A 57,671-nucleotide genomic window follows, 5' to 3' on the forward strand; every position below is an offset into this window, starting at 1 on the left:
GCCGAGGAAGGAGGCGGCCGAGAGGTAGTCGCCGGCGATGGCGATGCCGTTCTGCCGGCCGGAGAACGCGCGGCCGCCGTGGTAGAAGTCGCCGGCGGTGACGTTCTGCTTGGAGACGCGGATGACCACGGCGAGGGTCACCACCACGAAGGCGAGGAAGATCGCGATGTTGAAGATCGGGTTGCCGAATTCCATCAGTGCTCCCCCTCCAGCTCATCGCGCAGCTTCTCCGCGATCGGGTCGAGGTTCCGGTTCGCGTGGCGGATGTACAGCCAGGTGATCAGGAATGTCATCAGGAACTGGCTGATGCCCAGCAGCAGGCCGAGGTTGAGGTTGCCCAGCACCGGGGTGGACATCAGGCCTTCGGCGTAGGTGGACAGCAGCACGTAGGCGAAGTACCAGACCAGGAACGCGACGGTCATCGGGATCGCGAAGCTGCGGAAGCTCGAGCGCAGCCGGCCGAACTCCTGGGACTTCTGGACGGCCTGGAACTACTCGGGGGTGGGGGAGGGCGCGGCGCCGGGATGCGACGCCGGGCCGCGGTCCGGCGAGGAGCCCGGCTAGGGCGGGGGGCCGGAGGCCGCAGAGGACGGGGTGGTCACGGACACAACTCCTTCGTTCTGTTCGTCGCCCCGGCCCGGGGAGCAGGACCGGCGCTCCCGGAAACCCTAGCAGGTGTGATCCCAGTCATAGGCAGAGTGTGCGTCGCCCCGCCGCCCGGCCGAGAGGTCGGGACCCTCGTGCTGGTCCGGGCCACCGCGTAGGGTGAGGAGGTGCTCGACATCCTGGACCGCGCCCGGGAGCGCCTCGCCCGGCCCTCCGATCCGGTCCCCTGCGCCGTGGCGACCATCGTCTCCGCCCAGGGCTCCGTGCCGCGGCCCGTGGGCACCTCGATGCTGGTGGGCGCCGATGGCGCACTGCACGGCTCGCTCTCCGGCGGCTGCGTCGAGGGAGCGGTGCTCGAGGCCTGCCGCGAGGCGCTCGAGACCGGGAGGAGCAGCGTCCGGAGCTTCGGGTTCAGCGAGGAGGACGCCTTCGCCGTCGGGCTGATGTGCGGGGGCTCGCTCGAGGTGCTGATCCAGCCGTTCGCTCCCCCGCCCCCGGAGACCCAGAGCCCCCTCGGCACGGTCGACGACCCCGCCCCCGCCGCCTACGTGACCCGGCTGCCGCACGCCGACGCACCTCGGACGGTCGCACCCGAGGGCGACGACGCACGGCGCCCGGCCCTATCCGAGGGCGAGGACGCCGACGGCCCGCGCGCTGTCCTGCTCGCGGGCGACGGGGCCGAGGAGGTCCGCAGCGCGCTCACGACCCTGCTCCCCCCGGAGGCGCTCGAGGCAGGGAGCGCCCAGGTCGCCGCCATGCTCCGCGAGGCTCGCACCGGCACCCTCCGCCTCCCTGCGGGCGCCTCGACGATCGACCTGTTCGTCGAGTCCCGAATCCGGCCCGCGCACCTGGTGGTGTGCGGGGCGAACGCCTTCGGGCAGGCGCTGGTGGAGGCGGCGCGGCCGCTCGGGCTGCGGATCACGCTGTGCGACCATCGGCCGGCGTTCACCGATCCCACGGCGTTCCCGGGGGCGGAGGTGGTGCGTGCCTGGCCGCACCGGTTCCTCGCCGCGGCCGCGGAACGCGGGGATCTCGATGCCCGCAGCATGGTCTGCGTGCTCACGCACGATCCGAAGGTCGACGTGCCGGTGCTCACCACCGCTCTGCGGCTGGACCTCGCCTACGTCGGTGCGATGGGATCCCGGCGCAGCGATCGCGATCGGCGCGCGGCGCTGCGGGAGGCCGGGGTGGGCGAGGAGGCGCTGTCGCGGCTGCGCTCCCCGATCGGCCTCGATGTGGGGGCGGGGAGCCCTGCGGAGGTCGCGATCGCGATCCTCGCGGAGATCCTGGCCGTGCGGGCCGAGCGCAGCACCGTCGAGCCGCTGCGCGACGGCAGCGGTCCGCTGCATGCGCGCACCGCTGCGAGCGGCTGAGAGGTCAGCCCCGCACGTCCAGCCGCCACAGGTCCTCGGGCAGGTCGAGGTCCGCACCGTCGTCGAGATCCGTGCAGTCCACGAGCTGCACGTGATCCCGTCGGGCGCGGAGCAGGTCGCGGGCGCCCACGTCCGCGTGCGCTGCCTCCGCGGCGGCGGCGGTCCAGGCGGCGTCGAACAGCACCGGATGGCCCCGTCGGAGCCCGCCGGAGGCCTCGCGGTGGGCGGCGGCGGTGATCCCTCCGGGGCGGTGGGCGGCCAGCACCCGGGCCACCTCCGCCGCGCACGTCCCGGGGCGGTCCACCGGCGTGACCAGCACGGCGCGGCCCGGTCCGATCGCGGCCAGGCCGGTGCGCAGGGAGGTCCCCATCCCCTCGCGCCAGCGCGGGTTCTGCTCCGTGCGCGCCCACGGCGACCCGTCCATGACGGCGCCCACCCGCTCGGCGCCCGCGCCGGTGACGACCACGACCTCGGCGCAGCCGCCCTCGTGCAGGGCGCGAGCGACGTGCTCCACCAGGGGGACGCCGCGCAGGAGCAGCAGCGCCTTGGGGCCGCAGCCCAGGCGCCTTCCGGCGCCCGCGGCGAGGATCAGGCCGACGGGAGGCGCGGCCGCCGGACGGGAGACGTCGAACGACGCGGCGCTCACCGTGCCAGGAGGTCGCTGCCGAACACGGGCAGGTCCCGCACCCTCACCCCGGTGGCGTGGTGGATGGCGTTGGCGATCGCCGCGGCGGCGCCGACGATGCCGATCTCGCCGATGCCGCGCGCGCCGAGCGGCCCGGCATGGGGGTCCTCCTCGTCCAGCCAGTGCGCCTCGAGGGAGCGGATGTCGGCGTTGACGGGCACGTGGTACTCGGCGAGGTCGTGGTTGACGACGTGTCCGAAGCGGGGGTCGAGCTCGCCCTTCTCGTGCAGCGCCATCCCCACCCCCATGGTCATCCCGCCGAGGAGCTGCGAGCGGGCGGTGCGGGGGTTGATGATCCGCCCGACGGAGAACACCCCGAGCATGCGGTCCAGACGGATCTCGCCGGTCTCCTCCTGGACGCGGACCTGGGCGAACTGAGCGCCATAGGAGTGCATGGCGAACTGCTTCTCGGCAGGGTTCTCCGCCGCCTCCCCGATCGCCTCGACGCCGTCGGCCGGGGCGCTGCCGTGCTCGCGGCGGAAGGCGTCCGCGGCGGCCAGCACGGCCGCGCTCCAGCTGGCGAGCCCGGTGGAGCCGCCGGCGACGGTCGCGTTCGGCAGCGCGGTGTCGCCGATCCGCAGCGCGATGCGGTCCGGGTCGACCTCGAGTGCGTCGGCGGCGACCTGGGTGAGAGCGGTCCAGGTGCCGGTGCCGAGGTCGGCGGCGCCGATGCCCACCTCGTAGACCCCCGCCTCGTGACGGATCCGGGCCTTCGAGCCGGGCTGCCGGGCGGCGGGGTAGGTCGCCGAGGCGACGCCGGTGCCGATCAGCCATCCGCCCTCCCGGCGGGCACGGGGCCGCGGGTCGCGGTCGGCCCAGCCGAAGCGGGCGGCGCCCTCGCGCAGGCAGTCGATCAGCCGGCGTCGGTTGAAGGGCATCCCGGTGTCGGGGTCACGCTCCGGCTCGTTGCGAACCCGCAGCTCGATCGGGTCCAGCCCGCAGGCCTCGGCGAGCTCGTCCATCATGATCTCCGGGCCCACCATCCCCGGTGCCTCGCCGGGGGCCCGCATCCAGGAGGGGACGGCGAAATCCAGCGGCAGCACGCGCTGGGTGATGCGACGGTGCTCGCCGGCGTACATCTGCCGAGAGGGCTTGATCGCCATCTCGGGGAACTCCTTGGTGTGCGAGGAGCTGGAGACCGCCTCGAGCCCGAAGGCGGTGATCGTGCCGTCGGCCCGGGCCCCGATCCGGAGGTGCTGGGAGGTGGCGGGCCGGTACCCGGTCAGCGCGAACATGTGCTGGCGGGTGACGGCGTGCTTCACCGCGCGGCCGGGCACGGCGTGCGCGGCCATCGCCGTGAGCATCATGTCCGCGTGGGGCAGGCCCTTGGAGCCGAAGCCGCCGCCGACGTGCGGGCTGATGATCCGCAGCTGCTCGGGGTCGATGCCCAGCATCGGGGCGAGGGTCTGCCTTGCGGGGTGCACGCCCTGGGTGGAGGTCCACAGCGTGAGCTGCTCGCCGTCCCAGCGGGCGATGGTGGTGTGCGGCTCCATCGGGTTGTTGTGCTCGAAGGGGGTGGAGTACCGCTGGTCCACCACGATCTCCGCGGCGGCGAGCGCGGCCTCGAGGTCACCGGTGTCGATGTCGTCACCGCCGCCCTCGGGTTCGCGCACAGCGGGGTGGTCCGGGCGGAAGACGGCATCGTGCGGTGCGGCCTCGGTGGTGACCACGACGAGGTCGGCGGCCTGGCGGGCCGCCTCCGGGGTCTCGGCGAGGACGGCGCCGAGGTACTGGCCGCGGAAGCCGATCCGGTCGTCCTGGAGGATTGCGAGCTCGCCGTCGTCGGTGTCGGCGAGCCGGAGGGCGTTCTCGTGGGTGATCACGCGCACCACTCCGTCGAGCGCGAGCGCGGCTGTGGCGTCGATGGCGGTGACGCGGCCGAGCGCGATCGTCGAGCACAGAGGGAAGAGATGGAGCGGATCCTCGACCGGGTGCTCGTAGGCGTAGGGGGCGAGGCCGCGCACCTTGTCGGGCCCGTCCAGACGCATCCGCGGGGTGCCGATCGAGGAGGCGCGCAGGAGGTCACTCATCACGGGGCTCCTCGTTCTCCTCGCCCAGGCCGGCGAGCTCGGCGAGCACGCTCACCATCACGCCCTGGGCCATCGTCACCTTGAACTCGTTGCCCTCCGCAGGACGGGCCTGCTCGAGCTCGGCCGCCGCGGCCCGGCGGAAGCTCTCGCGGGTGGCGGGGGCGCCGGCGAGGAGCTGCTCGGCGCGGCGCGCGCGCCAGGGGGCGTGGGCGACGCCTCCGAGGGCGATCCTCGCGGAGAGGATCGTGGGCCGCGCGCCGTCCGGGTCGAGCTCGAGCACCGCGGCGACCGAGACCAGGGCGAAGGCGTAGGAGGCGCGGTCGCGGATCTTGCGATACGTGGAACGGGTGCGGGCTGCGCGGTCCGGCGGGGGCAGCTCGACGGCGGTGATCAGGTCGCCGTGCTCGAGGACAGTGTCGCGCTCGGGCTCGTCCCCCGGAAGGCGGTGCAGCGCGGTGAGAGGCAGGCGCTTCTCGCCGTCGTTGCCCAGCACCACCACGGTCGCGTCCAGGGCGGCGAGCGCGACCGCCATGTCGGAGGGGTGGGTGGCGATGCACGCGTCGGAGGCGCCGAGGATCGCGTGGTAGCGGGTGTAGCCCCCGAGCGCCGAGCAGCCGCTGCCCGGGGCGCGCTTGTTGCAGGGGGTGGTGGGGTCCTGGAAGTAGACGCAGCGGGTGCGCTGCAGCAGGTTCCCGCCGGTGGTGGCGGCGTTGCGCAGCTGGCCCGAGGCGCCGGAGAGGAGGGCGCGGGAGAGCATCGGGTGGTCGCGGCGCACGCGCGGATCGGCGGCGAGATCGCTGTTGCGGACCATGGCGCCGACGCGCAGGCCGCCGTCCGGCAGCTCCTCGATGTCCGCGAGGTCGAGCCGGCCGAGGTCGACCAGCAGATCGGGGGCGGTGATCCCGAGCTTGAGGTGGTCGACGAGGTTGGTGCCGCCGGCGAGGTAGGTCGCGCCGGGCCGTTCGGCGACCGCGGCGACGGCGCCGGCGGGGTCGTCCGCGCGTGCATAGTCGAAGGGTCTCATCGGTCCGTCCCCTCGCTCGCGGTGCTTGCCCCGGCCGCCTGCTGGACGGCGGCGACGATGTTGACGTAGGCGCCGCAGCGGCACAGGTTTCCGCTCATCCGCTCGCGGATCTCGTCCTCGGTGAGCTCGATCGGGTGGTCGTGGCCGTGGTCGTCGGTGACCACGCTGGGGTGCCCGTCGGCCGCCTCGCGGAGCACGCCGGTCGCGGAGCAGATCTGCCCGGGGGTGCAGTAGCCGCACTGGAAGGCGTCCTGCTCGAGGAAGGCGGTGTGCAGGGCGGAGAGCTCGCCGTCGGGGGCGAGGCCGTTCGAGGTGAGCACCTCCGCTCCGTCGAGGGACACGGCCAGCAGCAGGCAGGAGTTCAGCCGCCGCCCGTCGACCAGCACGGTGCAGGCACCGCACTGGCCGTGGTCGCAGCCCTTCTTCGGGGACATGTTCCCCAGGTGGTCCCGCAGCGCGTCGAGCAGGGTGGTGCGCGGGTCGACGGTCAGGTCATGCGGCTGACCATCGATGACGAGGTGCACTGGATGGCCCATCGGGCGCCTCCGGATCAGGTCGGGGTTCCACCGTACCGGCCGACCGAGGGCTCGGCCACCGGTTCCACCGGACACCGACCGATCGTTCGCCTGAGCCGAGGGGCACGATCTCCGCAGTGGCAGGACCGGCGCGGCCGCGTTCGCAGCGCCGCGGTCCCGTCGTCGCTGCGACACCGTCGGCGCCGCGGGTCAGCCGCTGAAGCCGCCGGAGTGCGCCATGTCCTTGAACCGCGAGTAGTGGCCCTCGAAGGCGACGGGGATCGTCTTGGTCGCGCCGTTACGGTGCTTGGCCACGATCAGGTCCGCCTCGCCGGCGCGGGCGGACTCCTTCTCGTAGTAGTCCTCGCGGTGGATCAGGAGGATGACGTCGGCGTCCTGCTCGATCGACCCGGACTCTCGCAGGTCCGACATCATCGGGGTCTTGTCGGTGCGCTGCTCGCTGCCTCGGTTCAGCTGCGAGATCGCGATGACGGGGCAGTCGATCTCCTTGGCCAGCAGCTTCAGGGCTCGGGAGAACTCCGAGACCTCCTGCTGACGGGACTCGACCTTCTTGCCCGAGCTCATCAGCTGCAGGTAGTCGATGACCACGAGACGGAGGTCGTGCTTCTGCTTCAGGCGGCGGCACTTGGCGCGGATCTCCATCAGCGACATGTTCGCGGAGTCGTCCATGAACAGCGGCGCATCGGCGATCCGGCTCATGGCGCGGGCCATGGACTGCCAGTCCCGGTCGTCCATCGAGCCGTCGCGCATGCGGTTCATCGGCACCTGCGACTCGGCCGAGAGCAGACGCATCGTGATCTCGGTCTTGTCCATCTCCAGGGAGAAGATGACCGAGGTCTGGCCGTTGTGGATCGAGGCGGAGCGCAGCACGTCCATGCCGAGGGTCGTCTTGCCCATGGCGGGGCGGCCCGCGAAGATGATCATCTGCCCGCCGTGGAGGCCCTGGGTGAGCTCGTCGAGCTCGGCGAAGCCGGTGGGCACGCCGGTGACCTGGCCGCCGCGGTTCTGGGTCGCCTCGATCGCGTTGAGGGTCTCGTCGATCACTTCGCCCAGCGGCAGGAAGTCGTCGCTCTGGCCGCGCTCGGTGACCGCGTAGATCTGGGCCTGCGCCTCGTTGATGACCTCGTCGACCTCGCCGCCGTCGGCCGCGTAGCCGAGCTGGACGATGCGGGTGCCGGCCTCGACGAGGCGTCGCAGCTGGGCGCGCTCGACCACGATCTCGGCGTAGTAGCCGGCGTTCGCGGCGGTGGGGACCATGTCGATGAGGTCCGCGAGATAGGCGCCACCGCCCACGCGCTGCAGCTCGCCGCGCTTGGAGAGCTCGTCGGAGACGGTGACCAGGTCCGCGGGCTCGCCGCGGCCGTACAGGTCGATGATCGCCTCGTAGATCATCTCGTGCGCGGGGCGGTAGAAGTCGTTGCCGCGCACGGTCTCGACGACGTCGGCGATCGCGTCCTTGGACAGCATCATGCCGCCCAGCACGCCGCGCTCGGCGGCGAGGTCCTGGGGCGGGGTGCGCTCCAGCGCGCGGTCGGATCCGGCTTCGAAGGCTTCGGTGGATGTCACCGAGCCAGTCTAGGAAGTCCGACGGACGGACGGGACGTGATCCTTCCGTCGGTGGAGAGGTCGGTGCTGGGGAGGAGAGGTCGCACGGGCCGACGCCTCCGGCCCGGCAGACGAGCCGTCGCGGCCGACGGCGCCGAGCGGTCGACAGCGCCGAGCGGCCCACGGCACAGCGCAGCCCACGGCACAGCGCAGCCCGAGCCGTCGGCGGGCCGGATGAGGCGCATCCCTCACCCATTCACTCAAACCTTGAAGTCAATGTTTCTCCTCCTCTACGTTCGCCGGGCACTCTCCCCCGACGGAAGGACCCTCATGGCCGCCTCGTCCCGCACCGGAATGGCCTCTGACCTCGGCCTGCTCGTGGCCCGCATCCTGCTCGGCGCGATCTTCGCCGCGCACGGCTACCAGAAGCTCGTCACCTTCGGCCTCGCCGGAGCGACCGAGAGCTTCCGCGGCATGGGGGTGCCGGCCCCCGAGATCGCCGCTCCCGTCGTCGCGATCGTCGAGCTCGTCGGCGGCGTCGCGCTGATCGCCGGCGCCTTCACCGGCATCGTCGGCCTGCTGCTCGCGATCGACATGCTCGTCGCCGCGCTCCTGGTGCACCTTCCCCAGGGCGTCTTCATCGACGCCGGCGGCTGGGAGCTGGTCGGCGCGCTCGGCGCCGGTGCGCTCGCGATCGCCGCGGTCGGGGCGGGGCGCTTCTCGCTCGACGCTCTGCTGCGCGGCCGACGCGGCTCCCGCAGCCGCGCCTCCTCCGCCGCCGCCGCGGCGGCCTGACCCGGGAGGGTCCCGCTCCGGCGTCTCCGGCCGCCATCACCTGTGCCCGGCACGGCCCCTGACGGGGGGCGGTGCCGGGCACAGTGGATTCGGCTCGGGCTCAGGCGCGCTGGGGCATCCCGAGCACGTAGGAGGCCTGGGCGAGGTGCTGGATCGCGTCGTCGACGATGCTCACCAGGCGGGCGCCGCGGGAGACGGGCGGGTCCCAGGCCTCGTCGACGATGTCGCCGAGGTCGAAGGCGGCGAGCTCGTCGAGGTAGTACTCCAGCGCATCGAGGGAGGCGAGGACGTAGTCCAGCAGCGCCTCGCCGTCCTGGACCTCGATCGCGCGGGCCTGCTCGGGGCTGTGGCCGTAGCCGACGGCGGCCCCCTCCGCGCCGAGCCCGAGGCGCTCGCCGAAGTCGTCCTTGGCCCACACCTCCTCCTGGCCGGTGAGCGCGGCGACCTGGACGTCGATCTCGCGCCCGGTGTGCCACAGCAGCCAGGCGATCGAGTTGGGGTGCCCGCCGGGGTGGGCGGCGAGCTCCAGGGGGCCCAATCGGCCGCGCAGGGAGTCGGCCACGTGACGGGGGCGGGAGGCGAGATCGCGGAGCAGGTCGATGGCGTCCATGGTCCGACGGTACCCGCCGGCGCGCCCCTCGGTCCCCAGGTCGCCGAGGATGACCTCAGCAGGTGCGGGCTCCGCGCCAAAACGAGGGCCAGGGTCCGGCACATCAGGATGCCTGCGGGCCTGAGGGCCGGAGGGCCGGAGGGCCGGAGTGCCGGCGAGCCGGCGAGCCGGCGGGCTTGCGGGCCGGCGGGCCGGCGGGCCGGCGGGCCGGCGGCGAGGTCAGGTCGCGGCGCATGGCGTGCCACTACGGCTATATAGGCATACAGGTACGCCATACGCCACTACTCGACCAGGGCCCCCGCGGCGGGGCGAGAGCAGGGCCGGCAGGGGCGGGGCCAGGCGAGAGCAGGGCCGGCAGGGGCGGGGCCAGGCGAGAGCAGGGCCAGGCGAGCAGGGGCGGGCGAGCAGGGCCAGGCGAGAGCAGCGCTGGGCCGGGCGAGCAGGAGCGGGGCCAGGCGAGAGCCGGCGGAACAGGTCCGTGCCAAGGCCGTCGGGGCAGGTCCGAGCGGGCGCAGGAGCCGGCCCGGGGAGACGCGGCACAGGTGGGGCGCGGCCCTCCGGTGTTCAGTCCTCGGCGATGACGCCGACGGCCTGATCGGGGTGGCGCTGCAGCCAGCTCTCGAGGAAGGGGCAGATCACCAGCACGGGAAGGGCGGCGGCCCGCGCCTCGGCGAGCACGGTGCGCACGAGCACGGAGGCGACGCCCTCGCCGCGGTGCTCGGGGTCGGTGACGGTGTGGATCAGCTCGATCCGGCGCCGTGTGCGCTCGTAGATCATGATCCCGACCACCTCGCCGCCGCGCACCGCCTCATAGCGTCCGGCCCGGGCGTTGTCCCTGACGGCGATCGTCTCCCCGGGCCCATGCGCGTGCTCCTCGGGGAGGCCGTCGGCTCCGATCGTCATGGCGGGGCCCCCTTTCGGCCGGTGCCTCCACGCTACGCCAGGCGGACGTCCCTGTCAGGACCGCGCAGGCGGGTCGCCCCGCCCGGGCCTCCCGTCGGCCGCGCGCGTGCGACGATGCTGGACGTGATCCCGGACCCCGCGCAGCCCCTCACCCCCTCCCCCGCTCCCGACGCACCCGCACCGCGAAGCACGGCCCCGACCGCGGAGGACTCCGCCTTCTCCCGCGCCGCGGACGCGCTGCAGCGCCACCGCGAGCCTTCGGAGGTCTGGGGCGACGAACGGGAGGCCGTGAGCCTCGCTCTGCGCTGGGCGGCCGCGCACACCACCGTCGCCACCGACCCCAAGACCACCGCCCGCAGCGCCGAGGAGCTGCAGGCCGAGGTGGGCGCGACCATCACCGAGGACGGCATCGGCGCCGCCCGCGCGATGGAGCTGTTCGACCAGGTGCTGCTGCCCGCGACCCGCTCGAGCGAGGACCCGATGAACCTCGCCTACATCCCCGCCGCGCCGACCCGGGCCGCGGTCGCCTTCGACACCGTCGTCTCCGCCGCGAACGTGTTCGGCGGGATCTGGGAGAACGGCGCCGGCGCGATCTTCGCCGAGAACCAGGTGCTGCGCTGGCTCGCGAACCTGCTGGACTGGCCGGCGGACGCCGCCGGGGTGTTCGTCTCCGGCGGCACCCAGGGGAACCTCTCGGCGCTCGCCACCGCGCGCGACCACGCGCTGCGCGAGCGGGGCCGACGCCCAGACGGGGGCTGGGCGCTGGCCTGCGCCTCGACCGCCCACTCCTCGGTCGCCTCGGCCGCGCGCCTGCTGGACATGGACGTGGTGAGCGTCCCGGTGGACGACCGCGGCCATCTCACCGGCGCCGCGCTCGAGCCGCTGCTGGCGGAGGATCCGCGGATCTGCGCGGTGGTCGCCTCGGGCGGCACCACGAACGCCGGGATCGTCGACGACCTAGCCTCCGTGGTCGAGACCGCGCACCGCCACGGCGCCTGGGTGCACGTCGACGGCGCCTACGGCGGCGCGGCGCTGGCCTCGCCGAGCGCCCGGGCGCGCTTCGCGGGCATCGAGCAGGCCGACTCCTTCATCGTGGACCCGCACAAGTGGCTGTTCGCCCCCTACGACTGCTGCGCGCTGCTGTACCGGGATGCGCGCCCGGCGGCGGCCGCGCACTCCCAGCACGCCGCCTATCTCGACTCGATCGACCGCGGTGAGTCCAACCCCTCTGACCTCGCCGCCCACCTCTCCCGCCGCACCCGCGGCCTGCCGCTGTGGTACTCGCTGGCCACCCACGGCACCGCCGCCTATGCCGCGGCGGTGGACCGCTGCCTGGACTCCGCCCGCACCGTCGCCGACGCGATCCGTGCGAGCGAGCACCTCGAGCTGCTCATGGAGCCGGAGCTGTCGGTGGTGGTGTTCCGTCGGCCGGGCTGGACGCCTGCCGCCTATCGCCGCTGGTCGCAGCGCCTGGCGAAGGACGGGACGATGCTGTGCGTGCCCACTGCGTTCCGGGGCGAGATCGCGCTGCGCCTCGCCTTCGTGAATCCGGCGACGGATTCGCGGGCCGTGATCGCAGTGCTCGAGGAGACCATGCGGGAGGCCGACGGGAGCTGAGCGCTCAGGCGCTCTCCGCCCGCTCGTCGCCGTCGTCCTCGAAGTCGCGCCCGGATCGCACGTCGGCGGCGCGCCCGGCTCCGTGCCCTGCCCCGTCCCCGGTCCGCTCGGCTCCGCCCTCGACCTCGCGAGCCGCCTCCAGCTCCGTCACGAGCCCCGCGACGCGGGCGGCGTCCTCGTCCCGGCCCAGCGCCTCGTAGGCGGAGCGGGCCCGGCGGGCGGCGCGGCGCGCGGCCGCGGTCTCGCCGCGCCGGGCGAGCAGGTCGGCGTGGCGGTCGTCGAGATAGGCCGCCCAGTAGCGGGCGCGCGCGTCGTGCCCCTTGGGCATCCGCCCGATCGCGTCGAGCACCTCGCGGCGACGGGCCTCGTAGCCGGCCTGGTCGGTCCCCTGCTCCCCGCGGGCGAGCGCATCGCCGGCGACGATCAGCACCCCCATACGGGCATCGACCAGGTGGTCCCACAGCAGCTCGGGCGGCAGGTCCCAGCCGGAGTCGGGGCGGGTGCGGCGCTCGATCTCGCGGGCGGCGACGTGCACCGCCCCGGAGCGCCCCAGGTCCAGCGCCCGCCGCATCGCCAGGGCGTTCGCGCTCAGCTCGGTGCGCAGCCTCTCGGAGCGCTCCACGCGCGGGGTGTCGAGGTCGTCGACGAGCCAGCGCGCCGCCGCGGCCAGGCGTTGCAGCTCCCCGAGGGAGGCTGCGTGGTCGCCGGCGCGCTCGTGGAGGCTCGCGGCCAGCCGCGCCGCCTCGAGCAGGGAGCGGTGGTCACGGTGCTCGCGAGCGAGGGCGCGGGCCTGCTCGAGCGGCACCCACGCCGCGTCCAGCCGCTCGGCCTGGAGGCGCTGGGCGGTGACGGCCAGTAGCGGGGCGATCCGCAGCCGGTCCTGCTCGAGGGTGCGCTGCAGGGAGAGCAGGCGCCCCGCGGTGAAGCCGGCGAGATCCGTCGCGCCGGCCGCCATCAGCGCCTTCAGCAGCGAGGTGATCAGCCCGATCCGCAGCGGGGGGTCATCCACGTCGGCGAGCCCGCCGAGCGCCTCGAGGGCGTGGTGCGCGGCGACGACGGGCCGCTCCTGCCGGAGCAACCGGGCGAGGAGGGCGTGGGCCCCGGTCTCCAGGCGCCAGGGGTCCGCGGGGGCCTCCCCGCGCTCCGTCGCCTGCTGCGCGGTCAGCTCGAGCACGTCGAGGGCGAGGCTCACGGCCCCGTCGACGTCGCCGACGGCCTCGAGGGCCTGCGCGAGCCGGAGCCGCAGCTCGCGCTCGGGGTCCTCGAGCAGCGCCTCGCGCACCTCGGGAAGGGCGGCGAGCGCGGCACGGAGCCGGGCCACGGCGCGGCGCGGGTCGACGGTGCCGCCCCGTCCCCCGTCGGGGCCGGGCAGGGAGCTGGCCTCGAGGGCGCGCACGACGGCGAGCATCGGGGCGGAGGCGCGGAGGGCCTCGCCGCGGCGTCGACCCCGGGCCCCGGTGCCCGTCCGGTCGGGCGCCTCGGCGAGCGGGCCGCGCTCGAGCAGGACCTGCACCACGGCCGCGGCCTGCTCGGTGCGTCCGCTGCGGTGCAGCAGGGAGACGAGGTCCGCGGAGTCGCTCTCGGCCTGCGCGGTGTCCCCGCTCCGCAGCGCGCCGCGCAGCGCCGCCCGCAGCAGCGCGGCGCGCTCCGCGGGGCGGGAGGTGCGGCGTCGGAACTCCGCGGCGAGGCGGCGCGCCTCCTGGAGGCGTCCGGCCGAGATGAGATCGCTCACCCGGGCGGCCGCCTGCGCCACGTCCCGGGGGCGGGCGAGCGGGAGCTCGGCGGGATGCAGCGCGATGCGCAGCGCCTCGGGTCCGGGCAGGTCCCGCCCGGCGCGGTCGTCGCCCGGCACCGGCAGCGAGGCGGCACCTGAGGTCATCACACGACGAAACCTACCAAGCCGGGCATCGCCCGGCCTGACCTCGCGCTCGGGCATCCTCCAGGGCTTCTCCGTACACTGTTCCCGGTCGCGCCGCCGCGGTGCGAGGCTCCGCGCCGCCCGCCGACCCGATCCTGAGAGAGAGGTGGAAGGTGACCGTCGACCTCACCGCGGACCCGTCGGCTCATGCCGACGACGACAGGGACCGGATCACGGGGACACCGGGCGCAGAGGCTCCCTCCCCCGAGGCCGCCGCAGCCCCGGGCCCCGTCGGGACCCCGGATCCGCACGCGTCGCTGCCGACCACCGGCCGCTACGCCGGCCATCTCCACTTCGACGAGACGATCACCCCCGTGCTGCGCACCGACTTCGACGTCGAGGCGTACACGAAGCGCGGCACCAGCCGGATCGCCGTCGACACCGAGCTCCTCGCCTCCCAGGAGCCGCTGCGCGACCAGGAGCGCCTCGCCCTCGGCGTGCTGCAGCGCATGGAGTCCTCCGGGCTCGCCGAGGCGCGGACGATGCTCTCGACCGTCACCGCGAACGAAGCCAGGATCACCGCCTTCCTCGCGACCTGGCTGGTGGACCGCCACTGGCAGGCCCGTGCGCTGCGCGATCTGCTCACCGGCGACCACCCCGTCGAGCGCCCCGCCCCGTCCCGTCGGCCGAGCCGCGTCGCCGTGCTGCGCCGCCTCCACGTGGACCGCGTCCAACCGCTGCTGACCCCGCTGTGGAACGCCGCGGCCGGCGAGCCCGTCGCCGCCGGCCACATGGCCCGCATGGCGATCCAGGAGGCCTCGCTCGTGGCGGGGCTCGATGCGATCGCGCGACGCCTGGGCGGCGAGGCCGAGCGCGTGGTCCGCACCGTGCGCGCCCGCCAGGAGGCGGCGGTCGACTTCTTCACCCAGGAGGCCATCGGCCGCATCACCCGCTCACGCAAGGAGGCCGTCGTCGCACGGCTCGTGCTGAGCCTGGGCTCCCCGCTGCACGGCGGCGGGGTGCCCGATCCCGACCTCGACGCAGCGCTGCAGGTGCTGGGCGCTGATCCCCGCGATTGCGCCGGCCTCCACCGCGCCCGACGGGAGATCACCCGGCTGCTGCCCGGCCCGGACCTCCCCGACGCCCACCTGCTCTCCCTGCCCCGTTCCGGAGCGTGACATGGCCTTCGACATCGATCATTTCGCCGAGACCTCGCTGCCCGTCAAGTACGCGGATCTCGACTTCGACCTCTTCGACGAGCAGCCGCTGGACGCGCAGACGCTGCGCTCCCTGCGCTACATGTGCGACGTCGAGTACCACACCTCCTGCTTCATGCGCGATCTGCTGGTGACCCCCTCGCACCGCGAGGAGGAGGCCGGCGGCTTCATGACCGTGTGGAACCGCGAGGAGTACTGGCACGGCGAGGCCCTCGCCCGGGTGCTCGGCCGGCACGGGATCGTCGTGGACTACGACGAGGTCAAGGCCAAGCGCGTCAAGCTCGGCTGGCGGGCCGCGCTCGGTCCGATGAAGCAGTCCTCGCTGTCGAACCTGGTGGGCAAGGACTTCCTCGCGGTGCACATGACCTGGGGCGCGGCCAACGAGCTCTCAGCCGTAGCCGCCTACCGCCGGCTCTCCGCCATGGTCGACCACCCGGTGATGACCCCGCTGCTCAAGCGGATCGCGCAGCAGGAGACGCGGCACGTCGCCTACTACACGACCTCGGCGCGGAGGTACCTCGAGGCCTCCGAGCGGGCGCCGAAGCTGGTGCGCCTGGTGATGTCGAAGGTGTGGAAGCCGGTGGGCAGCGGGATGATGGACGAGTCCGAGGTGCGCCACGTCATGAACCACCTCTTCGCCCATCAGGGCGACGAGCTGGACAAGCTCGACAAGCGGGTCCAGAAGATGCATGGCCTGGACGGGCTGACGATCTTCCGCAACGCCTTCGCGCGCCTCGGCGTACCCGCCTGACCTGCAGTTCCTTTCCTGAGATTCGTCTCATCATCGCTTCATCGGCGCTTCATCCCCCGTCGGTTCACTGCTCCTCGTACGGCAGGCCCGTCCCTGGGCCGGCCACGGACCCACCCACCGAGGAGCCCCGAGATGACGATCCTGCACCCCGAGACCACCGCCGCGACGCTCACCGCCACGAGTCCCGGGAGGGCGCCGCAGGACGTGCGCTCCCGCGTCGAGCGGGCCAAGCACGCGTTCTCCACCCGCACCGTCGGCGCGCACCTGCGCCGCGCCCGGGAGGTCGAGCTGATCATTGGCGAGCACACGCCGCAGCCCGGCGAGGTCGTGCTCGCCCGGGTCACCAGGATCGGCCAGCACAAGCGCCTGGAGAGCCCCGTCTCCCGCCGCCAGATCCTCTTCCCCGGTGATGAGATCGTCGTCGCCTACGGCAGCCGCTACGCCGCCGACCAGTTCCTCGCGATGATCCCCGGCGACCTCGGCCCCGCCCATCTCGCGGCCGCCGGCGGTCTGGCCTCCCGCGTGCTCGAGCAGCACTCCGGCGTCGGCTCCCCCACCGAGATCGAGCCGATCGGTGTGATCCGCGACGAGCACGGCCCGCTGACCCTCGCCCGCACCGCCTCCCACCAGGTGCTGCGCTCGATCACCGCACGCACCGACCGCCCCGCCCATCACGTCCCCGTCATCGCCGTGCTCGGCACCTCGATGAACTCCGGGAAGTCGACGGTGCTGGCCCATCTCGCGCACGGCCTCGCCGCGGCCGGGCTGCGCGTGGCCGCCGGGAAGGCGACCGGCACCGGCGCGGGCAACGACGTGGGCCTCTTCCTCGACGCGGGCGCGCACCGCGTCCTGGACTTCACCGATTTCGGCTACTCCTCCACCTTCCAGGTCGACGTCGAGGAGGTGCGGGACCTGTTCCTGTCGATGGCCGACGAGCTGGCCGGCGGCGCCGCCCGTCCCGACGTGGTGCTGCTGGAGATCGCCGACGGCGTCTACCAGGGCGAGACCGCGCGCCTGCTCGCCGATGCCGAGGTCGGTGCGGTCGTGGACCGGGTCGTGTTCGCGGCCGGCGACGCGCTGGGCGCCGTCGGCGGCGTCGCGGCGCTCGCGGAGCTCGGTCGGGCGCCGTCGGTCGTCTCCGGCGTGGTGACCAGCTCGCCGCTGGCGACCGCGGAGGCGCGCCGCGCCCTGGACGTGCCCGTGGCGGGCACCTTCGACCTCACCGAGGCGGGGGTGGCCCACGGTCTGGTCGAGGACCTGCTGGAGGAGCGCATCGCCGATGCGTCGTGACCGTGCGGCGAGCCGACCGGAAGGCGGGGCGATGCGTCGTCAGCGCGAGCCGGAGCTGCAGGCGAACGGGCTGCTGAAGAACCCTCCCCCGCTGCCCCCGCTGATGAGGGGACGGCGTCGGCTGTGGCTGTCCGGGCTGGTGGCTCTGGGCCTCGGGCAGGCGGCGCTCGGCGCGCTGTCCGCCTGGGCGCTGGTGACCCTGCAGAGCTCTCCGCCGGGGCTGTCCCCGGTGCTGCTGCGGGCTCTGCTGCTGCTGGTGCTGACGGCGCTGGCGATCGGTGCGCTGACCGTGCACCAGCGGGTGCTCGCCGAGAAGCTCGGCCAGGACTACGTCCACCAGCTGCGCCTGACCCTGCTGGGCGATGCGCTCACCCCTGGGCACTCGACCTCGCTCGGCGTGACCGTCGCCCGCACCACCAACGACCTCTCCGGGGTGCGCAACTGGGTCTCCCAGGGCATCGCCCCGCTGACCGTCGGGGTGCCGCTGATCCTGGGCAGTCTGGGAACCCTCGTCGTGCTGCATCCGCTGCTCGCCCTCGCGATGGCGGTACCGCTGGTGGTGCTGGGGCTGTGCCTGCTGGTGTGGGCGCGGACCGCGCTGATCAAGACCCGGCGCATGCGCCGCACCCGCGGCCGTCTCGCCTCCCGCATCGCCGACACCGTCACCGCCTCCGAGGGGATCCTCGCCGCGGGCGGGTCGAAGCGGGAGCTGCGCAACCTGCGCGAGGCCTCGGGGAACCTGGTGGAGATCGCGGTGGACCGGGCCGAGACCGTCGGCACCCTCCGCGCCGGCGGCGTGGTCGCCTCGACGCTGACCACACTGCTGGTGGCTGCGACCGGGATCTACCTGGGCCAGCCCCCGGGCGTGACCATGGCGGCGATGGCCGTCGCCGGGATCGCGTCCTCGCCGGTGCTGGAGATCGGGCGGATCGTCGAATACCGACAGACCCACCTCGCGGCCCGGATGGTGCTGGGCCCGGCGCTGGCCGGGGCCGAGCAGCGCCGCCACCGCGCCGAGGAGCGCCGCCGGCTCTCCGCCCAGGTCGAGGCCCCGAACACGGTGGCCGACGGGTCCGCGTCGGTGCACCTGCAGCTGCCCGGCCTCACCGCCGCTAATGCCCCGCTGGTGGCCGGGCTCCGGGACCGGGTGCGCCTGGTCTCCGAGGACCCGCGCGCCCCGCAGGAGATGCTGCGCCGCGTGCTGGAGCTCGCCCCTGGCCCCGAGCTCGCCGCACCGGACTCGGTGTGGGTCGACGGGCAGAACCTGCGCACGCTCGGCCCGAAGCGGGTGCGGCGCCTGGTGGGCCACGCCGCCGCCGGCACCGTGTTCGAGCGCGGCACCGTGGGGCGGGCGCTGCACTACCGCCGCCCCGACCTCGACGCCGCCCACGACCAGGAGATCCTCGACCTGGTGGGGCTGGATGTCGACTCCCTCCCCCGCGGGGGTCGCACCCCGCTGCGCCGCGGCGGGGAGCCGCTGGACCGCTCGGGCCGGGCCCGACTCGCACTCGCCCGCGCGATGTACGGCACCCCGCCGCTGCTGCTGATCGACGGCCTCGAGGGCGACCTCGACGACGACGGCCGGCGCATGCTGGACCGGGTGCTGAGCTCCTATCCGGGGGTGGTGGTGATGGCCGGCTCCGGGAGGCTCACGCAGCGGCTGGGCGCGCGGGAGCACCGGCTGCACGCCCTGCAGGCAGGGACGATGCCGCAGCGGGAGACAGTGGGCGGCCGCGCCGACCGCGAGGACGAGGACTGAGGCCTCCCCGGCATCCCGCACAGGCGGGGTGCCGGGGAGTCGGAGAGAATGAGCCCGGACGAAGCCATTGCCGTCCGGGCTCTGGCTGTGCTCCGGGCTCTGTCGGTGCTCCGGACTCTGTCTGTGCGGAAACGATGCCTACGGGGCCGGCTCAGTTGTCGGCCTAAGGGCGGCGCCGTGGCGGCTCAGTCGTCATCGTCGTCGTCATCATCGTCATCATCGTCGTCATCGGCATCATCGTCGTCGGCGCACTCGAGCTCGCCGTCGTCCCATTCGCAGACGCCGGAGGGACGCTGCGGAGGCGCCGGTGCGGGCTTCGCGGGCGCGGGCCTCGAGCCCTCCGAGGAAGAGCCGCCGGACGAAGAGCCTCCGGAGGAGGACCCGCCAGAGGATCCACCGGAGGAGGAGCCCTCGGAGGAGGAGCCGCCGGTCGAGGGCTGCTGCTCGGCCGGGGCGGCGGGCGCAGGGGCAGGGGCCGGCTCGGGTTCGGGCGAGGGCTCGGCCTCGATCGCACCGACGCCGGTGTCGGAGTGGATCCCGCGCACCGGCTGCTCGGTCGCGGCCGGGCGGGGCAGCGCCACGGCGGAGCCGTCGGCCGACGGATCCGCGCCCGCGGCTGCCGGGTCGGTCCCGTCGGCGGAGCGGGGGTCCTCCCCGCCGGCGACCCCACCGGCGCGGGCGTCGCCGCCGGCATCGGAGGCGTCGCCGATGGTGATCCCGGCACGCTCCTGCGGGCCCTCCTCCTCGACCGAGGGCAGCACGGCGAGCGCGGCCGCGGCGAGCGCGACGGACACGATGATCCCGGTGGTGCGAAGAGCCTTCATGTCCGCGAGGCTCCCAGCACGCGATGAGACCCCTGTGAAGGGTCGATGAGAAGACTCTCATGAAGCCGCTTCGTGGGCCGTGGCCTGCGGCGACGCGCCGTCGAGAGGGGCGGCCGGTGAGACGCGCGGCCGGACCGCGGACCCGGCCGGAGAGCGGGTGCGGCCGACGGGGCCTCGACCCGCGAGGGCGCGGCCGGCGGGGGCGCTCAGGCGGCGGGGTCGACCATCTTGTAGCCCGCCCCGCGCACGGTCACCAGGCGGGGCGCGCCGAGCTTGCCGCGCAGGTAGCCGACGTACACGTCCACCACGTTCGAGGCGCCGTCGTAGTCGTAGCCCCACACTTTCGACAGCAGCAGGTCGCGGGTGAGGACCTGGCCCGGATTCTCCAGGAACACGCGCGCCATGGTGAACTCGCGCGAGGACAGCTCCACCTCGCGCGGGGCGCCGTCGACGGTGCACTCGGCGATACGGCTGCGCAGGTCCAGGGAGAGGTCCCCGAGGGTGAGCACATCGGCGCTGACGGCGCCGGCGCCGGCGGTCGCCTCCCGGGCGCGCAGCTTCACCCGCGCCAGCAGCTCCTCGAAGCGGAAGGGCTTGGCGATGTAGTCGTTCGCCCCGCTCTCGAGCCCCTGCACCGTGTCCTCCACGCCGGTGCGGGCGGTGACCATCAGGATCGGGATCTGCACGTCCATGTCGCGCAGCGCCTTCAGCACCTGGAAGCCGTCCATGCGCGGCAGGCCCACGTCGAGGATCAGCAGGTCGAACTCCCCGCCGGAGGCGAGGTCGAGCGCGGCGATGCCGTCCTCCACCACGGTGGTCGCGTAGCCGTTGGCCTTCAGGCCCCGCTCCATGAAGCGCGCGATCCGCGCCTCGTCCTCGGCGATGAGGATCCTCATCCCTGCTCCCTCCGGGGTGGCTCGTCGGTCTCGTCGTCGGAGCGGTGCGTCGCCCGCGTCCCAGTATGACCGCTCCCGGGCTCCGCACCCTCGCCGACAGCACTGGGGGCCTGGGCGCTGAACTGCGGGAACACGATCGTGAAGGTCGATCCCCTGGCGAGCCGGGAGAGCAGCCGCACCGCCCCGGCGTGGCCCTCCGCGATCGCCTGCACGATCGGCAGGCCCAGCCCGGAGCCGGCGCCGCGCGCGCCCTCGGCCCGGGTGAATCGCTCGAAGACGCGCTGCTGGTCCTCCTCGGCGATGCCCACGCCCTCGTCGCGCACGCTGACGTGGATCTCCGGCCCCTCGGGCCCGAGCACCTGGTCCACGCCGAACCAGATCCGGGTCCCGTCGTCGCTGTAGCGCACCGCGTTCGCGGCGAGCTGCACGACCGCCTGGGTGAGGCGCTGCTCGTCAGCCTCGGCGACCACCTCGGCCGTGCGCTCGAGGATCCACTCCCGCTCCCCGATGTGCTCGATGCGGGCGAAGGCGGAGCGGGTGAAGGAGGCGAGGTCCACCGGGCGGAGCTTCACGTAGTCGGGGCGGGAGGAGGCGGCGAGCTCGGAGAGGTCCCCGACCACACGGCCCATCCGGTCCAGCTCCTCCATCGCGATCTGGTGCGACTCGGCGACGTCATCGGGGTCCTGCACGTCGGTGGTCTCCAGCGTGCCGCGCACGATGGTGAGCGGGGTGCGCAGCTCGTGGCCGACGTCGCTCATGAAGCGGCGCTGCTCGGCGAAGCCCTCCTGGATCCGCTCGAGCATGCGGTTGAAGTTCTGGGCGAGCGCGGAGATGTCGTCCCCGCCGTCCGGGACCTGCACCCGGTGCTCGAGATCCGTGACCGTGACCTGCTCGGTCGCGCCGCGCAGGTCCACCAGCGGCCGCAGCAGACGCCCGGTGACGACATAGCCCACCCAGCCGGCCAGCAGCAGCGCCAGCACGGACATCCCCGAGAACAGTGCCACGCTCTGCCACAGCTCGCGTCGCTGCGCGCCGATGTCGTTGGCGACCACGAACACGCCCTGCTGCTCGTCGCCGGCCACCGAGACCGACGCGATCAGCACGCGCAGGTCCCGGCCGTGGGCCTCCATCGGCACGATGACCGTCTTGTCCGGCACCTGCGCGTCGAGGATCTCGGCGAGGACCATCTCGGACTCGGCCGTGATCGCGGCGGCCTCGGCGTGCGAGGCGTCCTCAGGCGGCTCGGGCAGCAGCGCGAAGTCCTGCTGTCGGGGCTGGTAGCGCGGCTCCCCGTCGATCAGGGCGATCACTGACTCGTGGTCGGAGGGAGCGGCGGAGTCGGTGGCGTTGACCAGAACGCTGTCGACCGTGGTGTGGATCGTCTCGCCGTCCGCGTCGGTGGAGTTGGCGATCAGGGAGAGCTCGCTGTGCTCCTGCCACAGCTCGGCCTCGACCCGCTGGTCCAGGGCCCGGAACTGCGCGGCGAAGGTGAGCACGCCCGTGACGGCGAGGCCGCCGGCGATGAAGACGAGCAGGGTGGAGAGCACACGGGTCCGGACCGTCCAGCGGCGGGGGCCGCGCGGGGGACGGGGGCGGGCGGTGCGGGGCGAGGTGCGGGGGCTGCGCGGGGTGCCGGAGCGGCGCGAGGAGCGAGGGCGGGCGGAGGCGCCGGACCGGGGTTGGGTGCCAGGCCGAGGTTCCGCGCCGGGGCGAGGCTCTGCGTCAGTGCGGGGCGGGGTGCGGGGGCCGCTGGGGCGGGTCTCGTCGGCCACCATGCGCTCCTCCCGCTCATGCTCCGCTTCCCACCCAGTCCCGGAGCGGGACGGCGCGGGGCCATGGTCGACTGATGGCGTATACGGCACCACTATGCCAATAACGGCATAGAGGTACGCCATGCGCCATCACCTGACCATTCCCGGTCCGACGAGGCCGGCGGGGAGGGACAGGCGCGGAGCAGGCTGGGGCGGGCCGGACAGGGCGGAACGAGACGGGGCGGGCAGGCCGTGAGACGCCGGGACCCAGGCGGGGCCGGGCGACGCGCGGTCGCCCGGCCCCTCCAAGGTCCGCCCCGTGGATCAGTCGCGGCCCAGGCGCCGCTTCACGATCCCCACGATCCCGCCGCGCTCCTTCATCGACCGGCCCTTCCGGCCCTGACCGTCGGCCCCGGAGCCGGAGCTGCCGCGTAGGTCAGGACGCCGCTGGGCGAGGTCCCGCTGCTGGTCGGTGAGCGTCGCACGACGGCCGGGTGCCGAGGATGCGCCGCGCCCGGATCGGATGCCAGCGCCCGTCGAGCCCGGGTCGATGCCGGCGCCCGTCACGCCACCGTTCCCGGCGGCCCCGCCGGAGGTCGCCCCGTCGGCCGTCGCGGCGCCGGCCCCGGTCGCACCGGCGCTCGTCCCGGCCGTGCCGACGGCCTGGCTGTCGGCGAGGTGATCCACCGGGGCATCGCCCTCGGCCTCGCGCCGCTCGGCCTCCGCACGGCGGGAATGGCCGTTGCGACGCTCCGCGGTGCGGGCCTCCTCCTTCAGCCGGCGCCGCTCCCCCGGGCCCTCCGCCATCCGGTACAGCACCGGCACGATCACGAGGGTGAGCAGTGTCGAGGAGATCAGACCGCCGATGACCACCACGGCCAGCGGCTGGGCGATGAACCCGCCGTTGCCGGTGATCCCCAGCGCCATCGGGATCAGCGCGAAGATGGTCGCCGCCGCGGTCATCAGGATCGGGCGCAGACGCTTGGAGGCGCCGAGGTGCAGCGCCTCGTCCAGAGCCATCCCGTGGCGTCGGTACTGGTTGACCAGGTCGATCAGCACGATCGCGTTGGTGACCACGATGCCCACCAGCATCAGCAGGCCGATCATCGAGGGCAGCCCCAGCGGCACGCGGGTGATGACCAGCAGGCCCAGCGAGCCGATCGCCGCGAAGGGGATCGAGACCAGCAGGATCAGCGGCTGGATCAGCGACTTGAAGATCCACACCAGCAGCACGTACACCAGCAGGATCGCGGCGACCATGGCGATGCCGAGCTGTCCGAAGGTCTCGTCGATGTCCGCAGCGGTGCCGCCCACGGTCGCCTCGACGCCCTCGGGCAGGTCCGCCGCGGCGATCGCGTCGTTCGCGGCGCGAGTCGCGATGCCCACGTCCTCACCGGCCGGCGTCACCGAGACGGTCACCGTCTCGAGCCCGTCCTGGGTCGAGATGGAGGGGCGGGAGAGCTCCTCGTCGACCGAGGCGACGTCCGTCAGCGGGATCGAGCCCATCAGCTCGAGATCCTGCAGCTGCGCGAAGGTGTCCACGCTCTCGCCGCCCTCGACGTAGATGTCCAGCTCGTCGTCCTCGAGGGTGATCGTGCCGATCGCCCCGGGGAACATCTGCTGGGCGACCAGGCCGACCACGGCCTCCTCGGTCAGCCCCATCCGGGCCGCGGCCTCACGGTCCACGGTCACCACGGCCGTCGGCTGGTCGCCCTCGAGGTCCGTGGCGACCTCGGAGACGCCCTCGGGCACCGGGTCGAGCTCGGCCAGGATCGCGTCGTTCGCGGCCTGACGGTCCTCCGCGGTGGGGCCGGTGATCATGATGTCCACCGAGTTCGAGCCGGTGGGCGAGGCGACGTCGGCCGCCTCGACCTCGCCCGGCTCGGGCAGGGCCTCCAGCGCCGCGACCATCTCGTCGCTCAGCGCCTCCTGGTCCGCGTCGGCATCGGTGGTGATGGAGAAGCTGACCTCGTTCTCGCCGCCGCCGCCCATGCCGAACTGGCCGCCGCCGATGGTGGTCTGCACGGTCTCGACCCCGTCGATCTCCAGCAGCGCGTCCTCGGACTCGGCCGCCTTGTCGGAGGCCTGCTGGAGGTTGGTGCCGGCGGGGAGGGTCTGGGTGATCGAGGCGATGTTCTGCCCCGTGTCGCCCAGGAAGCTGACGTTGACCAGCGGGATCAGCAGCACGGTGCCGATCAGCACGATCACCGCGCCGCCGAGGGTGAGCAGGCGGCGGGGCAGCGTGTCCAGCGTCGCCCGCAGCACGGGGGCGTAGAGGCGGTGCAGCCAGGTGCGCTCCTCCTTCGCCTCGGCGTCCTCGCGGATCGCCGCGACCTGCGCCGCGTCGTCGGGGTCGATGTCCTCGTGGCCCTTCGGAGGCTTCAGGAACCAGTACGCGAGCACCGGCACGATCGTCAGCGCCACCAGCAGCGAGGACAGCATGGCGATGCCGACGGTGAGGGCGAAGGGCCGGAACAGCTCCCCGGCCATGCCCGCGACCACGGCGATCGGCAGGAACACCACGACGGTGGCGAGGGTCGAGGCGGTGATCGCGCCGGCGACCTCGCCGACCGCGTCGAGGATCGCGCGGCGCTTGGTCTTGCCGTAGGCGAGGTGGCGCATGATGTTCTCGATCACCACGATCGAGTCGTCCACCACGCGGCCGATGGAGATCGTCAGCGCCGCCAGGGTCAGCATGTTCAGCGTGTACCCGGTGACGTACATGCCGATGAACGCGATCAGCAGCGAGGTCGGGATCGAGATCGCGGTGACCACGGTGGGCCGCACCCGGCGCAGGAACAGCAGGATCACGCCGACGGCGAAGAGCAGGCCCAGCAGGCCCTCCTCGGCCAGCGCCAGGATCGACTCCTGGATGAAGGGGGCCTGGTCGAAGACGACGTCGGCCTGGGCGTCGCCGCCGACGCCCGCGAGGGTGTCGTCCAGGACGCTCTCGACGTCCCCGGAGATGTCCACGACGTTGCCGTCGACGGTCGCGGTCACCATCACCACGAGCGACTCGCGGCCGTTGGTGCGCGAGACGGAGGTGGGGTCCTGGGTGGTCTGCTCGACGGTGGCGACCTCGCCGAGGGTGACCGGCTCGGCGGGCTGCTGCGGGTCGGTGCCGGGCTGGGTCTGCTGCCCGTCGGCCCCCTGTGCGCCCTGCTGGTCGGCGCCCTGCTGGCCGCCCGCGGCCTGTCCGTCGGCGCCCTGCTGGCCGGCGCCCTGCGCGTCGCCGCCGGAGGCGTCGTCGGACGGCATCAGCACGATCCCCTCGAGGCTCTCGAGGCTGTCGATGCTCTGCCCGAGCACGACGTCCATCGTGCGGTCCCCGTCGGTGACGGAGCCGCCGGGCAGGGACAGGCCGCTGGCGTCCAGGGCGGTGGAGATGTCGTCCTCGGTCAGGCCGTTCTCGGCGAGCGCGGCCTCGTCCGGGGTGATGCGCACGATCTGCTCAGGGGCGCCGATCACCGCGACGGAGGAGACCCCGCCGATGCGCTCGAGCTCGGGGGTCACCGAGGCGTCCAGGCGGGAGGCGAGGTCGGAGGGGTCCAGGTCAGAGGAGACCGACAGCACCACGGCGGGCAGGTCGCTGGTGCCGCCGGAGATGACCTGCGGGTCCGCGTCCGAGGGGAGCTGCTCCTCGATGCGGTTCAGCGCCGCGTCGACCTGGTTCGAGGAGCGGGCCACGTCGGTGCCGTAGGTGAGCTCGACGGTGACCATCGACAGCCCCGCCTGAGAGGTCGAGGAGGTGGCCTCGACGTTCTCCAGCCCCTGCAGCGACTGCTCGACGGGGCTCGTGATCCGGTCCCTGACCTGCTCGGACGAGGAGCCGGGGGCGGTGGTCATCACCTGGATCTGCGGCAGGGAGACCGAGGGGATCAGCTCCTGGCGCATCGTGGTCATGATGAACGCGCCGATGATCGACACGGCGATGCACACCAGGGCGATGAAGGACCTGTTGTTCAGGCTCAGGCGGGCGAGGCGATTCATCCTGCTCCTCGGGAAGGCGGTCCGACGGGGTGGGGCCCCGCCGTGGGGCGGGGCGTGGGCCCCGTCGCCGCGCCGGGGCGCAGGGCGGAGTGCTCCGCAGGAACTGTCTCACGCGCACCTGTGACCCCGGCACCGACGATGGTCGGGTGCTCGTCGCACAATGGTGGGGTGCCCACCCCTTCCCCTTCTCCCGACGAGCCCTACGAGCTGAGGGACGGCGGACCCTCCGGGCCGACGGGCGGAGACCGAGAGGAGCCGACGGTCGAGCCGCGTGAAGCGCCGATCGCAGAGCCGCGCGAGGAGCGGGCGCGGCGCACCGTCGACCGCGACATCCTGCGCCTGGCGATCCCGAGCCTCGGCGCGCTCGTGGCCGAGCCGCTGTTCGTCCTCGCCGACTCCGCGTTCATCGCCCGCGTCTCGACGACGTCGCTCGCGGGCCTGGGCCTCGCCTCGACCGTGCTCACCACCGTCGTGGGCCTGGCCGTGTTCCTCGCCTACTCCACCACCGCCGCGGTCGCCCGCTCCTTCGGCGCCGGCCGACGCCGCGAGGCGATCTCCCGCGGGATCGACGCCTGCTGGCTCGCGCTGCTCGTCGGCGCCGCCGCGGCGCTCGTGCTGCTGGTGGCCGGGGAGGCGCTGCTGGCCCTGTTCGGCCCCTCCCCCGAGGTGCTCGCCGAGGCGACGATCTACCTGCGCATCAGCGCCCTCGGCCTGCCCGCCATGCTCGCCGTGCAGGCCGCGACGGGTCTGGTGCGCGGGCTGCAGGACGCGACGCTGCCGCTGGTGGTCGCCGTCGGCGGCGCGATCGTGAACATCCCGCTGAACGCGCTGCTCATCTTCGGCGTCGGCCTCGGGATCGCCGGCTCCGCGATCGGCACCGTCATCGCCCAGTGGGGCATGGCGCTGGTGCTGCTGGCGGTGATCGTCCGTCGCGCCCGTCGCGAGGGGATCGGGCTCGGGCTGCAGCCGGCGAACCTCGTCGCCGTGGGCCGCGACGCCGTGCCGATGTTCGTGCGCACCCTGTCGCTGCGGGTGGTGGTGATCGCCTCGACGGTGGTCGCCACCGGGCTCGGCGACGTGCAGCTGGCCGCGCACCAGCTCACCACCACGGTGTTCACGGTGCTGTCCCTCGCGCTGGACTCCCTCGCGATCGCGGGACAGGCGCTGACCGGGCGGTATCTCGGCGCCTCGGACCCGCGCACCGTCCACGCCGTGACGCGGCGGCTGATGGTGTGGGGCGTGGGCGGCGGCGCGGTCGTCGCCGTGCTGCTGCTCGCGGCCAGCTACGTGGTGCCCGAGCTGTTCACGCCCGATGTCGCTGTGCAGGAGAGTCTGCGCGCGGCGCTGTGGGTGCTGGTGATCACCCAGCCGATCGCCGGCTACGTGTTCGTGCTCGACGGCGTGCTGATGGGCGCCGGGGATGCGCCCTACCTGGCGAAGGTCGGCTCGCTCATCGCGGTGCTGATCCTGCCCGGCGCGATCGCGGTGGCGCTGTGGGCACCGGGCGGCCCGCTGGGGCTCGCGCTGCTGTGGCTGGCCTGCAACTTCTTCTTCATGGTGCTGCGCGCGATCAGCCTCGGCCTGCGCGTGCGCACCGACGACTGGATGCGGCTGGGATGACGAGACGCCACCCCGGCCGGGCCGCGCATAATTCTGCGCTCCCTGCGTGACCTCAACGCCATATACGGGCTGAGGTCACGAAGGGAGCGCAGTTTCATTCGCCCCACCCGGCCGGACGTCCGCGGCCGAGCGCGAACCGCCGGCTCGGGGCCGCCGGCCTGCCGTCGTCAGCCGGCCTGCACGGCCTCGCGGGCGGCGACGAACGCACGCACCGCAGCCTCGATGTCCGCCTCGGTGTGCGCGGCGGAGAGCTGCACGCGGATGCGCGCCCGCCCCTTCGGCACCACCGGGTAGGAGAACGCGGTGACGTACACGCCCTGGTCCAGCATCGCGTCGGCGATCCGGGCGGCGAGCGCGGCATCCCCGAACATGACCGGCACGATCGCGTGCTCGCCGTCCAGCAGCTCGAAGCCCTCCTCGCCCATCCGGGCGCGGAACAGCTCGGCGTTGCGGAACAGGGTCGCGCGCAGCTCGGCGCTGCCCTCGACGAGCTCGAGCGCGGTGAGCGTCGCAGCGGTGATCGAGGGGGCCAGCGAGTTGGAGAACAGGTACGGGCGGCCCTTCTGGCGCAGCATCGCGACGATCTCGCGCCTGCCGGAGACGTAGCCGCCGCTCGCCCCGCCGAGCGCCTTGCCGAAGGTGCCCGTGTAGATGTCCACGCGGTCGGAGACGCCGAAGTGCTCGGGGGTGCCGGCGCCGGTGGCGCCCATGAAGCCGACGGCGTGGGAGTCATCGACCATGACCAGCGCACCGAACTCGTCGGCGAGGTCGCAGATGCCGGGCAGCGGGGCGAGGTAGCCGTCCATCGAGAACACGCCGTCGGTGACGATCACGGTGCGCCTCGCGCCCTTGCCGTCGTGCAGCGCGCCGGCGGCCTCGAGCTGGGTGCGCAGGTCGTCGAGGTCGGCGTTGGCGTAGCGGAAGCGGGCGGCCTTGGACAGGCGGATCCCGTCGATGAGTGAGGCGTGGTTCAGGGCGTCGGAGATGATCGCGTCCTCCGTGCCGAACAGCGGCTCGAAGACGGCGCCGTTCGCGTCGAAGCAGGAGGAGAACAGGATCGTGTCCTCGGTGCCGAGGAAGGCGGAGACGGCCTGCTCGAGCTGGAGGTGCAGGTCCTGGGTGCCGCAGATGAAGCGCACCGAGGCCATGCCGAAGCCGCGCTCGTCCAGGGCGCGCTTCGCGGAGGCGATCAGCCGCTCGTCGTCAGCCAGGCCGAGGTAGTTGTTCGCGCAGAAGTTCAGCACCTCGGCGCCGTCGCGGCCGACGGGTCCGGCGGTGATGCGGCCGGACTGCGCGGTGGAGATGACGCGCTCGTGCTTGAAGGTGCCGGCCTGCTCGATCTCGGCGAGCTCGGCGGTCAGCTGGTCCTTGAGGTCGGTGTACATGGGTGTGGGTCCTTCGGGTCGGGAGCGGGGCTGGGGTGAGGTCGCGGGGTGGGGGTGGGGTGCACAATTCTGCGTCCTGTGCGTGACCTCAGCGGCGTATGGGAGTTGAGGTCACGCAGGGAGCGCCGAATAGTGCGACGGGGTGGGGGCGACGGAGGCATGGGCCGGCGCGGGGGCTGCGGGGCCGACGACCGGCCGAGGTCAGTCGCCGACGTCGCTCCAGTCCAGGAGCACCTTGCCGGCCTTCCCCTCGCGGGCGAGGGCGAAGCCGTCCTCCCAGTCGGCGGCGGGCAGCACGTGGGTGATGGTGCGCTCGATCGCGGTGCGCAGGGTGCGGGAGGTGGAGAGCATCGCGGACATCGCGTTCCAGGTCTCGTACATCTCGCGGCCGTAGATGCCCTGGAGGGTGAGCATGCGGGTGACGACCGCGGTCCAGTCGATCTCGAACTGCCGCGAGGGCAGACCCAGCAGCGCGATCTTCCCGCCGTGGTTCATGTTCTCGATCATCTCCTGCAGGGCGCGGGCCTGGCCGGTGATCTCCAGGCCCACGTCGAAGCCCTCGCGCATGCCGAGCCGGCGCTGGGCGTCGAGCACGCGGGTGGTGGAGACGTCCAGGACCACGTCGGCGCCGCAGTCCTCCGCCATCGCGAGCCGCTCCGGGGAGATGTCGGTGATCGTAATGTAGCGGGCGCCGGCGTGGCGGGCGACGGCCGCGGCCATCTGCCCGATCGGGCCGGCGCCGGTGATCAGCACGTCCTCGCCCACCAGGGGGAACTTCAGTGCGGTGTGGACGGCGTTGCCCAGCGGGTCGAAGGCCGCGCCGAGCTCGGGGCTGATCAGCTCCTGACCGCCGTCGTGCTCGTGCACCCACACGTTCTCGTGCGGGACGGTGACGTACTCGGCGAAGGCGCCGTCGCGCTGCACGCCCACGGAGCGCACGCGGTTGCACATCTGGCGTCGGCCGGCGCGGCAGTTGCGGCAGGTCCCGCACACCACGTGGCCCTCGCCGGAGACGCGGTCGCCGATGCGCACGTCGTCGACCTCGGAGCCGACCTCGGCGATCTCGCCGTAGAACTCGTGGCCGGGGGTGAAGGGGACCGAGTCACACATCGCCTCAGCGGACGAGTCCCAGGCGAGGAGGTGCAGGTCGGTGCCGCAGATCCCGGTGCGCAGCACACGCACCTTCACATCCCAGGGCCCGCAGCCGGGCTCGTCGACCGTCGTCCACTCCAGGCCCGCGCCGGGCGCGACCTTGCGCAGTGCGCGCATCAGACCTCCTCGTCCTGCTCCGCGCGGGAGCTGTGCGTGGCGCGTCGAGCGAGCGGGACGGGGTGGGTTCGGCGCCGGGACGGCCGACGGTCCGGGGTGTGGACCGACGCGTCGAGGATACGGTGCACGCCAGGAGAGGGCGAAGCCGGCGACGGGCCGCCACGACGGGCCGCGGTCGCATCGAGGTCAGCGGCCCTCGACGCCATCACGGTCCCAGCGGCCCCGGAGGTGACCCAGGGTCAGCGCCGCCAGAGATCGCGCGGGTCGCGGCCGGGGCGGAAGCCGGCCCAGTCCGCCAGCGCCGTCGCCTCGGGGAAGTTCGCGGCGAGGGCTAGCGGGGTGTGGGAGTCGCTGCCGAAGCTGATCGCCTGCCCGCCCTCCTCGGCCCACCACTGCGGGATCCAGGGGCGCAGGCGGCGGGTGTTGATCTCGAGCGCGCGGCCGCTCTCGGCGATCGCCCGCATCGCGCCGCGCAGCTGCTCCTCGAAGCGCCGCGGGTCGAAGGGGCCCTCGACCTCCTCGGGCCAGTAGCGCACCGCATAGTCGAGATGGGTGACGACCTCGTGCGGCCCGTCGGCCGCGACCACCGCCGGGACCTCGGCGAGGTACCGGCGGATCACCTCGTCGGCCGGGAGGCGGCGGAACATCGTGTTCGGCTCGGCGCGCTGCCCCTCGAGCTCGAGGGTGTGGAGCGAGCCGATGATCCGGTCGAAGGCGGAGAGGTCCAGCTGCGCGCGGGCGGCCTCGGTGCGCAGCCCGGGCTGGCCGAACTCGAGGCCCGTCCCGATGGCGAGCTCCGGGAAGGTTGCGCGGCAGCGATCGATCTCCTCGAGATACCCCTCGACGTCGAAGCGCGGCACCGCGACGACGCCGTCCGGGCCCACGAGATGCTGTTCGTGGTCGGCGAAGTCCTCGGGGTCGGTCACCCAGGCGTCCTCGAGGTCGAGGTGCTCGGTGAAGAACAGCCCAGGCAGCCCGATCGCCGCGGCCCGCTCGCAGGTCGCGCGCATCGTGCCGCGCGCCGCGGAGGCGGGGCCGCCGGTGTCCCAGGAGAACTCGCTGTGGACGTGACTGTCGGCGGGAAGGCCGGCGGGGAGGGAGGTCATCGGGACAGGGTGGCACGGATCCGCGCCGTGCTCACCACCGCGCCGTCACTGTCCTGCGAGCTGGTACTTGGCCTCGGTGGCGGCCTTCTGCGGACGCCACCAGCCCTCGTTCTCCCGGTACCACTCGACGGTCGCGGCGAGGCCGGCCTCGAAGTCTCGGAAGCGCGGCTCCCAGCCGAGCTCCTCGCGCAGCGGACCCGCATCGATCGCGTACCGCAGGTCGTGGCCCGCACGATCGGTGACGTGGTCGTACTCGTCCGCGGGCCGCCCCATCAGCTGGAGGAGGATCTCGACGACCTCCTTGTTGCTCTGCTCCCCGTCGGCGCCGATGAGATAGGTGCGCCCGATCTCGCCGGCATCGAGGATCCGCAGCACGGCGCTGGAGTGGTCGTCGGCGTGGATCCAGTCGCGCACGTTCGTCCCCGCGCCGTAGAGGCGGGGCCGGATCCCGTCGAGGAGGTTGGTGATCTGGCGGGGGATGAACTTCTCGACGTGCTGACGCGGTCCGTAGTTGTTGCTGCAGTTCGAGAGCGTCGCCCGCACCCCGAAGGAGCGGACCCACGCACGCACCAGCAGGTCGCTGCCGGCCTTGCTCGCCGAGTAGGGGCTCGAGGGGCTGTACGGGGTGGTCTCGGTGAAGCGCTGCGGATCGTCCAGTGCGAGATCCCCGTAGACCTCGTCGGTCGAGATGTGATGAAAGCGCACGTCATGGCGGCGCACGGCCTCCAGCAGGGTGAAGGTGCCCAGGAGGTTCGTCCGGATGAACGGCGAGGGATCGCTCAGCGAGTTGTCGTTGTGCGACTCGGCCGCGAAGTGGACCACCGCATCGCTCTGCCGGACCAGGCCGTCCACCACCTCGGCGTCCGCCACGTCGCCGACGACGACGCGGCAGCGCTCGGAGGGCAGATCGGCGAGGGAGGAGCGGTGCCCCGCATAGGTGAACGCGTCGAGGACGGTGACCGTGTCATCGGTGCGTGCGAGCACGTGGTGGACGAAGGCGGAGCCGATGAACCCCGCGCCGCCCGTCACCAGGAGGCGGCGGGTCATGCCGTGGCCTTCAGCGCCGAGGCGGACGGGGTGAGCTGCACCGGCCTGTCCAGGATCTCCCGCTCGAGCGCGTCCAGCAGGTACTTGCCGTACCCGGACTTGACCAGCGGGAGCGCCCGCTCACGCAGCTCGTCGTCGCTGAGGTAGCCCATGCGCCAGGCGACCTCCTCGGGAGCGCCGATCGACAGGCCCTGTCGCTGCTGGACCGTGCGGATGAACTCCCCCGCGGCGGCGAGGTCGTCGAACGTGCCGGTGTCCAGCCAGGCGGTGCCTCGCGTGAGCACCTCGACGTGCAGCGAGCCGTCCTCGAGGTAGGTGCGGTTCAGATCGGTGATCTCGAGCTCGCCGCGGGCCGACGGGGTGAGGGCCCTGGCCCTCTCCACGACGGTGTCGTCGTAGAAGTAGAGCCCCGGCACGGCGAGGTTGGAGCGCGGATGCTCCGGCTTCTCCTCGAGAGAGACGGCCCGCCCGTTCTCGTCCATCTCCACGACGCCGTAGGCGCGGGGATCGCTGACCCAGTAGCCGAACACCGCGGCGCCGTCGAAGTCCTGATAGCGGCGCAGCTGGGCGCCCATGCCCTGCCCGTAGAACAGGTTGTCGCCGAGGACGAGCGCCGCGGGGCCGCCGTCGAGGAACTCCTCACCGAGGAGGAAGGCCTGGGCGAGCCCGTCCGGGGACGGCTGCACCGTGTACTCGAGGTGCACGCCGAACCGGTCGCCGTAGCCGAGCACGCGCTGGAAGGCCGCCTTGTCCTCCGGGGTCGTGATGATCAGGATGTCCCTGATCCCCGCCAGCATCAGCGTGCTGAGCGGGTAGTAGATCATCGGCTTGTCGTGCACAGGCATGAGCTGCTTCGACACCCCGATGGTCAGCGGGTGAAGGCGTGTCCCGGTTCCCCCGGCAAGGATGATCCCTCTCATGAGGTCAGTATGTCCGATTTGCCCGTAATTGGAAAGGGTGTGCGGGACCACGGAGTCCGCGGGCACGATGGCCGTCGGCGACCTCCGAGAGGACTACCCAGGATCTCCGTCAGCCCTGCTCGGGAACGGGAAGGAGCGTCGGCGCCCCTGGTCGCGGGGAGCCCGTCGCATCGGCGTCGACGTCGACATCGGTCGCGGGCCGGGTCCGCGCGAGAGCCCCGTACCAGACGACTGCCGTGAGCGCCGCTCCGACGACGAAGCCGGCCACCGCCCCCCCCTCGCCACCGACGACGAACCCGGTGAGGGGTGCCGCGACCATCACGACCGTCTGCAGCACTCGGCCCGTCAGGAGGACTCTCGCCGAGCTCCTGATCCGGCAGAACAGGTAGACGGCCGTGCTCAACGTGGTGACCATGATGAAAACGCCGACGTGCGAGGCATACTCCCCGATCGCCGCGATGGTCCCCAGGCCAGGGAGCTCCCGCGCGACGAACCACACGCAGATCGCCGCCATCCCGCCGAGTACGGCGCTGGCGGACACCAGGAGGAGCTGCACCCGCACACGCCGGAACGTCTCGACCGGAAGCCTCACGAGCACCGGTCGCACGGCCGCTAGCACCAGGCGGATGGGGAAGGCGGCGCTCGAGATCGCCCGGTACTTGCCGAAGGACGCCGCCCCCAGCAGCGGGTACAGGAGGAACGGGACCCCGATCGAGCTCGCGTCCAGAAGGGACGAGTCGGCGAGGAGCGTCCCGATCTGCCGACGGTGGTCCGACACCCATCGCCGACCGGCCGCGATCGAGGGCACGGCGAGGGTACCGGTGACGAGGACCGCCCCGGCAGCGCTCACGGCCCAGAAGGTCAGCACTCCCATCAGGTCCACCTCGGCCAGGAGGACGGTCGCGCCGATGAACACCCCCGCCACCCCCAGCCCTGTGGCATCCCCGAGGAGGAGTCGCCTCCACGCCCCCTGCGCCGTCAGCAGATATCGCCCGTTGGTCCAGGTCGTGGCGAGGAGGACGGCAAGTCCCGCCATCGACGCCGCAGCCGGATGGACACCGGTGACCAGCCCGGTCCCAGCGGTGAGCAGCGCGAACACGAGTGCGAGGAGGCTCCCGGTCCGCAGGTAGTCCGCCGGGGAGCCCGCTGCGCCGCGACGGGCCCACGCCTCGCAGACCACGGAGAGCACCATCGAGCTGGAGAGGGCGTAGCCGAGATACAGCAGCGAGTAGCTGCCGTAGTCGGCGGGCCCCAGATACACGAGGCCGAGGACCTGAGGGAGGGCGACGGAGAGCGCGTTCGCGGCGGTCGCGAGGTAGGGGAAGAGGCGACGGATGCTCATGGCGCCACCGGTCGCACGGCCCGGCGCACGACACCAGCGCCCTCGGCGTCGAGCGGGATGGTTCCCGCCTCCGGACGGCCCTGCGGCCCGGCGCCCTCGGGCGGTCGGGAGTTCCAGGCGGCGACGGCGATGCCGAACACCAGCGTCACCCCCCACCAGTGGCCGACGGCCTGCAGGTACGGGTTGGTGGCGTTCGCGATGAGAAGGCAGAGGGCGGCTGTCGCCGACGTGGCGAGCGCCCCCCGCGTGGCGGCGTCGACGACGCGTGCCGTCCGACGCACCGAGCGTGCCAGAAGCAGCAGCGCGGCCGCGCCGATCGCCACGCCCACGATCCCCGCGTTGAACAGCCACAGGTGGTACTGGAGCTCAAACATCCAGGGGCGCTCCTGCGAGCGGTAGTAGCCGTCCTTCACCACGGCCCCGATCCCGTGGCCGAACAGCGGGCGGTCCACCCAGGCAGCCAGCAGGTGCCCGGTCTGCTCGACCCGGTCACGGTTGTCGGACCCGGCCACAACGTCCACCGATCCGATCCCGAGGTAGCTCGCCACGGTGTCTGCCCAGAGCTGGCGCAGTCGGGCCCGAAGGCTTCCGGAGAGCGTGAGCGCGAGGGCGACCACCCCGGCGGCGGACAGCAGGGTGGGCACGGTGGCGCGATGGGTCGCCACCCGTCCCCAGGGGATGCGTCGGAACCTCACCTCGAGGACCGCATAGATCACCGGGGCCAGGAGCGCGACGGCGAGGATCGCACGGCGCCCTGAGAGCGTGACGGCCACCATCGCCAGCACCGCACACACGGCCAGCACCCAGCGGGACGGGAAGAGTTCGTTGCGCGGCGAGACCGCCATAGCGACCAGCAGGGGGACGCCGGCGGCGAGGGTCGACAGGCTGTGGAAGCGGATGGCCGTCGCACCGGTGGGATCCGTGCCGATCCCCGCACCCTGACCCTCCATGACGGCCTCGGGGATCACCGCGGGCAGATACCCCAGCTCGCCCCCGATGTACACCACCATGAGCAGGGAGTTGAGCCCGACCACGAAGACGATGGCGTGGAAGACGAGCTTCAGCTGCGCTCGTCGGAGGCTCAGCGCCCACAGACCCCAGATCGTCATGCTCCCGAGCCACACGATCGCCTGGTGCACGGTGCCCGGGACGTCACGCACGGCACCGACCATGAGGCCGAGGGCGATCACCCCGATCAGCGTCGAGACCCCGAGCACGAAGCTCCGCTCGAGGCGCGGGGGCGTCCTCAGCACGTCGAACGCGGAAACCGCGGCGAGCAGGGCGAGCACCGGGTAGAGCACGTCGCCCCGGGACACCGGGAGCCACAGCACGTAGATCAGACATGCCGTCTTGAGCACCCCGCTCACCTGGTCGAGGAGGCTGAGCCCCTCCCGGGCCCGCCACTCCGCCTCGAGCGATCGCTGGGCGCGGATCACGCGATCACCTCGGAGGCGGGGAGGCCGACAGCGCGGACCCACGCGTCGGCATGCGCCGCGAAGGAGTAGCCCTCCTGCACCGCGCGCATCGCCCGGGCACCGGCCGCCGCCCGCTCCTCCGGCGAGGAGCCGAGCGCCGCGACGAGGGCGTCCTCCCACTCGTCGAGGCTGGTCGGGGCCGCCCCTCCGAGGTCCCGCAGCACACTCTCGTTCATCCCGACCGGGCTGCCGACGACCGGCAGCTCGGCGGCGCCGTACTGGAGGAGCTTGTAGGAGCACTTCCCCCGCTCCCAGTCGCTGTCCACGAGAGGCATGATGCCGACGTCGCCGAGGACCAGTTGCTCCGTGAACCGCCCGGCGTCCCAATCCTGGCGCTCGTGCAGGGCCGGATCGAGACCCTCGACGGGTCCGCTGCCGTTGCTGATCACCAGGAGGCTGCTGCCGGTCCGCCGGCACGCGGAGTCGATGGCAGCGGCGATCGAGGTGAGGTATCGCTCCGTGAACCGCGACCCGATCCAGACGAGGCGAGGGACATCGGCCGCGGGGCGCGAGGAGCGGTGGACGTAGTCCTCGACCTCCACGCAGGAGGGGATGATCCGGACGTCCGCCGCGTACTGGGACGCGGCGTCGGCGAGGAACTCGTTGCCGGCGAGGACGACATCGGCGGCGAGGGCGGCGCGCGCGAACACCAGCGGCTTCGGGAAGGCACGGGACATTAACCCGTGAACGGGCAGATGGATGGCGTCATCGACGTCGTAGACGGCACGCGAGGCCCGACGGAGGATGCGCTCCTCCACCTCGCCGCGGGAGAACGGCGTGGCGGACCGCGAGAGGACCACGGTGCCGCCGTCGACCTGCTCCGCGGCACGACGGGTGGCCAGCTCGGCGCCGGCGAGGGCGAACGGGCGCCGCAGAAGGGTGGACGGCCTGGACGAGGAGAGACCGAGATGCTCGTGGACGGTCGTCTTGAGGCCCAGATGCCGTGCCCAGTCGTGCAGGCGCACGCGCGTGGACCCAGCTGTCGGCCCATAGGCCGAGACCAGGTGCACGGGCTGGGCGGGCGTGGCGTTCATGGTCAGGAGCTCCGTCCTCGATGCGGGTCGGGGTGGTCGGGTGCGGGCCGGATGGCGCGGTGGATGCGGACAGGTCAGGGAGGCAGGGTCCCGGAGGTCGGCCCTCCCGAGGCCCTGAAGGGGATCGCCTTGCGGGTGGGGCCGGGTGCGCCGGCCCGCTTCCCGCGGCACGGCCTTCCAGGACGACCGCGATCATCCGACCGGCGACGAGCACCTCGCGGAAGGCCTTCTCGTAGTCACGAGGAGATCGGCCGTACGGATCTTCGATGTCCAGCTCCGCCGCTTCGACGCCCGCCTGGAATCGGAACATCGAGGCTTCGAGAGCGAGATCGCGGAGGGTCCCACGGCTCGCGGTCAGCCCCGGATGCCCCAGGACCAGCGCCAGCTCCCGGAGCGTGAAGGTGCGTCGCACGGCCCGAGGTGACAGCCGCGCGACCCACGCCCGCTGCTCGAGCGTCATGGTGAGGACGAGGTCGGCGTCCTCGACCTGCTCGGTCGACAGCTGTCGACCGACATGGTCCAGGGCGACATCGACCTCCTGCCGCACGAAGCGGACGGCCTCGGGCGCCGCCGGGGCGCCGACGACCGCTTGGGTGCCGGCGCTCGAGATGCGGAATCTGTCGGGGAGGGACTGCCTCAGCACGGCCTCGCCGACGGGGGAACGGCAGATGTTCCCCGTGCAGACCACCAGGATCCTGGACACTGTCAGCGTGCTTCTACCGCAGGCTCGTACCGGCGTGCGACCCGAGCCGCTCCCTCGTCGAGGCGCGGGGTCTGCACCCATGCGCTCTTCGACGCCGACGCCCTGCCTCGGTGCGTCGGCGCCGCGGGAGGCGTCGACGTGTACTCGTAGTCGTAGCTCTCGGTGCGCCCGAGATGGACGCGGTTGAGCACGATGCCGAGCACCGGGGCACCCACCGCGGAGAGGCGGTCGATCGCGACCTCGAGCTGCGAGCGGCGGGTGCGATCGCTGCGGGCCACCACCACGGTGCCGCCGACGCGAGGGGCGAGGACGACCGGATCGGTGACCGCGAGCAGCGGCGACGTGTCCAGGATGACGTGGTCGTACCGGGACTCCGCCTCGGCGAGGAGCTCGCCCATCCGCGAGCTGGCCAACAGCTCGCTGGGGTTCGGGGGGACAACGCCCGAGGTCAGCACGTCGAGGCCGCCGGCCTGCATCGGCTGGACGACGTCCATGAGGTCCGCGTCGCCCGCGAGCACCGTGGTCAGCCCCGCACTGCCTTCGAGTCCCGTGTACGCCGCCACCGAAGGGCGGCGCAGGTCGGCGTCGATCAGGAGGACGCGCTTGCCGGCCTGCGAGAAGACGGCGGCGAGATTGATCGCCGTGCTCGACTTGCCCTCGCTCGGCAGCGCCGAGGTGATCAGAAGGGTCCGGCCCTCCGCGGTGCACGCCATGAACTGCAGGTTCGTGCGGAGGCTCCGGTACGCCTCCGACTGCGGCCCCTCGTAACTCAGGGTTGAGACGAGCGGCGCGCTCTGCGCATCGCGGATGGCGGGCACCGAGGCGATCACGGGGTGGTCCACCGCCTTCTCCACGTCCTCGACTCGGCGTACGCGATTGTCGAAATGGTCGCGGAGGAGAGCGATCGTCACGGCGGTGGCCAGCGCGAGGACCAGCCCGATCGCCGTGTTCATCAGGATGGACGGAGAGGCCGGAGAGGTCGACTCGACCGCCGGCGAGACGACCGTCAAGCCGATCGCCGGCGTCCCCGAGGACGAGCCCAGACTCTCCAGGCTGGTGCCGAGGCTGGCGGCCGTGGCGTCGGCGAGCGCGGCCGCCACTGCCGGATCCTCGTCCTTGGCCTTGATCTCGATGATCAGGGTGTCCGGCCGCACCGTGGCGGTGACCCGCCTGGCGAGCTCGTCCGATGTCGTGGAGAGCCCGAGCTCCTCGATCACGGGATCCAGGACCAGGGGCGTCGTGACGAGATCGGAGTAGCTGGCGATCTGCTGACCGGCGAGGACGATCCCGGTGTTCAGCTCGTCCACCGAGGCCCCGGCCTGAGGCTGCACGAAGGTTCGGGTGGTGGATTCGTACATCGGGGTCTGGACCGCCGTCGCCGCGACGACCGCGGCGAGCACCACGAGGCCGCCGAGCAGCGCTGACCGCCACCGCTCCTTGAGGATGGTCAGAAACTGTCGGGGTTCCATGGGATTCCTTTCATGCGGGGTCGGGTGGCGGCGGATGCGAAGGCTCGGGGGACTCCGCACATCCCGGCTGGTGCGTCAGGATCGGTTCGGGCGTCAAGCCGCATAGATCCGCCCTCGTCGGTAGTCACCGCTGAGGACCGAGTCCAGGAAGTCGAGTAGCTCGTCCGCCGCATGCTCCGAGGACAGGGACGAGGGAGGCGGCAGTTCGGCCCCGCGCCCGCGGGCGACGGCGAGGACAACATCGGCAAGCACATCGACGTCGCCCTCGGGAGCGACGGAGACCGCCGGCAGGTCGCGGACGCCCTTCACGTCGAATCCGACTGCCGGCAGGCCCATCGCGATCGCCTCGAGGCCCACGCGAGGGAGCCCCTCCCAGCGCGAGGTCTGGACCAGGACGTGCGAGCGGTCGAACCACGGGACCACGTCGCTGCGTCCCCGGTGCCTGACGAGTCCGTCGACCGGACTGGTCACGGCGTCGGTGCCGATCAGGGCGCCGTCGCCGAGCATGTCGACCCGGAGGTCCACGCCCCGGTCCCGCAGCACGTGGGCGAGCTCCACCATGGCCGCCGGGTTCTTGCGTTCCGAGTACTCACCGCACCACACCAGCCGAAGCGGCTCCGCCCCCTCGTCCCAGGCACGGCGCGGACGGCGCGGATAAGTCGTGAGGTCGAGGCCGACGCCGGCGAGCAGACGCAGCCGCGGCGTCTGCGGTGCGTGGGCGGCGAACCAGGCCTCGTCGGCCGAGTTCATGCAGACGACGGCATCGGTGCGATGCAGCAGCAGCCGCTCGACCGAGCGGAACGGAAGATCCGCCGCGCGGCGGCCGTTCCAGTGCAGGCCGTGGCAGAAGTAGACGACGGGGACGCCCACGTCCGCCAGCCGCACGAGCGCCGACGCCGTGGCCGTGTTGGTCACCACGATCTCGATGCGCTTCTCTCGCACCCACTCGCGCAGCTCGCGCATCGCGCGATGGTTCCTCGGCGAAGGAGAACGGGTCACCGCCGTGAGCACGGTCGCAGAGGGGTGCTCCGCGGACGGCGTCCCCGCGGCGGGCTCGACGACGGCGCCGCTCTCGCGCCAACGGCGAGCGATCTCCACGAAGAACGCATCCAACGTCCCCCCGACGGAGGTCAGCAGGCCGATCACCGGGGCCGCGCGCCGTTCCGTCGGCGCCTGCGACCCCGTGCTCGCTGTCGTCATCACGTCTCCCCTTCGTCCCCGTCCATGGGCACGCACGCGTGGCGACCCACCTCTATTGTGGGTGGAAATGTCCGTTTTGTCTATGTTGTGCTCACGGACTCCGCGCGGCTCACCGCGTCGAGCCGATCGCCATCGGGTGTGGGTGCAGGAAACGCCGCTCGGGCAGACCGAGGTAGGCGATCAGTGACTGCCCGCCGTCGGGGACCGACGGAGGAGGCGAGGCGACCGGAAATCTGACGGAAGAACCGGGGACGACGTAGCCGCTGCGGGCAAGTGCGTCCGCCAGCGCGGGTCCGGGATCCGTGCCCCGCGCGAGGAACGCCCACTCGGCGTCGAGCTCCTTGCGCAGGCGGCTCGCCAGGAGCAGCAGCGCCTCGTCCAGGAGCTCCCCCTCCACCTCGGCGGCGCCGGGCCCCTCGCTGATCTGCAGCCGGACCAGCCCCGGCTCGAGAAGCAGCGCGTCGCCCTCGAGGACTACGCGGCCCTCGCGGTCGCGGCAGGCCCAGGCGCCATCGGAGTCGGGACCGACCATCTCGAGGTCCGTCGTGGACTGCGGGCCGGGGAAGACCGCCATGGACACCCCGCCCTCGTCGGTCACGCCATGACGGCTCAGCACTGCGCTGACGGTGTCCATCAGAATCCTCAGATCCAGGTCGAGCCCGATCCGTCGCACGTACTCCTGGTCCATGGCGAGCCGGTCGTCCCAGGCCACGGCATTGCGACCATGGACCTGGGCGTAACCGGTCAGCCCCGCGGAGACGGTGTGCCGCGCGAACTGATCGGCGCTGTAACGGCCAAGGTAGGTGATGGGCAGCGGGCGGGGGCCGACGAGGCTCATGTCCCCGCACACCACGTTCCACAGGCTCGGAAGCTCGTCCAGGCTCGTCGCCCTCAGCAGCCTGCCGAAGGGGACCAGGCGCGCGGCATCGCTGTCGGAGCCGTCCGAGGCGGCGGCGAGCATCGAGCGGAACTTCCGCAGCCGGAACACGCGGCCGTCCTGCGTCACCCGCTCCTGAGTGAACAGGATGGGGCGGCCCATCGTCGCCAGCACGCCGGCCGAGATCATGAGCATCGGCAGGGCGGAGACCGCGAGGCCGAGGCCGCCGAGGACGACATCCGCTCGTCGGCGTCGGCGCAGATAGCTCCGCTGCTCCGGGGATAGGCGGATCGGGGTGAAGTGCTGGATGGGCCTCGCGGTCTTCCGAGCCCTGCGCCACCGTTCCGGGGCCTCGACCTGCGTCACGCCGCGGCCTTCGTCAACGGCGGGAAGAGCAGGCGGCGGCCGAGGGCGGCGCTGAGCGTGTAGTCGATGATCCCGCATTCCTCCGCAGTCAGCGCGGAGCCGCTGGGCAGGGTGAGGCCGGTGCGGAAAAGGCGCTCGGAGGCGCCGTTGACCGCGGCGGGGACGCCCGCGAAGACGGGCTGGAGGTGCATCGGATTCCACAGCGGTCGGCTCTCGATCCCGGCCGCTGTGAGGGCGGCGGACAGGGAGGACGCGTCGATGCCCGCGACCTCGGGGTCGACCACCAGCGCGGTGAGCCAGCAGTTGTCCTGCTCGTCGCCGGCCCGCTGGAACACCTCCACGCCGGGCACGTCCTCGGCGATCCGGGCGTAGGCTTCGCGGCGGGCGCGACGACGAGCGATCATCTCGTCGAGCCGCGTCAGCTGGGCGTTGCCCATCGCGGCCAGGAGGTTCGAGAGGCGGTAGTTGAAGCCGATGTCGCGGTGCTCGTAGTGCACCGCGGGCTCCCTCGCCTGGGTGGCGAGGTGGCGGACGCGGCAGGCGACGGCCTCGTCGTCCGTGAGGTACATGCCGCCACCGGAGGTGGTCATGATCTTGTTGCCGTTGAAGGAGAAGATAGCGGCGTCGCCGTGCTTCCCGGCAGGCAGTCCGCCATGGTGGGCGCCGAGGGACTCGGCGGAGTCCACCAGCACCTTCGCACCGGCGCGGTGGGCGATCTCGACGATGCGGGTGTGATCCGCGCTGCGGCCCAGTAGATCCACGGGCACGACCGCGGGGACGGAGGTCCCCTCCTCCCCCAGCTCCTCGAGGACCTGGGCGAGGAGATCGGGATCCATCTGCCCGGTGACCGGGTCGGAGTCGATGAAGTACGGCGTCGCGCCGGTGTAGCTGATCGCGTTCGCGGTCGCGGCGAAGGTCATGGTCGAGGTGGGGACCACGTCGCCGGGTCCGACGCCCCAGGCCAGCAGCCCCAGATGGAGGGCGCCCGTGCCGGAGGAGAGGGCGACGGTGTGGCGTCGGCCGATCCGCTCCGCCATCGAGGCCTCGAAGGCGTCGACGGCGGGGCCGAGCGGAGCGATCCAGCCGGAGTCGAAGGCGTCGGCGACGGCGGCGCGCTCGAGAGCGGTGACGTCAGGGCCGGACATGAGGATGCGAGCCATGGTTCAGAACCCCACTGCGATCGGGGCGCGGACGACGGGGGGCCGGGTGGCCTCCATCGCCTCGCACACGGTGGTCAGGACGTCTCGGATCTGGGCGTCGCTGAGCAGCGAGCGCGGGTCGGGCAGCTCCTCGTAGGAGACGGGCACGACCGGCACGCCCCGGATCAGCGGGTGCGAGGTCTGTCGGGAATCCTCCCCGGGGGCGAACAGGTCCTCGTGGAGCTTCTCGCCGGGACGGAGGCCCGAGAAGACGATCTCGACCTCCTTGCCTGAGGCGTCGATGAGCTGCTGGGCGAGCTGTACGATCGGGACGGGCCGGCCCATGTCGAGCACGAGCGCGCCACCGCTCTCCCCCACCACCGCGGCCTGCAGCACGAGCTGCACGGCCTCGGAGACGGTCATGAAGAAGCGGGTGACCTCGGGGTCGGTGACGGTGACCGGACCGCCCTGCTCGATCTGCGCGATGAAGGTGTGGATCACGGAGCCGCGGGTGGCGAGCACGTTGCCGAAGCGGACGCTCAGCCAGGTGCCGTGACCGGCGGTGCGGCCCTTGTGGGCGGTGAGCCCCTCGGCGATGCGCTTGGAGTAGCCGAGCACGTTGTGCGGGTCCGCGGCCTTGTCCGTGGAGATGTTCACGAAGCGCTCCACGCCGTGGCGGTGGGAAGCCTCGAGCACGTTGTGGGTGCCGAGCACGTTGGTCTTGAAGGCCTCGTCGGGGGACTTCTCGAGCATGTTCACGTGCTTGAGCGCCGCCGCGTGGAAGACGATGTCGGGCTTATGGCGGGCGAACACCGCATCGAGCCGGGCGGCGTCGCGAATGTCGGCGAGCTCCATGTTGCCGTTGCCGAGGTCGGCGGTGCCGCCCATGGTCAGCAGCAGGGCGTGCAGGGCCGACTCGTCGCGGTCCAGCATCACGAGCTCCTTGGGCCCGGACTTCGAGATCTGACGGCAGAGCTCCGAGCCGATGGAGCCGCCGGCCCCCGTGACCAGGACGGACTTCCCGCGCAGTAGGGAGTTGATGGTCGACAGGTCCGTGTCGACCTGGCGGCGGCCGAGGAGGTCGGCCGGCTGGATCTCGCGCAGGTCGGCGTGGTGGACCCCGTCGATCATCTCGTTCAGCGGCGGGACGATCTTCACCGGGAGATCCAGCTCCGACGCCGCGGCGGTGAGCGTGCCCATGGTGTCGGCCGAGATGTGGGAGGTGGCGATGACGAGGATGTCCGCACCGGTGCGCTCGAGGGCGTAGTGCAGCTGGTCGATGCTCCCGACGACGCTGACCCCGGCATGGCGGAAGTGGCGCTTGCGCGGGTCGTCTTCGAGGTAGCCGACGGGGTCCCAGGTGGAGGAGGGGTCGCGCTGCATCGAGTCGGCGAGCGCTCGGCCGACGTCGCCGGCGCCCACGATCAGCGCGCGCGAGGGCTGCACCTCGGCCTCGCGCAGGGCGCGGAGGGCGCGCACGGCGAGCAGGCGCACGAGGTAGCGCACGGACGCGACGGCGACGATGACGAGGGGGGCGGCGATGACAGGTGCGGTCATCGGCAGCATCCGTTCCGGCCACACGGCGTTGGTCGCGGTGACCATCACGGCGGTGGCGGCGACCACCCCCGCCAGCGGCGGCATCTCGTCAAAGCTGCCCACGAGATGCCGCCCCTGGTGCAGGCGCACCGCACGCCCGAGCAGGGTGTATACGGCGACGGCGATCGCGGTGAGCAGGAGCAGGCCGACCAGAGGGGTGCCGCTCCCGTCGAGGGTGAGGTCGGCGGTGAGGGCTAGGGTCTCGAGGCGCAGCGCAGAGGCCGCCCAGAGGCCGAGGAACCACATCACGGAGTCGATCACGATGAACGCGATCGGCGCGGGATGGAGATCCCGGTCGAGGATCTCCTTCCTCTCGGCGCCCCGGAGCGTTTGTCCGGTCTTCTCGCTCCGACGCGGGCCAGGAGCTGCGGGGCGCAGGACGGCGTTCAGGGAGATGATGGACATGGCGACCCCTCTTCCGGTGGTGCGGGCCCCAGACCTGCGGCGTTGTCGCGATGTCCGTTTTGCCCGTCTTGAGACGGTTCGTACCATACATCCAGTTCGCCCGGAGTGGAAGCGAAGGTCCGGGAAGCGGGCGAACACCTCATCCGGAGGGCCCGGGCCGACGGAGAGGCGGACCGCACCAAGCGCCGCCCCCGATGCGGTGAACGGCACTTCGCGGCGCGCTCGTGGCCTTGCACGGCGCGGAGATGCCGGGGATTGGAACGGCTCGCACCCGGCGTGCGTCCGCGTCACCGACGCACGCGGACCTCGGGCGGAATCACAGCCCGGTCGAGGTCACCCGCACGCTCTCGTGCTTCGCGGAGACGACGCCGGGGGCGTACTCCCGCCACTCCTCGCCGACCTCGAGGCCGAGGGCGCGGGCGAGGTAGAAGCGCGGCACGTCGGCCCCGGCCAGGTGCACGAAGGGGTAGCCGCCGCCGAAGCGGGGGTTGATGTCGATGACGGAAGGCTCACGGCCCTCGGCGAGGAACATGTCGGTGTCGACCAGGCCCGTGAGCTGCGCGGCACGCGCGATCCTCTCGGCATTGGCGACGAAGGGCGCGGGATCCGCGGAGGCGGCCTTATCGGTCTCGCCGGCGCGCATGCGCATCTTTCGACGCGCGAGCACGGCCCGCAGCGCGCCGGGCTCGCGCAGGTCGGCCACGAGGTCCACTCCGTGCTCCACGCCGGGCAGGCAGGGCTGGACCACGACATCCTGCCCGCTGGGCGCGGAGCCGTCGGCCGGGGCGGGCGCGGAGTCGATCGCGGCGTCGACCGCGGCGCGGACCCCGTCGGCTCCCACCAGTGCGAGACCGGAGGAGCCGCTGCCCAGACGATGCTTCACGACGAGCAGGTCGGAGGCCTCGGCGATCTCGGCGATGCCGGCCTCGTCGTCGCCGGCGACCGTGCGCGGGGTGGGCACGCCGATCCCCTCGAGCAGCTGCGCCATGCGGAGCTTGTCGGCGCAGCCGAGCTGCCAGGCCCGGTCCACGCCGGGCACGAGCACGCCCCGTTCCCGCATCTGCTCCGCGAGATCCGTAGCGACGTGGAGATGCATGAGCTCGTAGTCGTTCACGGAGAGGAACAGGCTCGGACGCAGCTCGTCCACGAGCGCGAGGAGCGCCGGATCGTAGTCGGGATCGGCATAGCACGGGAGACGACGCCCGATGTCCCCGTAGCCCGCCGCGGCGCTCGTGGGGTCGTTCTCGGTGACGATCACCCGCCCCTCGAGGCCGAGGCTTTCATAGGCCTGGCGGAACCAGTCCACGAGATACAGCCGACGACCGGCCGAGCCGATCACCATCGCGCCACCGTCGCCCATCTCGCGCTCCCATCCCCCGCTCCTCCAAGGGCGGCACGTTGCCTCCCCCGCCGTCCAGCCGTTCCGGGCCGCGTCGACCCTTCCCGCATAGTAGACTACGCAAAGCGGACGAATCGCCGCTCCTCACCGATCGGCACGGCCGCCTAATCCGGACCACCGTCGGCCGCCCCAGCACGATCTCCGAGCTCACGGAGCCCGGCCCCCGAAGGATGCCGGCAGCTTCCGGGTGCAGCGGCGCCCCCCCGGCATCCCCACGACGAACACTAGGTTGGACTGATGAAGATCGTCATCTCCTCGGCCGGACGCCGCGCCCACTACGTGGAATGGTTCCGGCGGGCGCTGGACTGGTCCGGGCTGCGTGGCGAGGTCATAGCCATGGAGTACCGCATGCAGAGCCCGAGCACCGGGCTCGCAGATCGCGCGGTGCAGGCTCCGGCGTACAACAGCCCCGAGTACCCGGCGGCGCTACGGGAGTGGTGCCGTGCGGAGCGTCCGGATCTGTTCCTGTCCCTCAACGACTACGAGCTGCAGGTCCTCTCCGGCGGACTCGCCGACGACATGCGGTCACTCGGGTGCCGCGTCGCCGTGCTCGACGCCGAGAGCCAGCCGATCGTCCTGGACAAGCTCCGGATGGCGACCGCGCTCGCCGAGCGCGGCATCCCGACCCCCCGCACGGCGCTCGGAACCGACGTCGACGACATCCGATCCTCAGCCGGCGCGGAGGCGCGCTTCGTCGTGAAGCACCGGTTCGGCAGCGGGTCGACGGGACTGCGGGTCGTCGGCGCCGAGGAGCTCCCCGAGGCGGTGGCGGAGTCGGCGCGGACGGCCCTCGGAGCCGACGGCCTCCCGGCCGCGCACGACCACGAGGCGGTCGTGGTGCAGGACGCCCTCCCCGGCCCCGAATACGGAGTCGACGGCGTCTTCGACGTCGAGAGGCGGGGCGAGGTGCTCGGCGTGCTCGCACGCCGCAAGGACCTGATGCGCGGAGGCGACACCGACGTGGCGACGACGGTGAGCGCCGCACTCTTCCGACCCGCGATCGAGGCGATCGGAGAGCTGCTGCGGCCCACGGCCGCGATCGATGTGGACCTGCGAGAGACCGCCGAGGGGGAGCCGCAGGTCATCGACATCAACCCGCGACTGGGCGGCGGCTACCCCTTCGTCCACCGTGCCGGGGCGGACCTCCCCGCAGCGCTGATCCGCTCGGCCGCGGGCCTCGAACCCGATCCGGCTCTGCTGGCCTACCGGACCGGGGTCTCGACCGCCCGCCGCGAGGATTTCACCGTCATCGCTCCGATGCAGTGAGGGCAGCGTCCAGGGCGCCGTCTCTTGCCTGGGAGCCGGCACCCTCGTTCCGCCCGGCGGGCACCGCGGTGCGCCCACCCGCCGTCCCGGGCTCGCCGTCCTCGACCTCCCACCGGCTCCCCTGCAGATAGTCCTCGACACCCCAGGCGCGGCGCACCAGGGTGTACTCCTCCCCCTCGCGGACGTACACCGCAGGGAGGAACTCGATGAACGAGGACTGGTAGCTCATGGTGTACGCGCCGACCCGCGCGAAGACGAGGCGGTCCCCCACCGCGAGCTCGGGCGCATCGTGCATCCGGGTGAGCCGGTCATCCTCCATGCACGTGAAACCGCTGATGATCTGCTCGGGGAGGAGACGCTCGGAGGTCGAGTCCGTGGCCACGTCGAAGGGACGGCGGCGGCGGAACAGCGGATCGATGTCCGTGCGGCTCGCATCCGTGACGACGTGCCGTCGGTCGCCGACGTCCTTCACGTCGAGCACGCTCGCATGGAACTCGACGGGCACGGCGATCACCGAGCCGCCCGGCTCGACCACGAGCCGTGTGCGGTCGACGTCGACCACGGGTTCGAGCACCTCGCGGATCACGCGCACGTAGTCGTGGAACGTCGGGCTCCCCTCGAGGCTCCCGAAGAACCCGCCGCCGATGTCCACCCAGTCGAGATCGAGCTCGCGGGAGGTGATGAGGTCCGCCGCCACGGTGGCCGCGGCGCGGTAGACGCCCAGGCTCTGCGTGAGCGAGTTGCGATGCATGTGGATTCCAGCGATCCGGACGCCCGCCTCGGCGAGCTCCTCCATCGCCCGATCTAGGGCGCCGTTGTCCACGTTGAAGCCGAACCGGCTCCCCTCGTCGCCCGTGGTGCTCTCACCTGGGCAGTGCGACTCCAGATCCCAGTTCACCCGCAGCCCGACCGCGAGCGGGAGATGCGGCTCCTCGCGGGCGAGCTCGGCCGTCCACGTCACCTCGCGGAGGGAGTCGAGGTTGATGAGCGACCCCTCCCGGAGGGCGGACCGCAACCGTTCCCTGGACTTTATCGGCCCATTGAAGACGATGCGCTCGGGGCCGTACCCGAGGGCCAGGGCGAGGTCGTACTCGGCATCGGAGACCACCTCTGCCCAGACCCCCCGCCGGCGCATGTCGGCGATCAGCCAGGGCAGCGAGTTCGTCTTGAAGGAGTAGGACAGGATCGCCCCCGGCCAGTGCTCGTCGAGCGCGGCGCGGAACCTGGAGACGAGCACATCCAGCAGGCGCCGGTCGATCACGAATGCGGGGGTCGACGGCGCCGACCCTTCACCAGCAGCCGAGTGCACCATGGAGAACTCCTCACGCAGGGGTTGGACCGCCCTGCGGCACAGGTTCCTTGACCTCGGACGTCACTCCGCAGGGGCGGGGGAGGCGCGAAGCGACGCGCCATAGCCAGTTCACGAACTGGCACCCCCTTCCATAATGGACAAATCGGACAACCTTTGCAACCTCGCGCGATCACCTCGCCCTCACTGCGAGGCGATCTCACCTGCTCACGGCGTCCACCCGCCCCGAGCCCCGCGTCAGGCCTCGCCGCCCGCCCGACCCGGCCGGAAGCGGCGCCTCACGTCCGCCGAGGCGCCCGTGTACAGCGGGTGCAGGGTCGTGAACGCCGCATAGAGGGCAGGGCGAAGCGCCAGGTCCCAGCCGCCGACCCCCTCTGCGACCTCTCCCCCGAGACCGAGCTTGAACTGCAGCAGGCCCGCATGCGGGTGGTCGGCGTCGAGCGAGGGAGGCACCGCGCCGAGGTCGTAGGCGGCGGATCCCCGGGAGATCGAGCGCTGGATCTGGGCCCAGTAGACGGCGTTGGAGGCACGCAGCTCCCGGTGATGAGAACTGTTGCCGGCGATGATGGCGTAGGCCACGCCCCCGACGCTCACCGTGACGTTGCCCGAGAACACCTCGCCGTCATGGCGCGCGAGGTCGACGTCTAGCGGGAACGGGCCGTCCCCGGAGAACTGGTCCCACAGCGCCTCCATGTAGGACCGAGGCTGGGCGGTGAAGCCGCTCCGCGCCGCCGTCTCCTCGTGGAGCCGATGCAGCTCCTGCAGGTCGCCCCGGTCCGCCGGCCGGACCTCGACACCCTGCCGAGCAGCGCTGCGGACGTTCTTGCGCCACACCTTGGAGAACCCCGCGAGGACCTCGTCCTCCGAGCGCCCCGCGAGGGGCACCTGGTAGGTGAAGCGCGGCTGGGTGCTCTCGACCGCCTCGTCATCGCCCAGCTCACGCCACCCTCCACCCCGCAGGGCGTTCACCAGGGATTCCGCGACGACGTCCTGCGCATCGGGCTCCACCCGCGCGAGATGGGTGAGGGAGGAGTCTGCGAGGGCGCGACGCACCGTCGAGCTCGTCCAAATCCGGTGCCGCAGCTGCGGATACATCCGGATGGCGAACACGCGCCTGCTCTCGAGGTGGCGGCGCAGGGCGGCGAGCACCTCGCCGATCGGGACACGGGCCCACTCCACGACCGGGCCCATGGGGAGATAGGCGAGCCGGTACCCGAGCACCGGCAGCCGCTGATAGCGGATGACGGAGACCGCCGCACGGCGCCCCTGCGGGTCGAACCAGCCCACCAGCTCGGAGTCCCACTCGCCGCCTCGGACTGCGGACCATTCGGGTGTCTGCTGATAGCTGGCCGTCTCCGCGGAGCGAACGTGGTCGCGAAACTCCTCGTCGCCGATCGGGCGGACCTCCAGCGACGTCGCCGGGGCGCCGGCGGGCGCGTCGCGCCCCCGGGCTGCTCCTCGAGAGCCACCCCGCCGTCGGGGGGAATTGCTTCCTTCATCGTGGAACCTCCAATAGATGACCGACCGTCGACCCAGGCCGGACGGAGGCGTCGCACATCGAGCGACGCCCCGCACCGCGCGCCTCGGACGACGGGGCCCGGCGCACGAGATGGACGGACTCGACCGCGGACTCGGGACACCGGTCGTGGAGCATCCGGAAGCTGTGACAGCCCGCCGTCACCATGCGCGGCGGTGGGCTCCCACACCACCCGGCTGCCGTCGCGAACACCCTGCCCGCCCCGGCCGCCCTTCGAGGGAGGTCGCTGTAACACCCCTCGTCGAGACAGCCGCATCGTCGAGCACTATGTCCAATACGTCCGGATCGCAGGTATACCTTACGTCAGGCTCTGCGCTGCGAGAAGCGCGGCGCCGCACCAAGGGCTCGACGCTCGCGCACGAAGGACGACGCGTCGGCCCCGTCCTGGGCCGACGCGTCGTCAGAGGTGCGTGACAGCGGGCTCGGCCCGCCCGCCTCACCCGTTGAGGAACTGCTGGAGCGCCTTCACAGTGGAGTAGCTGGCGCGGAAGTCCCACACGCCGTTGCTCTTCAGGCCGATCTCGGCCCGCAGCTTGCGGGTCGTCTCGGCGCCGATCTTGCCGTCGGGCGCGGCACCGATCTTCGTCTGCAGCGCCTTGATGTCGGAGGTGGACAGCGAGCCGTCCTGCGACACACCGATCCAGCCCTGGAGGGCACGGGTGGTCTTGGGGCCGAACTTGCCGTCGACCACGAGGGAGGCTCCGGTGCTCGGCGTCGCCGGGGTGGAGCTGCCGGAGGAGGGGGCCTCGGCTGGGGCGCCGCTGTTCAGGAAACTCTGCAGCGAGCGGACGGTGGAGGCGTCGGCGCGAAAGTCCCGGGCGCCGTTGCTGCCGAGCCCGATCGCGGCGCGAAGCTTCGCGGTGGTCTCGGGACCGATCTTCCCGTCGCGGCCGGCGCCGATCCTCGTCTGCAGCGCCTTGATGTCGGAGGTGGACAGCGAGCCGTCCTGCGACACACCGATCCAGCCCTGGAGGGAGCGGGTGGTGGCGGGGCCGAACTTGCCATCGACCACGAGCGCGCCGGAGGAGGGGCTGGTGCGCTCGCTGTCGCGGGAGGCGGAGGCGGAGCCGCCGCCGGGCTGCGCATTCGCATCGGCGCCGCCGTTGGCGCGGGTGAGGCCGGCCTTCTTGCCACAGGTGGGCCAGGCGCCGGGGCCCTGCTGGTCGAGGGTGCGCTGGGCGACGGCGATCTGCTCGGCCTTGCTGGCCTTGTTCGCGGTGGAGGCGTACTCGCCGCCGCCGAAGGCCTTCCAGGTGGAGCTCGAGAACTGCAGTCCGCCGTAGTAGCCGTTGCCGGTGTTGATCGACCAGTTGCCGCCGGACTCGCACTGGGCGACGTCGTCCCAGACGGTGCCGTCCGCGGTGGCGCTCTCGGTGCCGACGAGCCCGAGCCCGGCGACGACCACGGCGCCGCCGGTGGCCGCGGCGACCTTCGGGGCGAGGCGGACGCCGCGGAAAGCGACGGCCCTTCCAGGGGCGCGATGGGTGGGCGTGCGGGAGTCGGACATCGAGAGCTCCTCGGATCGGGGAAGTCAGTGGGACGGGAGGGATGGCCGTCGCGGAGCGCCTGGCCGACGAGAACGCCGCTGACCTGCGCGCCCGCAGAGAGCACACCTCCACAGTGACCTGCTCGACCCATCCCGGGAAGTGACCCCACCCGAAAGATTCCCCTTCTCGGGTCATCTTTTTACCGAATTCGGAATATTCTCGAGCACTTCGGGAACGACAGCGGTGTATTTCTCGAGAAGATACAGCCGTGTCACTCCCTCCGCGCGGACGCGGCGGTGGAGGTCCTCGGGATCATGTCGCGCGTGCCGGAGCAGGCGTGGCTGATTGTGATGGGCCACGTGGCGATCGCGCTGCTCATCCGCCGCAAGCCGGCCGATGCCGGGGCCCGCCCCGTCAGCGCCGGGCCGGCCGAGCCCGAGGAGACACTCGCCCCGGCCTGAGCCCTGGCGGCCGAGCACCTCAGTAGTAGACGGCCTCCTGGTTCCCGAACCAGGTGCCGTAGAAGCGACCGTCCCGGTCCATCATCCCGATCGCGGTCTCCTCGATTGGGACGCGGTGCACGGTGGTGCTCCCGTCCTCGGCGGTGACGGTGAACTCGGCCAGGCCGCCGTAGCCGTAGGCGTCGTAGTAGCCCGCCGCCCCGCCCGCGACGTGGAGCTGCGGCGGGGTGAGGATCCGCCAGGTTCCCTCGCCGGTGACCTCCTCCGGGGCGCTGAGGGGGCAGTTCTCGGGCCGCGGCTGGGTGCTGCGCGCGCACTCGGCGAGCGCCGTGTCGATCAGGTAGGTGCTGAACTGCTCCTTGCCGGTGTCGGTGAGGTCGTAGCCGATCTCGATGAGCGAGTTCAGCCAGGGCCCGAGCACGGGCGGGATGGTCGAGCGGACCGTGGTCGGGGTGACCGCCTCCCCGCCCTCGGGGGCGCTGATCCGATACACGCCGGGCAGCACCACCAGGTGCACCTCGACGAGCCCGAAGGCCTGGTTCGCCCTGGCCTCGTCCGACAACGGGGCCTCGACCCCGTTGATCAGCACCGCGGCGGCGCTGACGGGCACGGCGACCCGCATCACCGGCAGCTCCACGGGCTCCAGCTCCCACACCGGGCGGCGCAGCGCCCCCTCGCGGTGCCGGGTGAGGTGGAGGGTGGTCTCCTGGGTGCGCCGGCCGAGGCTGAGCGTGGCCGTGACCTGGGCGGTGTCGCCGTCGACGCGCGTCTCCTCGATCGTGAAGCGGTCCACGCGCTCCTCGGCGGCCAGCACCACCTGGTCGGTGAGGGCGAGGTCGAGCACCCCGCCCTCGGGCTCGACCATGTGCTCACGCACGGCGTCGGTGTCACCATCGAGGATCGCCTGGAGGAAGCTGCGTGCCTCGGTCTCCGGCGAGCGCTCCCCCACCAGCACCTGCGGCAGCACCAGCACGAGGGCGAGCAGCGCGGCGACCCCACCGAGCAGCCACCAGCCCCGGCGACGGAGCGGCGCGGTGTCGGAGACGCGGTCATCGACTGCCGCAGGGGCCGACGGGGTTTCGGCCGACGGGATTCCGGCCGACGAGCCCCTGGCAGTCGATTCCCCGATCGGTGCGGCCCCGGCCGAGCGGTCGCCCGTCGTCCGGCCACGGGCTGACCGGGCTCCGGCGGGCAGGTCTTCTCCTGGCGAGGGCGTGCCTGCCGTCGAACCATGGAAGGTGCCGTGCGGCGCCTCCTCGTCCTCGGCCCCGCCCCATCCCCGGTCGATGACGCGGCCTGTCGCGCGCTGATCCCGTCCGCTCCCCCGCCGGCTGCTGCGCCCCACTGCGCCCCCTGTTCGCGTCTATGCCTCGAAAGAGGGTATCTCGGTGCCGTCCGTCGGCAGGCGCGGCCCTGCCGTTTCACGCGTTCGGCGCGGTCACGAACTCGCCCACGCGATCCTGGGCGCCCATGGCGTCGCCGGCCAGGAGTGGCGCTGGAGTCCAGTGGCTCAGCAGCGGCGGCACGTTGATCCGGGCGGGCACCGGGTCCAGACGCCCATCGCGGCGCGGGGTCTCGATCTCGTAAGCCCCGGGCAGCGCGCACAGGGTGATGATGCCGACCCCTTCGGCGCCGCCGCGGTCTCGGCGGCGACGACCGGGGGCTGCGGGCGCGGCTGGTCGGCTCGAGGTGCGTTGCACGCCCGGGGCTCACAGCGCCCCGGGCGCCTCCTTCTCCCGGGCGCGGTCGGCGAAGCTGACGCCCATCGCGGCGAGGGTGAGCGCCATGATGATCACCAGCGCGATCGTGAACGCTTCGAGCCAGTCGTGACCGCCGTCGGTGAGGGAGAAGATGATGCCGGGGATCATCGCGGTGCCGATCGCGGCGCCGAGGCGCTGACCGAGCTGGAGGATGCCGCCGGCGACGCCGCCGAAGCGGGGGTCGACGGAGTTCAGGGTGAGGGTCTGGTTCGGGGAGATGGTCATGCCCTGGCTCAGGCCCATCAGCATCAGCGGTGCGGCCAGCCACCAGAACGCGACCGCGCCGGACTCCACGAAGCCGGCCAGAAGCGTGGTTCCCAACAGGCCCAGGAAGGCCACGCCGAATCCGGCGATCACCATGCGCCGGCCCAGCGTGAGCACATAGCGGCCGGCGATCTGGGAGCTGATCGCGGCGGCCATCGAGGAGGGCAGCCCCAGCAGGGACGCCTCGAAGGCGGTGTGATGCAGGTGCATCTGCAGGAACAGCGGCACGATGATCCACACGCTGGTCGCGCCGAGGAAGTACACCGAGACGATGAGGATGCCGTTGCGGAATGCCCTGTTGGCGAAGATCGCGGTGTCGACCATGGGCGAGCTGCCGCGGCTCTTGTAGCGCCGCTCCCAGGTCCACCACAGCCCCAGCACCAGCAGCCCCGCGGGGAAGGACAACCACACCAGCGCGTTCACGCCGCGCTCGAGGAAGGGCAGCATGATCCCGAGGATCGCCAGGCACAGCAGGATCGTGCCGACGGGGTCGAGGTCGGGGCGTGCCTTGCCGCGTGCGCGGTCGTCGGGGATGAAGCGGAAGGTGCCGATGATCGCGCCGATACCGATGGGGACGTTCATCAGGAACATCCAGCGCCAGCCCCAGTTCGGGCCGAGCACCTGGATCAGCAGACCGCCGATCACGGGGCCGATGGCGGTCGCGACGGCGACGGTGGTGGCCAGCAGCGCGAAGGCCCGCGCCCGGTCCTGGCCGCGGAAGTGCTGCTGGATCAGGCCGACCGTCTGCGGGTTCAGCAGGCCCGAACCGATGCCCTGCAGGATGCGGGCGAGGTTCAGCATCTCGACGTTCGGGGCCAGGCCCGACATCAGCGAGCCGAGCGTGAAGATCCCGACGCCGATCACGAACATGCGCCGACGCCCGGTCGCGTCCCCCGCACGCCCGGCGGGGACCAGCAGGATCGCGAAGGAGAGGGCGTAGCCGGAGATGACCCACTGCAGCGAGCCGGTGTCCGCCTCGAGGCCCTCGCCGATCGCGGTGAGGGCGACGTTGATGACGCTCACGGCGATCAGGGCCATGAACAGGGGGGCGAGGAGGACGGCGAGCAGGGGCTTGCGGCGCACCGCAGGGGTCGGCGCGCTGTAGTGGGGGATCACCCGGCCACCTTATGCAGTGAGTGCATTTTTGTGGAGGGTGGGGTGACCGGAGGGACACCGCAGCGGCCGGCCCTGAGAGGGGACCGGCCGCTGCGGGACGTGCGGGTCAGGAGCGGGAGGGATCCTCGTCGCCCGGCCCGGAGGCGGACTCGTCCGTGCGGGGTCCCGAGGTCTCGTCGGTGCCTGCCGTCCCGAAGCCGGTGCCCGTCGCGGACTGCTGCTCGGGAGCGGCGAACGGGCTCGCGGCGACGTCTCCGGCCGGGATGCGCCGGGCGTCGTCGTTGTAGGGGCCGGGCGGGATGACGTAGGCAGTGCGGTCGCTGAGCAGCGGCGCGGAGGTCTGCAGGGTGCGCACCCCGGGACGGTCCGGGGTGGGCACGCCGGTGAAGCGGCCGAACTGGTCGTCGTATCCCGCGGGACGGACACCGTCGGCGGCGTCGAGCAGTGCGATCGCCTCGTCGGGGCTCGGGTACAGGGAGGACCAGCGGTGACCGGCCGGCAGCGGCGAGTCGAAGAGGTGGCCCTTGGGGCGGATCCACAGCGCGCCGGGCTTGGAGCGGTCGCGCAGGGCGTGGGCGCGCCAGGTGGTGATCGGGTGGGAGGAGCCCCAGTTGACCCAGTGCACGAAGAAGCTCGGGTCGGTCGCGGCGCGGTCGGCGAGCTCGTGGACGTTGACCTCGGTGCCCAGGTACTTGCCACCGGAGAGCAGGCCCATCACGCCGGCGGAGCCCTCGGGCGCGAAGCTGTAGCCGAAGTTGTCGGCGGTGTACTCCTGGGAGCGGGACAGGGCCGGGCCCAGCAGCGGGACCAGGGAGAGCAGGTTGGTGAACAGCAGACGGAAGTAGGAGACGTGGCCGGCGGCGAGGTGGCCCACCTCGTGGCCGATCACGAACTTCAGCGCGTCGCGGTCACGGCCCTGGCCGCCGACCTCGAACAGGTCCGAGTGCACCACCACGAAGCGGCGGAAGCCGTGGCCGGAGGCGAAGGCGTTGATCACGCCGTTGCCCATGGTCACGTAGGCGTCCGGGACGTTGCGCATCCCGAACTGGGCGGCGGCCTCGGCCACCATCCGGTAGCCCTCGGGGAACTGGGTGGGGCTCATCCGCACGGAGGTGGCCCGCATCTGGGCGTACATGATCGCGCGCACCCACCAGATGATCAGGGGCAGCAGCGGCAGCAGGAACACCAGCTGGATCACCAGCGGGAGCATCGAGGCGTACTCCCACGCCTTGGAGACCGCATCCTCGCCCTGTTCGGCATACAGCCAGATCGTGCCGCCGATCGCGCCGCCCCAGGAGAGGTAGCCGAGCACCGTCGCGGCCACTCCCACCCACAGCAGCGGCAGCTCCCAGGGGTGGCGGATCCGGCGCTGGCCGCGGACGCCGTGGGTGGTGGCGCCGTTGAACAGGGACGGCTTCTGCGGCGGCGCGGGGGCCGCCGGCGACGCGGTGGGCGGGAAGGTCATGAGGAGCTCCTCGAGCGCATCGGCTCATAGGGGTCGGAACGGCGGGCCCGTGCGGGCCATGGAACGACGTTAGACCCGCTAGCGCTGCTGCGCAGCACCGATCGCCCTGGTCAGGCCCGATCATGGCCGCGAGGAGGGGTCACCATAAACATTCGTCGCGGTGAGGCCATCCGCAAGGCCGACGGCGGTCGAACGAGCCGAGGCGCCGGCGTCCGCTGCGCAGCGGCTCAGCGGAACAGCCGCCCGAGTAGCGCCCGCTCCGCCCCGCGGTACGGCGGGGTGACGAGCCTCAGCGTGTCGGGGCGCAGCGGCTTCTTCACGACAGGCTTAGCGTGCGCGAAAACCTCAAGGCTTGCGCGGCCGTGATACTTCCCCATACCGCCAAAGCGCATGGCCTGGGAGTCGAGGTGGGCGAGGGCGCGGCCGAAGGCGAGGAGGCCCGAGGCGGTCTCGATGACGAACCGCTCCTCAATCTCGGGGCGAGGGCTGAACACGCAGGTGGCCAGCGGATTCTCACACTCGCAGATTCGGCTCAATGGGGTTGAAACTACAGGGCCGTGCGGACCAACGAGTGGCGGTAGCCACGCAGTCGCT

At 72.5% G+C, this 57,671-nt stretch carries 46 protein-coding genes and 1 pseudogene (1 of these 47 only partly in view); 10 read left to right on the forward strand and 37 right to left on the reverse strand.

All coding sequences use genetic code 11. The features are described 5' to 3' along the window. Positions 1-195 carry the 5' end (the start) of a cation acetate symporter gene (locus tag RBL05_RS08855; protein WP_308739813.1) on the reverse strand. Its footprint begins 1,386 nt before the window's first position, so 195 of the gene's 1,581 nt are visible here — the first part of the coding sequence; its start codon is at positions 193-195; its stop codon lies off the left edge, out of view. Continuing rightward, the gene (locus RBL05_RS08860) at positions 195-422 is read right to left on the reverse strand and encodes a DUF485 domain-containing protein (protein WP_412523759.1); all 228 of its coding nucleotides are present in this window, start codon (positions 420-422) and stop codon (positions 195-197) included. The genes RBL05_RS08855 and RBL05_RS08860 overlap by 1 nt, the downstream gene beginning before the upstream one ends. 351 nt (positions 423-773) lie before the next feature. Between RBL05_RS08860 and RBL05_RS08865 the strand changes: the two genes are divergently transcribed. After that, complete coding sequence (locus tag RBL05_RS08865) at positions 774-1,979, forward strand: XdhC family protein (protein ID WP_308739811.1); 1,206 nt, start codon at positions 774-776, stop codon at positions 1,977-1,979. 4 nt (positions 1,980-1,983) lie between these two features. Here RBL05_RS08865 and RBL05_RS08870 read toward each other — a convergent pair whose 3' ends face one another. The 5 genes from RBL05_RS08870 to dnaB all read right to left on the reverse strand — a co-directional run bounded on the left by RBL05_RS08870 (position 1,984) and on the right by dnaB (position 7,820). Next, on the reverse strand, positions 1,984-2,625 hold the full coding sequence (locus RBL05_RS08870) for a nucleotidyltransferase family protein (RefSeq protein WP_308739810.1): 642 nt from the start codon (positions 2,623-2,625) through the stop codon (positions 1,984-1,986). Continuing rightward, the gene (locus tag RBL05_RS08875; protein ID WP_308739809.1) at positions 2,622-4,694 is read right to left on the reverse strand and encodes a xanthine dehydrogenase family protein molybdopterin-binding subunit; all 2,073 of its coding nucleotides are present in this window, start codon (positions 4,692-4,694) and stop codon (positions 2,622-2,624) included. The genes RBL05_RS08870 and RBL05_RS08875 overlap by 4 nt, the downstream gene beginning before the upstream one ends. Beyond that, positions 4,687-5,718: an FAD binding domain-containing protein gene (locus tag RBL05_RS08880; protein ID WP_308739808.1), complete on the reverse strand. Its 1,032-nt coding sequence runs from the start codon at positions 5,716-5,718 to the stop codon at positions 4,687-4,689. Before RBL05_RS08880 ends, RBL05_RS08875 begins: the two co-directional genes overlap by 8 nt. Further along, entirely contained in the window at positions 5,715-6,254 is a 540-nt protein-coding gene (locus tag RBL05_RS08885) for a (2Fe-2S)-binding protein (protein ID WP_308739807.1), read from the reverse strand. Before RBL05_RS08885 ends, RBL05_RS08880 begins: the two co-directional genes overlap by 4 nt. Before the next feature lie 189 nt (positions 6,255-6,443). Next, entirely contained in the window at positions 6,444-7,820 is a 1,377-nt protein-coding gene (dnaB, locus tag RBL05_RS08890) for a replicative DNA helicase (protein ID WP_010550821.1), read from the reverse strand. A gap of 309 nt (positions 7,821-8,129) precedes the next feature. On the opposite strand from dnaB, the gene RBL05_RS08895 reads away from it, so the two are divergent. Next, positions 8,130-8,594, forward strand: coding sequence for a DoxX family protein (locus tag RBL05_RS08895; RefSeq protein ID WP_308739805.1), 465 nt, complete (start codon positions 8,130-8,132; stop codon positions 8,592-8,594). Positions 8,595-8,694: 100 nt separating this feature from the next. On the opposite strand, the gene RBL05_RS08900 is transcribed toward RBL05_RS08895, so the two are convergent. Together RBL05_RS08900 and RBL05_RS08905 are read right to left on the reverse strand one after the other, a co-directional pair. Further along, complete coding sequence (locus RBL05_RS08900) at positions 8,695-9,204, reverse strand: mycothiol transferase (RefSeq protein WP_308739804.1); 510 nt, start codon at positions 9,202-9,204, stop codon at positions 8,695-8,697. A 564-nt stretch (positions 9,205-9,768) separates the two neighbouring features. Then, complete coding sequence (locus RBL05_RS08905) at positions 9,769-10,107, reverse strand: GNAT family N-acetyltransferase (protein WP_070502251.1); 339 nt, start codon at positions 10,105-10,107, stop codon at positions 9,769-9,771. 123 nt (positions 10,108-10,230) lie between these two features. On the opposite strand from RBL05_RS08905, the gene RBL05_RS08910 reads away from it, so the two are divergent. Continuing rightward, complete coding sequence (locus tag RBL05_RS08910; protein ID WP_308739803.1) at positions 10,231-11,724, forward strand: aminotransferase class V-fold PLP-dependent enzyme; 1,494 nt, start codon at positions 10,231-10,233, stop codon at positions 11,722-11,724. Between the two features lie 4 nt (positions 11,725-11,728). Here the strand turns inward: RBL05_RS08910 and RBL05_RS08915 are convergent, their stop codons facing one another. After that, a complete protein-coding gene (locus RBL05_RS08915) occupies positions 11,729-13,603 on the reverse strand; it encodes a hypothetical protein (RefSeq protein ID WP_308739802.1) in 1,875 nt (624 codons plus the stop codon). Positions 13,604-13,755: 152 nt separating this feature from the next. Between RBL05_RS08915 and RBL05_RS08920 the strand changes: the two genes are divergently transcribed. From RBL05_RS08920 to RBL05_RS08935, 4 genes are all read left to right on the forward strand, one after another. Next, positions 13,756-14,760 carry a hypothetical protein gene (locus RBL05_RS08920; protein WP_308739801.1) on the forward strand — a complete coding sequence of 335 codons (1,005 nt, stop codon included), beginning with the start codon at positions 13,756-13,758 and terminating at the stop codon, positions 14,758-14,760. A 1-nt stretch (position 14,761) separates the two neighbouring features. Next, positions 14,762-15,550, forward strand: coding sequence for a ferritin-like domain-containing protein (locus RBL05_RS08925; RefSeq protein ID WP_010550828.1), 789 nt, complete (start codon positions 14,762-14,764; stop codon positions 15,548-15,550). 132 nt (positions 15,551-15,682) lie between these two features. After that, complete coding sequence (locus RBL05_RS08930) at positions 15,683-16,840, forward strand: DUF1611 domain-containing protein (protein WP_308739800.1); 1,158 nt, start codon at positions 15,683-15,685, stop codon at positions 16,838-16,840. A 31-nt stretch (positions 16,841-16,871) separates the two neighbouring features. Beyond that, a complete protein-coding gene (locus RBL05_RS08935) occupies positions 16,872-18,599 on the forward strand; it encodes an ABC transporter transmembrane domain-containing protein (protein ID WP_308739799.1) in 1,728 nt (575 codons plus the stop codon). Between the two features lie 185 nt (positions 18,600-18,784). On the opposite strand, the gene RBL05_RS08940 is transcribed toward RBL05_RS08935, so the two are convergent. The 4 genes from RBL05_RS08940 to RBL05_RS08955 form a co-directional block, all read right to left on the reverse strand. Continuing rightward, positions 18,785-19,423 (reverse strand): hypothetical protein, encoded by a 639-nt coding sequence (locus tag RBL05_RS08940; protein WP_308739798.1) that lies wholly within the window; start codon positions 19,421-19,423, stop codon positions 18,785-18,787. Positions 19,424-19,629: 206 nt separating this feature from the next. Next, entirely contained in the window at positions 19,630-20,319 is a 690-nt protein-coding gene (locus tag RBL05_RS08945; RefSeq protein WP_308739797.1) for a response regulator transcription factor, read from the reverse strand. After that, positions 20,316-21,866, reverse strand: a complete 1,551-nt coding sequence (locus RBL05_RS08950; protein ID WP_308739796.1) for a sensor histidine kinase — start codon at positions 21,864-21,866, stop codon at positions 20,316-20,318. The genes RBL05_RS08945 and RBL05_RS08950 overlap by 4 nt, the downstream gene beginning before the upstream one ends. A gap of 528 nt (positions 21,867-22,394) precedes the next feature. Further along, positions 22,395-26,060, reverse strand: a complete 3,666-nt coding sequence (locus RBL05_RS08955) for an efflux RND transporter permease subunit (protein WP_308739795.1) — start codon at positions 26,058-26,060, stop codon at positions 22,395-22,397. A gap of 168 nt (positions 26,061-26,228) precedes the next feature. On the opposite strand from RBL05_RS08955, the gene RBL05_RS08960 reads away from it, so the two are divergent. Then, positions 26,229-27,680 carry an MATE family efflux transporter gene (locus tag RBL05_RS08960; RefSeq protein WP_308739794.1) on the forward strand — a complete coding sequence of 484 codons (1,452 nt, stop codon included), beginning with the start codon at positions 26,229-26,231 and terminating at the stop codon, positions 27,678-27,680. Between the two features lie 167 nt (positions 27,681-27,847). Here RBL05_RS08960 and RBL05_RS08965 read toward each other — a convergent pair whose 3' ends face one another. The 15 genes and pseudogenes from RBL05_RS08965 to RBL05_RS09030 form a co-directional block, all read right to left on the reverse strand. Beyond that, on the reverse strand, positions 27,848-29,065 hold the full coding sequence (locus RBL05_RS08965; RefSeq protein WP_308739793.1) for a glycine C-acetyltransferase: 1,218 nt from the start codon (positions 29,063-29,065) through the stop codon (positions 27,848-27,850). 201 nt (positions 29,066-29,266) lie between these two features. Further along, entirely contained in the window at positions 29,267-30,334 is a 1,068-nt protein-coding gene (gene tdh / locus RBL05_RS08970; RefSeq protein ID WP_308739792.1) for an L-threonine 3-dehydrogenase, read from the reverse strand. Between the two features lie 239 nt (positions 30,335-30,573). Next, the gene (locus RBL05_RS08975; RefSeq protein ID WP_263311973.1) at positions 30,574-31,440 is read right to left on the reverse strand and encodes a PHP domain-containing protein; all 867 of its coding nucleotides are present in this window, start codon (positions 31,438-31,440) and stop codon (positions 30,574-30,576) included. A 45-nt stretch (positions 31,441-31,485) separates the two neighbouring features. Then, positions 31,486-32,487 (reverse strand): dTDP-glucose 4,6-dehydratase, encoded by a 1,002-nt coding sequence (rfbB, locus tag RBL05_RS08980; protein WP_263311972.1) that lies wholly within the window; start codon positions 32,485-32,487, stop codon positions 31,486-31,488. Continuing rightward, the gene (gene rfbA / locus RBL05_RS08985; protein ID WP_263311971.1) at positions 32,484-33,407 is read right to left on the reverse strand and encodes a glucose-1-phosphate thymidylyltransferase RfbA; all 924 of its coding nucleotides are present in this window, start codon (positions 33,405-33,407) and stop codon (positions 32,484-32,486) included. The genes rfbB and rfbA overlap by 4 nt, the downstream gene beginning before the upstream one ends. Before the next feature lie 109 nt (positions 33,408-33,516). Beyond that, positions 33,517-34,749 (reverse strand): hypothetical protein, encoded by a 1,233-nt coding sequence (locus tag RBL05_RS08990; RefSeq protein ID WP_263311970.1) that lies wholly within the window; start codon positions 34,747-34,749, stop codon positions 33,517-33,519. Continuing rightward, complete coding sequence (locus tag RBL05_RS08995; protein WP_263311969.1) at positions 34,746-36,185, reverse strand: hypothetical protein; 1,440 nt, start codon at positions 36,183-36,185, stop codon at positions 34,746-34,748. The genes RBL05_RS08990 and RBL05_RS08995 overlap by 4 nt, the downstream gene beginning before the upstream one ends. Next, positions 36,182-37,258, reverse strand: coding sequence for a hypothetical protein (locus RBL05_RS09000; protein WP_263311968.1), 1,077 nt, complete (start codon positions 37,256-37,258; stop codon positions 36,182-36,184). Before RBL05_RS09000 ends, RBL05_RS08995 begins: the two co-directional genes overlap by 4 nt. A 445-nt stretch (positions 37,259-37,703) precedes the next feature. Then, positions 37,704-38,042 (reverse strand): annotated as a pseudogene (locus RBL05_RS16930) (hypothetical protein); the annotation flags it as partial. Then, on the reverse strand, positions 37,964-39,490 hold the full coding sequence (locus tag RBL05_RS09005; protein WP_308739790.1) for a polysaccharide biosynthesis tyrosine autokinase: 1,527 nt from the start codon (positions 39,488-39,490) through the stop codon (positions 37,964-37,966). The gene RBL05_RS09005 and the pseudogene RBL05_RS16930, both read right to left, overlap by 79 nt. 33 nt (positions 39,491-39,523) lie before the next feature. Then, a complete protein-coding gene (locus RBL05_RS09010; protein ID WP_263311965.1) occupies positions 39,524-40,630 on the reverse strand; it encodes a glycosyltransferase in 1,107 nt (368 codons plus the stop codon). 109 nt (positions 40,631-40,739) lie between these two features. Beyond that, complete coding sequence (locus RBL05_RS09015; protein ID WP_263311964.1) at positions 40,740-41,873, reverse strand: sugar transferase; 1,134 nt, start codon at positions 41,871-41,873, stop codon at positions 40,740-40,742. Beyond that, positions 41,870-43,033 (reverse strand): DegT/DnrJ/EryC1/StrS family aminotransferase, encoded by a 1,164-nt coding sequence (locus RBL05_RS09020; RefSeq protein ID WP_308739789.1) that lies wholly within the window; start codon positions 43,031-43,033, stop codon positions 41,870-41,872. Before RBL05_RS09020 ends, RBL05_RS09015 begins: the two co-directional genes overlap by 4 nt. 3 nt (positions 43,034-43,036) lie before the next feature. Further along, positions 43,037-45,013 (reverse strand): nucleoside-diphosphate sugar epimerase/dehydratase, encoded by a 1,977-nt coding sequence (locus tag RBL05_RS09025; RefSeq protein WP_263311962.1) that lies wholly within the window; start codon positions 45,011-45,013, stop codon positions 43,037-43,039. 316 nt (positions 45,014-45,329) lie between these two features. After that, positions 45,330-46,373, reverse strand: a complete 1,044-nt coding sequence (locus tag RBL05_RS09030) for an ATP-grasp domain-containing protein (protein WP_263311961.1) — start codon at positions 46,371-46,373, stop codon at positions 45,330-45,332. 276 nt (positions 46,374-46,649) lie between these two features. On the opposite strand from RBL05_RS09030, the gene RBL05_RS09035 reads away from it, so the two are divergent. Further along, positions 46,650-47,678, forward strand: coding sequence for an ATP-grasp domain-containing protein (locus RBL05_RS09035; RefSeq protein ID WP_263311960.1), 1,029 nt, complete (start codon positions 46,650-46,652; stop codon positions 47,676-47,678). Here the strand turns inward: RBL05_RS09035 and RBL05_RS09040 are convergent. From RBL05_RS09040 to RBL05_RS09050, 3 genes are all read right to left on the reverse strand, one after another. Beyond that, on the reverse strand, positions 47,659-48,990 hold the full coding sequence (locus tag RBL05_RS09040) for a hypothetical protein (protein WP_308739788.1): 1,332 nt from the start codon (positions 48,988-48,990) through the stop codon (positions 47,659-47,661). The genes RBL05_RS09035 and RBL05_RS09040 overlap by 20 nt on opposite strands. Before the next feature lie 234 nt (positions 48,991-49,224). Continuing rightward, positions 49,225-50,562, reverse strand: coding sequence for a lipid II:glycine glycyltransferase FemX (locus RBL05_RS09045; RefSeq protein ID WP_318603576.1), 1,338 nt, complete (start codon positions 50,560-50,562; stop codon positions 49,225-49,227). Between the two features lie 398 nt (positions 50,563-50,960). Continuing rightward, positions 50,961-52,031, reverse strand: a complete 1,071-nt coding sequence (locus RBL05_RS09050; protein WP_308739787.1) for a transglycosylase family protein — start codon at positions 52,029-52,031, stop codon at positions 50,961-50,963. A 294-nt stretch (positions 52,032-52,325) separates the two neighbouring features. On the opposite strand from RBL05_RS09050, the gene RBL05_RS09055 reads away from it, so the two are divergent. After that, entirely contained in the window at positions 52,326-52,472 is a 147-nt protein-coding gene (locus tag RBL05_RS09055) for a hypothetical protein (protein WP_308739786.1), read from the forward strand. A gap of 19 nt (positions 52,473-52,491) precedes the next feature. On the opposite strand, the gene RBL05_RS09060 is transcribed toward RBL05_RS09055, so the two are convergent. The 5 genes from RBL05_RS09060 to RBL05_RS09080 form a co-directional block, all read right to left on the reverse strand. Next, complete coding sequence (locus RBL05_RS09060) at positions 52,492-53,445, reverse strand: hypothetical protein (RefSeq protein ID WP_308739785.1); 954 nt, start codon at positions 53,443-53,445, stop codon at positions 52,492-52,494. Positions 53,446-53,893: 448 nt separating this feature from the next. Next, positions 53,894-54,172, reverse strand: a complete 279-nt coding sequence (locus tag RBL05_RS09065) for a hypothetical protein (protein ID WP_308739784.1) — start codon at positions 54,170-54,172, stop codon at positions 53,894-53,896. Between the two features lie 9 nt (positions 54,173-54,181). Then, entirely contained in the window at positions 54,182-55,612 is a 1,431-nt protein-coding gene (locus RBL05_RS09070; protein ID WP_308739783.1) for an MFS transporter, read from the reverse strand. A gap of 106 nt (positions 55,613-55,718) precedes the next feature. Beyond that, positions 55,719-57,077 carry a M48 family metallopeptidase gene (locus RBL05_RS09075; protein ID WP_308739782.1) on the reverse strand — a complete coding sequence of 453 codons (1,359 nt, stop codon included), beginning with the start codon at positions 57,075-57,077 and terminating at the stop codon, positions 55,719-55,721. 227 nt (positions 57,078-57,304) lie between these two features. Next, the gene (locus tag RBL05_RS09080; protein ID WP_308739781.1) at positions 57,305-57,571 is read right to left on the reverse strand and encodes a hypothetical protein; all 267 of its coding nucleotides are present in this window, start codon (positions 57,569-57,571) and stop codon (positions 57,305-57,307) included. Positions 57,572-57,671: the final 100 nt, after the last annotated feature.

It is taken from the genome of Brachybacterium sp. GU-2 (assembly GCF_030866705.2).
Taxonomy (GTDB): Bacteria; Actinomycetota; Actinomycetes; order Actinomycetales; family Dermabacteraceae; genus Brachybacterium; species Brachybacterium conglomeratum.

Coding starts and splice junctions, on each gene's coding strand:
- RBL05_RS08860 (WP_412523759.1), bottom strand. CDS start 422: ATGACCGTCGCGTTCCTGGTCTGGTACTTCGCCTACGTGCTGCTGTCC.
- RBL05_RS08875 (WP_308739809.1), bottom strand. CDS start 4,694: ATGAGTGACCTCCTGCGCGCCTCCTCGATCGGCACCCCGCGGATGCGT.
- RBL05_RS08880 (WP_308739808.1), bottom strand. CDS start 5,718: ATGAGACCCTTCGACTATGCACGCGCGGACGACCCCGCCGGCGCCGTC.
- RBL05_RS08885 (WP_308739807.1), bottom strand. CDS start 6,254: ATGGGCCATCCAGTGCACCTCGTCATCGATGGTCAGCCGCATGACCTG.
- RBL05_RS08895 (WP_308739805.1), top strand. CDS start 8,130: ATGGCCGCCTCGTCCCGCACCGGAATGGCCTCTGACCTCGGCCTGCTC.
- RBL05_RS08900 (WP_308739804.1), bottom strand. CDS start 9,204: ATGGACGCCATCGACCTGCTCCGCGATCTCGCCTCCCGCCCCCGTCAC.
- RBL05_RS08905 (WP_070502251.1), bottom strand. CDS start 10,107: ATGACGATCGGAGCCGACGGCCTCCCCGAGGAGCACGCGCATGGGCCC.
- RBL05_RS08915 (WP_308739802.1), bottom strand. CDS start 13,603: ATGACCTCAGGTGCCGCCTCGCTGCCGGTGCCGGGCGACGACCGCGCC.
- RBL05_RS08925 (WP_010550828.1), top strand. CDS start 14,762: ATGGCCTTCGACATCGATCATTTCGCCGAGACCTCGCTGCCCGTCAAG.
- RBL05_RS08930 (WP_308739800.1), top strand. CDS start 15,683: ATGACGATCCTGCACCCCGAGACCACCGCCGCGACGCTCACCGCCACG.
- RBL05_RS08935 (WP_308739799.1), top strand. CDS start 16,872: ATGCGTCGTCAGCGCGAGCCGGAGCTGCAGGCGAACGGGCTGCTGAAG.
- RBL05_RS08940 (WP_308739798.1), bottom strand. CDS start 19,423: ATGAAGGCTCTTCGCACCACCGGGATCATCGTGTCCGTCGCGCTCGCC.
- RBL05_RS08945 (WP_308739797.1), bottom strand. CDS start 20,319: ATGAGGATCCTCATCGCCGAGGACGAGGCGCGGATCGCGCGCTTCATG.
- RBL05_RS08955 (WP_308739795.1), bottom strand. CDS start 26,060: ATGAATCGCCTCGCCCGCCTGAGCCTGAACAACAGGTCCTTCATCGCC.
- RBL05_RS08965 (WP_308739793.1), bottom strand. CDS start 29,065: ATGTACACCGACCTCAAGGACCAGCTGACCGCCGAGCTCGCCGAGATC.
- tdh (WP_308739792.1), bottom strand. CDS start 30,334: ATGCGCGCACTGCGCAAGGTCGCGCCCGGCGCGGGCCTGGAGTGGACG.
- RBL05_RS08975 (WP_263311973.1), bottom strand. CDS start 31,440: ATGACCTCCCTCCCCGCCGGCCTTCCCGCCGACAGTCACGTCCACAGC.
- rfbB (WP_263311972.1), bottom strand. CDS start 32,487: ATGACCCGCCGCCTCCTGGTGACGGGCGGCGCGGGGTTCATCGGCTCC.
- rfbA (WP_263311971.1), bottom strand. CDS start 33,407: ATGAGAGGGATCATCCTTGCCGGGGGAACCGGGACACGCCTTCACCCG.
- RBL05_RS08990 (WP_263311970.1), bottom strand. CDS start 34,749: ATGAGCATCCGTCGCCTCTTCCCCTACCTCGCGACCGCCGCGAACGCG.
- RBL05_RS09000 (WP_263311968.1), bottom strand. CDS start 37,258: ATGAACGCCACGCCCGCCCAGCCCGTGCACCTGGTCTCGGCCTATGGG.
- RBL05_RS09010 (WP_263311965.1), bottom strand. CDS start 40,630: ATGACGACAGCGAGCACGGGGTCGCAGGCGCCGACGGAACGGCGCGCG.
- RBL05_RS09020 (WP_308739789.1), bottom strand. CDS start 43,033: ATGGCTCGCATCCTCATGTCCGGCCCTGACGTCACCGCTCTCGAGCGC.
- RBL05_RS09025 (WP_263311962.1), bottom strand. CDS start 45,013: ATGTCCATCATCTCCCTGAACGCCGTCCTGCGCCCCGCAGCTCCTGGC.
- RBL05_RS09030 (WP_263311961.1), bottom strand. CDS start 46,373: ATGGGCGACGGTGGCGCGATGGTGATCGGCTCGGCCGGTCGTCGGCTG.
- RBL05_RS09035 (WP_263311960.1), top strand. CDS start 46,650: ATGAAGATCGTCATCTCCTCGGCCGGACGCCGCGCCCACTACGTGGAA.
- RBL05_RS09040 (WP_308739788.1), bottom strand. CDS start 48,990: ATGGTGCACTCGGCTGCTGGTGAAGGGTCGGCGCCGTCGACCCCCGCA.
- RBL05_RS09050 (WP_308739787.1), bottom strand. CDS start 52,031: ATGTCCGACTCCCGCACGCCCACCCATCGCGCCCCTGGAAGGGCCGTC.
- RBL05_RS09055 (WP_308739786.1), top strand. CDS start 52,326: ATGTCGCGCGTGCCGGAGCAGGCGTGGCTGATTGTGATGGGCCACGTG.
- RBL05_RS09075 (WP_308739782.1), bottom strand. CDS start 57,077: ATGACCTTCCCGCCCACCGCGTCGCCGGCGGCCCCCGCGCCGCCGCAG.